This window comes from Geodermatophilus sp. SYSU D01176 (genome assembly GCF_054050015.1).
In genome coordinates this window covers 1-56472 of the sequence record NZ_JBJGYN010000013.1, presented here as the reverse complement: position 1 = coordinate 56472, position 56472 = coordinate 1, and the positions used below count along the sequence as shown (strand labels likewise).

General features: G+C 75.4%; 56 protein-coding genes (1 of these 56 only partly in view). 27 read left to right on the top strand and 29 right to left on the bottom strand.

Going from position 1 to position 56472, the window contains the following annotated elements:
• Together icmF and ACI78Z_RS09650 are read right to left on the bottom strand one after the other, a co-directional pair.
• On the bottom strand, positions 1-2185 hold the 5' portion of the coding sequence (icmF, locus tag ACI78Z_RS09655; RefSeq protein ID WP_457036314.1) for a fused isobutyryl-CoA mutase/GTPase IcmF. Its footprint begins 1049 nt before the window's first position; the window shows 2185 of its 3234 coding nt (coding positions 1-2185); it begins with the start codon at positions 2183-2185; the stop codon falls past the left edge of the window.
• Between the two features lie 89 nt (positions 2186-2274).
• Positions 2275-2820: an N-acetyltransferase family protein gene (locus ACI78Z_RS09650; protein WP_457036313.1), complete on the bottom strand. Its 546-nt coding sequence runs from the start codon at positions 2818-2820 to the stop codon at positions 2275-2277.
• 32 nt (positions 2821-2852) lie between these two features.
• Between ACI78Z_RS09650 and ACI78Z_RS09645 the strand changes: the two genes are divergently transcribed.
• The 3 genes from ACI78Z_RS09645 (at position 2853) to ACI78Z_RS09635 (ending at position 4048) form a co-directional block, all read left to right on the top strand.
• The gene (locus ACI78Z_RS09645) at positions 2853-3464 is read left to right on the top strand and encodes a TVP38/TMEM64 family protein (protein ID WP_457036312.1); all 612 of its coding nucleotides are present in this window, start codon (positions 2853-2855) and stop codon (positions 3462-3464) included.
• A gap of 99 nt (positions 3465-3563) precedes the next feature.
• Positions 3564-3707, top strand: coding sequence for a hypothetical protein (locus ACI78Z_RS09640; RefSeq protein ID WP_457036311.1), 144 nt, complete (start codon positions 3564-3566; stop codon positions 3705-3707).
• A gap of 146 nt (positions 3708-3853) precedes the next feature.
• A complete protein-coding gene (locus tag ACI78Z_RS09635) occupies positions 3854-4048 on the top strand; it encodes a hypothetical protein (RefSeq protein ID WP_457036310.1) in 195 nt (64 codons plus the stop codon).
• A 103-nt stretch (positions 4049-4151) separates the two neighbouring features.
• Here ACI78Z_RS09635 and ACI78Z_RS09630 read toward each other — a convergent pair whose 3' ends face one another.
• Positions 4152-5327 carry a cysteine--tRNA ligase gene (locus ACI78Z_RS09630; RefSeq protein ID WP_457036309.1) on the bottom strand — a complete coding sequence of 392 codons (1176 nt, stop codon included), beginning with the start codon at positions 5325-5327 and terminating at the stop codon, positions 4152-4154.
• Positions 5328-5386: 59 nt separating this feature from the next.
• Between ACI78Z_RS09630 and pdxY the strand changes: the two genes are divergently transcribed.
• Positions 5387-6238: a pyridoxal kinase PdxY gene (gene pdxY / locus ACI78Z_RS09625; protein ID WP_457036308.1), complete on the top strand. Its 852-nt coding sequence runs from the start codon at positions 5387-5389 to the stop codon at positions 6236-6238.
• Between the two features lie 66 nt (positions 6239-6304).
• On the opposite strand, the gene ACI78Z_RS09620 is transcribed toward pdxY, so the two are convergent.
• The 4 genes from ACI78Z_RS09620 to ACI78Z_RS09605 are packed head-to-tail and all read right to left on the bottom strand — an operon-like array spanning position 6305 to position 11068.
• A complete protein-coding gene (locus tag ACI78Z_RS09620) occupies positions 6305-7237 on the bottom strand; it encodes a quinone oxidoreductase family protein (protein WP_457036307.1) in 933 nt (310 codons plus the stop codon).
• The gene (locus ACI78Z_RS09615) at positions 7234-8658 is read right to left on the bottom strand and encodes an NADP-dependent succinic semialdehyde dehydrogenase (protein WP_457036306.1); all 1425 of its coding nucleotides are present in this window, start codon (positions 8656-8658) and stop codon (positions 7234-7236) included. The genes ACI78Z_RS09620 and ACI78Z_RS09615 overlap by 4 nt, the downstream gene beginning before the upstream one ends.
• Before the next feature lie 44 nt (positions 8659-8702).
• Positions 8703-9956 carry a glycosyltransferase gene (locus ACI78Z_RS09610; RefSeq protein WP_457036305.1) on the bottom strand — a complete coding sequence of 418 codons (1254 nt, stop codon included), beginning with the start codon at positions 9954-9956 and terminating at the stop codon, positions 8703-8705.
• Positions 9953-11068 carry a glycosyltransferase family 9 protein gene (locus ACI78Z_RS09605; protein WP_457036304.1) on the bottom strand — a complete coding sequence of 372 codons (1116 nt, stop codon included), beginning with the start codon at positions 11066-11068 and terminating at the stop codon, positions 9953-9955. The genes ACI78Z_RS09610 and ACI78Z_RS09605 overlap by 4 nt, the downstream gene beginning before the upstream one ends.
• Positions 11069-11151: 83 nt before the next feature.
• Between ACI78Z_RS09605 and ACI78Z_RS09600 the strand changes: the two genes are divergently transcribed.
• The 3 genes from ACI78Z_RS09600 to ACI78Z_RS09590 all read left to right on the top strand — a co-directional run bounded on the left by ACI78Z_RS09600 (position 11152) and on the right by ACI78Z_RS09590 (position 15035).
• On the top strand, positions 11152-12339 hold the full coding sequence (locus ACI78Z_RS09600) for a glycosyltransferase family 4 protein (RefSeq protein ID WP_457036303.1): 1188 nt from the start codon (positions 11152-11154) through the stop codon (positions 12337-12339).
• A 70-nt stretch (positions 12340-12409) separates the two neighbouring features.
• Positions 12410-14200: a glycosyltransferase family 2 protein gene (locus ACI78Z_RS09595; RefSeq protein ID WP_457036302.1), complete on the top strand. Its 1791-nt coding sequence runs from the start codon at positions 12410-12412 to the stop codon at positions 14198-14200.
• Between the two features lie 46 nt (positions 14201-14246).
• The gene (locus ACI78Z_RS09590) at positions 14247-15035 is read left to right on the top strand and encodes a hypothetical protein (protein WP_457036301.1); all 789 of its coding nucleotides are present in this window, start codon (positions 14247-14249) and stop codon (positions 15033-15035) included.
• 11 nt (positions 15036-15046) lie between these two features.
• Here ACI78Z_RS09590 and ACI78Z_RS09585 read toward each other — a convergent pair whose 3' ends face one another.
• The 7 genes from ACI78Z_RS09585 to ACI78Z_RS09555 form a co-directional block, all read right to left on the bottom strand.
• The gene (locus ACI78Z_RS09585; protein WP_457036300.1) at positions 15047-15568 is read right to left on the bottom strand and encodes a DinB family protein; all 522 of its coding nucleotides are present in this window, start codon (positions 15566-15568) and stop codon (positions 15047-15049) included.
• 87 nt (positions 15569-15655) lie between these two features.
• Positions 15656-16111: a hypothetical protein gene (locus ACI78Z_RS09580; RefSeq protein ID WP_457036299.1), complete on the bottom strand. Its 456-nt coding sequence runs from the start codon at positions 16109-16111 to the stop codon at positions 15656-15658.
• Between the two features lie 33 nt (positions 16112-16144).
• A complete protein-coding gene (locus tag ACI78Z_RS09575; RefSeq protein WP_457036298.1) occupies positions 16145-17353 on the bottom strand; it encodes a glycosyltransferase in 1209 nt (402 codons plus the stop codon).
• 3 nt (positions 17354-17356) lie between these two features.
• The gene (locus ACI78Z_RS09570; RefSeq protein WP_457036297.1) at positions 17357-18451 is read right to left on the bottom strand and encodes a zinc-binding dehydrogenase; all 1095 of its coding nucleotides are present in this window, start codon (positions 18449-18451) and stop codon (positions 17357-17359) included.
• Complete coding sequence (locus ACI78Z_RS09565; RefSeq protein WP_457036296.1) at positions 18448-19398, bottom strand: Gfo/Idh/MocA family protein; 951 nt, start codon at positions 19396-19398, stop codon at positions 18448-18450. Before ACI78Z_RS09565 ends, ACI78Z_RS09570 begins: the two co-directional genes overlap by 4 nt.
• A 116-nt stretch (positions 19399-19514) precedes the next feature.
• A complete protein-coding gene (locus tag ACI78Z_RS09560; protein ID WP_457036295.1) occupies positions 19515-20633 on the bottom strand; it encodes a glycosyltransferase in 1119 nt (372 codons plus the stop codon).
• A gap of 136 nt (positions 20634-20769) precedes the next feature.
• A complete protein-coding gene (locus ACI78Z_RS09555; protein ID WP_457036294.1) occupies positions 20770-21540 on the bottom strand; it encodes a putative hydro-lyase in 771 nt (256 codons plus the stop codon).
• A gap of 83 nt (positions 21541-21623) precedes the next feature.
• On the opposite strand from ACI78Z_RS09555, the gene ACI78Z_RS09550 reads away from it, so the two are divergent.
• From ACI78Z_RS09550 to ACI78Z_RS09510, 9 genes are all read left to right on the top strand, one after another.
• A complete protein-coding gene (locus ACI78Z_RS09550; protein WP_457036293.1) occupies positions 21624-22562 on the top strand; it encodes a helix-turn-helix domain-containing protein in 939 nt (312 codons plus the stop codon).
• Positions 22563-22575: 13 nt separating this feature from the next.
• Positions 22576-23106, top strand: a complete 531-nt coding sequence (locus tag ACI78Z_RS09545) for a dihydrofolate reductase family protein (protein WP_457036292.1) — start codon at positions 22576-22578, stop codon at positions 23104-23106.
• Between the two features lie 143 nt (positions 23107-23249).
• Positions 23250-24698, top strand: coding sequence for an argininosuccinate synthase (argG, locus tag ACI78Z_RS09540; RefSeq protein ID WP_457036291.1), 1449 nt, complete (start codon positions 23250-23252; stop codon positions 24696-24698).
• A gap of 150 nt (positions 24699-24848) precedes the next feature.
• On the top strand, positions 24849-26087 hold the full coding sequence (locus ACI78Z_RS09535; RefSeq protein WP_457036290.1) for an NRAMP family divalent metal transporter: 1239 nt from the start codon (positions 24849-24851) through the stop codon (positions 26085-26087).
• A 13-nt stretch (positions 26088-26100) separates the two neighbouring features.
• Entirely contained in the window at positions 26101-26853 is a 753-nt protein-coding gene (locus tag ACI78Z_RS09530) for a LamB/YcsF family protein (RefSeq protein WP_457036289.1), read from the top strand.
• The gene (locus tag ACI78Z_RS09525; RefSeq protein WP_457036288.1) at positions 26853-27464 is read left to right on the top strand and encodes a 5-oxoprolinase subunit B family protein; all 612 of its coding nucleotides are present in this window, start codon (positions 26853-26855) and stop codon (positions 27462-27464) included. Before ACI78Z_RS09530 ends, ACI78Z_RS09525 begins: the two co-directional genes overlap by 1 nt.
• The gene (locus tag ACI78Z_RS09520) at positions 27461-28312 is read left to right on the top strand and encodes a 5-oxoprolinase subunit C family protein (RefSeq protein WP_457036287.1); all 852 of its coding nucleotides are present in this window, start codon (positions 27461-27463) and stop codon (positions 28310-28312) included. Before ACI78Z_RS09525 ends, ACI78Z_RS09520 begins: the two co-directional genes overlap by 4 nt.
• A gap of 123 nt (positions 28313-28435) precedes the next feature.
• Positions 28436-29620: an NAD(P)/FAD-dependent oxidoreductase gene (locus tag ACI78Z_RS09515; RefSeq protein WP_457036286.1), complete on the top strand. Its 1185-nt coding sequence runs from the start codon at positions 28436-28438 to the stop codon at positions 29618-29620.
• 223 nt (positions 29621-29843) lie between these two features.
• Positions 29844-31091, top strand: coding sequence for an MFS transporter (locus ACI78Z_RS09510; RefSeq protein ID WP_457036285.1), 1248 nt, complete (start codon positions 29844-29846; stop codon positions 31089-31091).
• A gap of 586 nt (positions 31092-31677) precedes the next feature.
• Here the strand turns inward: ACI78Z_RS09510 and ACI78Z_RS09505 are convergent.
• Positions 31678-32040: a cupin domain-containing protein gene (locus ACI78Z_RS09505; protein WP_457036284.1), complete on the bottom strand. Its 363-nt coding sequence runs from the start codon at positions 32038-32040 to the stop codon at positions 31678-31680.
• A gap of 403 nt (positions 32041-32443) precedes the next feature.
• On the opposite strand from ACI78Z_RS09505, the gene ACI78Z_RS09500 reads away from it, so the two are divergent.
• Positions 32444-32695, top strand: a complete 252-nt coding sequence (locus ACI78Z_RS09500) for a DUF4242 domain-containing protein (RefSeq protein ID WP_457036283.1) — start codon at positions 32444-32446, stop codon at positions 32693-32695.
• 427 nt (positions 32696-33122) lie between these two features.
• Positions 33123-33554 carry a nuclear transport factor 2 family protein gene (locus tag ACI78Z_RS09495; protein WP_457036282.1) on the top strand — a complete coding sequence of 144 codons (432 nt, stop codon included), beginning with the start codon at positions 33123-33125 and terminating at the stop codon, positions 33552-33554.
• Positions 33555-33839: 285 nt separating this feature from the next.
• Here ACI78Z_RS09495 and ACI78Z_RS09490 read toward each other — a convergent pair whose 3' ends face one another.
• Entirely contained in the window at positions 33840-35300 is a 1461-nt protein-coding gene (locus ACI78Z_RS09490; RefSeq protein ID WP_457036281.1) for a benzaldehyde dehydrogenase, read from the bottom strand.
• Positions 35301-35409: 109 nt separating this feature from the next.
• On the opposite strand from ACI78Z_RS09490, the gene pgi reads away from it, so the two are divergent.
• Positions 35410-37041, top strand: coding sequence for a glucose-6-phosphate isomerase (gene pgi / locus ACI78Z_RS09485; protein ID WP_457036280.1), 1632 nt, complete (start codon positions 35410-35412; stop codon positions 37039-37041).
• A gap of 6 nt (positions 37042-37047) precedes the next feature.
• Here pgi and pcaC read toward each other — a convergent pair whose 3' ends face one another.
• From pcaC to pcaH, 5 genes are all read right to left on the bottom strand, one after another.
• Complete coding sequence (gene pcaC, locus ACI78Z_RS09480) at positions 37048-37482, bottom strand: 4-carboxymuconolactone decarboxylase (protein WP_457036279.1); 435 nt, start codon at positions 37480-37482, stop codon at positions 37048-37050.
• Complete coding sequence (gene pcaD / locus ACI78Z_RS09475; protein WP_457036278.1) at positions 37479-38258, bottom strand: 3-oxoadipate enol-lactonase; 780 nt, start codon at positions 38256-38258, stop codon at positions 37479-37481. The genes pcaC and pcaD overlap by 4 nt, the downstream gene beginning before the upstream one ends.
• Positions 38255-39580, bottom strand: a complete 1326-nt coding sequence (pcaB, locus tag ACI78Z_RS09470) for a 3-carboxy-cis,cis-muconate cycloisomerase (RefSeq protein WP_457036277.1) — start codon at positions 39578-39580, stop codon at positions 38255-38257. Before pcaB ends, pcaD begins: the two co-directional genes overlap by 4 nt.
• Complete coding sequence (gene pcaG, locus ACI78Z_RS09465; RefSeq protein ID WP_457036276.1) at positions 39577-40233, bottom strand: protocatechuate 3,4-dioxygenase subunit alpha; 657 nt, start codon at positions 40231-40233, stop codon at positions 39577-39579. The genes pcaB and pcaG overlap by 4 nt, the downstream gene beginning before the upstream one ends.
• A gap of 154 nt (positions 40234-40387) precedes the next feature.
• Positions 40388-41134, bottom strand: coding sequence for a protocatechuate 3,4-dioxygenase subunit beta (gene pcaH / locus ACI78Z_RS09460; protein WP_457036275.1), 747 nt, complete (start codon positions 41132-41134; stop codon positions 40388-40390).
• Between the two features lie 69 nt (positions 41135-41203).
• Here pcaH and ACI78Z_RS09455 point away from each other — a divergent pair, with 69 nt between their 5' ends.
• Together ACI78Z_RS09455 and ACI78Z_RS09450 are read left to right on the top strand one after the other, a co-directional pair.
• Entirely contained in the window at positions 41204-41980 is a 777-nt protein-coding gene (locus tag ACI78Z_RS09455) for an IclR family transcriptional regulator (RefSeq protein ID WP_457036274.1), read from the top strand.
• Between the two features lie 51 nt (positions 41981-42031).
• On the top strand, positions 42032-43201 hold the full coding sequence (locus tag ACI78Z_RS09450) for a 4-hydroxybenzoate 3-monooxygenase (RefSeq protein WP_457036273.1): 1170 nt from the start codon (positions 42032-42034) through the stop codon (positions 43199-43201).
• A 63-nt stretch (positions 43202-43264) separates the two neighbouring features.
• On the opposite strand, the gene ACI78Z_RS09445 is transcribed toward ACI78Z_RS09450, so the two are convergent.
• Complete coding sequence (locus tag ACI78Z_RS09445; RefSeq protein ID WP_457036272.1) at positions 43265-44089, bottom strand: hypothetical protein; 825 nt, start codon at positions 44087-44089, stop codon at positions 43265-43267.
• 26 nt (positions 44090-44115) lie between these two features.
• The gene (locus ACI78Z_RS09440) at positions 44116-44481 is read right to left on the bottom strand and encodes a TFIIB-type zinc ribbon-containing protein (RefSeq protein ID WP_457036271.1); all 366 of its coding nucleotides are present in this window, start codon (positions 44479-44481) and stop codon (positions 44116-44118) included.
• 253 nt (positions 44482-44734) lie between these two features.
• Between ACI78Z_RS09440 and ACI78Z_RS09435 the strand changes: the two genes are divergently transcribed.
• On the top strand, positions 44735-45910 hold the full coding sequence (locus ACI78Z_RS09435) for an acyl-CoA dehydrogenase family protein (RefSeq protein ID WP_457036270.1): 1176 nt from the start codon (positions 44735-44737) through the stop codon (positions 45908-45910).
• A gap of 7 nt (positions 45911-45917) precedes the next feature.
• A complete protein-coding gene (locus tag ACI78Z_RS09430) occupies positions 45918-47069 on the top strand; it encodes an acyl-CoA dehydrogenase family protein (RefSeq protein WP_457036269.1) in 1152 nt (383 codons plus the stop codon).
• A gap of 55 nt (positions 47070-47124) precedes the next feature.
• Here ACI78Z_RS09430 and ACI78Z_RS09425 read toward each other — a convergent pair whose 3' ends face one another.
• Together ACI78Z_RS09425 and ACI78Z_RS09420 are read right to left on the bottom strand one after the other, a co-directional pair.
• The gene (locus ACI78Z_RS09425; RefSeq protein WP_457036268.1) at positions 47125-47943 is read right to left on the bottom strand and encodes an HDOD domain-containing protein; all 819 of its coding nucleotides are present in this window, start codon (positions 47941-47943) and stop codon (positions 47125-47127) included.
• Positions 47944-47969: 26 nt separating this feature from the next.
• Positions 47970-50033, bottom strand: a complete 2064-nt coding sequence (locus ACI78Z_RS09420) for a putative bifunctional diguanylate cyclase/phosphodiesterase (protein WP_457036267.1) — start codon at positions 50031-50033, stop codon at positions 47970-47972.
• Between the two features lie 310 nt (positions 50034-50343).
• Between ACI78Z_RS09420 and ACI78Z_RS09415 the strand changes: the two genes are divergently transcribed.
• From ACI78Z_RS09415 to ACI78Z_RS09405, 3 genes are all read left to right on the top strand, one after another.
• Positions 50344-51921: a Re/Si-specific NAD(P)(+) transhydrogenase subunit alpha gene (locus ACI78Z_RS09415; protein ID WP_457036266.1), complete on the top strand. Its 1578-nt coding sequence runs from the start codon at positions 50344-50346 to the stop codon at positions 51919-51921.
• Between the two features lie 4 nt (positions 51922-51925).
• Positions 51926-53332 carry a Re/Si-specific NAD(P)(+) transhydrogenase subunit beta gene (gene pntB / locus ACI78Z_RS09410; RefSeq protein ID WP_457036265.1) on the top strand — a complete coding sequence of 469 codons (1407 nt, stop codon included), beginning with the start codon at positions 51926-51928 and terminating at the stop codon, positions 53330-53332.
• Between the two features lie 80 nt (positions 53333-53412).
• Positions 53413-53850: a hypothetical protein gene (locus ACI78Z_RS09405; RefSeq protein WP_457036264.1), complete on the top strand. Its 438-nt coding sequence runs from the start codon at positions 53413-53415 to the stop codon at positions 53848-53850.
• 80 nt (positions 53851-53930) lie between these two features.
• Here the strand turns inward: ACI78Z_RS09405 and ACI78Z_RS09400 are convergent, their stop codons facing one another.
• The 3 genes from ACI78Z_RS09400 to ACI78Z_RS09390 are packed head-to-tail and all read right to left on the bottom strand — an operon-like array spanning position 53931 to position 55538.
• A complete protein-coding gene (locus tag ACI78Z_RS09400) occupies positions 53931-54476 on the bottom strand; it encodes a GXWXG domain-containing protein (protein WP_457036263.1) in 546 nt (181 codons plus the stop codon).
• A complete protein-coding gene (locus tag ACI78Z_RS09395; protein ID WP_457036262.1) occupies positions 54473-55315 on the bottom strand; it encodes a pentapeptide repeat-containing protein in 843 nt (280 codons plus the stop codon). The genes ACI78Z_RS09400 and ACI78Z_RS09395 overlap by 4 nt, the downstream gene beginning before the upstream one ends.
• A 13-nt stretch (positions 55316-55328) precedes the next feature.
• Positions 55329-55538, bottom strand: a complete 210-nt coding sequence (locus tag ACI78Z_RS09390; RefSeq protein ID WP_091150821.1) for a DUF4177 domain-containing protein — start codon at positions 55536-55538, stop codon at positions 55329-55331.
• Positions 55539-55586: 48 nt separating this feature from the next.
• On the opposite strand from ACI78Z_RS09390, the gene ACI78Z_RS09385 reads away from it, so the two are divergent.
• Positions 55587-55970, top strand: a complete 384-nt coding sequence (locus ACI78Z_RS09385) for a VOC family protein (RefSeq protein ID WP_457036261.1) — start codon at positions 55587-55589, stop codon at positions 55968-55970.
• 1 nt (position 55971) lies between these two features.
• Here the strand turns inward: ACI78Z_RS09385 and ACI78Z_RS09380 are convergent, their stop codons facing one another.
• The gene (locus ACI78Z_RS09380) at positions 55972-56367 is read right to left on the bottom strand and encodes a hypothetical protein (RefSeq protein WP_457036260.1); all 396 of its coding nucleotides are present in this window, start codon (positions 56365-56367) and stop codon (positions 55972-55974) included.
• Between the last annotated feature and the right edge of the window lie 105 nt (positions 56368-56472).

The following is a 56472-nucleotide window of genomic DNA, read 5'->3' as shown; positions in this document are numbered from 1 at the left end:
TGCAGGTGTTCTGGCCCTGGTCCTCCTTGAGGATGTCGGCCTGCACCGTGCCGCGGACGGTGGCCAGCACGAACGCCCGGATCTCCTCGGCCTCTCCCGCGTCGGGCTCGCGGCCCTCCTCCTCGCGGAACCGGTCCAGCCGCTGGTCGATCGCGGTGTTGAGGAACATCGCCAGGATCGCCGGCGCCGGGCCGTTGATGGTCATCGACACCGACGTGGTGGGGTCGCAGAGGTCGAAGCCGCTGTAGAGCACCTCCATGTCGTCGAGCGTGGCGATCGAGACGCCGGAGGTGCCGACCTTGCCGTAGACGTCGGGGCGCGGGTCGGGGTCGCGGCCGTAGAGGGTGACCGAGTCGAACGCCGTCGACAGCCGGGTGGCCTCGCTGCCGGCGGACAGGAGCTTGAAGCGGCGGTTGGTGCGGAAGGCGTCGCCCTCGCCGGCGAACATCCGCGCGGGGGCCTCGCCGGAGCGCTTGAACGGGAAGACGCCGGCGGTGAACGGGTAGCCGCCGGGCAGGTTCTCCCGGCGCAGGAAGCGCAGCAGTTCGGCGTCGTCCTGCGTCCGCGGCAGCGCCACCCGGCGCACCTTCGACCCTGACAGCGTCTCCCGGGTCAGCGGGGTGCGGATCTCCTTCCCGCGGACGGTGTAGACGTACTCGTCGCCCGAGTACGCCTCGACCCGGGCCGGCCACTCGTCGAGCAGCTCCCGCACCTCGGGCAGCAGCTCGCGGTCGGCGGCCTCGACCGCGGCCCGCGCGGCCCCGGCGGCCTCGCCGTCCAGCACCTCGGCGGCCGTGCGCAGGTGCTGCCGGCGTCGTGCGACCGCGGCCTGCGCCTCGGTCGCCGCGTGGTAGCCGCGCACCGCCTCGGTGATCTCGGCCAGGTACCGCGCGCGCTGCGCCGGGACGACGCTGGTCAGCCCGGACGACGCCGTGACGTCCACCCGCGGCAGGACGCCGGCGCCCGCGGGCAGCCCCTCGTCGACGAGCAGGCCGAGCAGGTGCTGGTAGAGCGCGGTCACGCCGTCGTCGTTGAACCGGGCGGCGCTGGTGCCGAAGACCGGCATGTCCTCCCACGGCTGCCCGAAGGCCTCGCGGTTGCGGACCATCTGCCGGGCCACGTCCCGGCGGGCGTCCTCCGCCCCGCGCCGCTCGTACTTGTTGATCGCGACGACGTCGGCGAAGTCGAGCATGTCGATCTTCTCCAGCTGCGACGCGGCGCCGAACTCCGGCGTCATCACGTACAGCGCGACGTCGGAGAACGGCACGATGCCGGCGTCGCCCTGCCCGATGCCCGGCGTCTCCACGATCACCAGGTCGAACCCGGCGGCCTTGACCGCGCACAGCACGTCGTCCAGGTGCGCAGGCGTCTCCGCGCCGGCGGCGCGGGTGGCCATCGAGCGGAAGAAGGTGTGGCTGCCCTCGCCGGTCTCCAGGGCGTTCATCCGGATGCGGTCGCCGAGCAGCGCCCCGCCGCCGCGGCGCCGGGTGGGGTCGATCGCGAGGACGGCGACCCGCAGCTTGTCCTCCTGGTCGGTGCGCAGCCGGCGCAGCAGCTCGTCGGTGAGGGAGGACTTCCCCGAGCCGCCGGTCCCGGTGATGCCGAGGACCGGCACCGTCCGGCCGTCGGCCGCCTGCCGCACCCTGGTCGCGAGCTCGGGGTCGCGGCCGGACTCCAGCACCGTGATGGCGCGGGCCAGGGCGGCGGGGTCGCCGGTGAGCAGCGCCTCGACGTCCGGGCCGTGCTCGGTCAGGTCGACGTCGCACTCGCGGATCAGCTCGTTGATCATCCCGGGCAGGCCGAGGCGCTGACCGTCCTCGGGGCTGAAGATCCGGACGCCGCGCTCGCGGAGCAGCGCGATCTCCTCCGGGACGATCACGCCCCCGCCGCCGCCGAAGACCTTCACGTGCCCGGCGCCGGCCTCGGCCAGCCGCTCGACCAGGTAGGTGAAGTACTCGACGTGCCCGCCCTGGTACGAGGAGATCGCCACCCCCTGCACGTCCTCCTCCAGCGCCGCCCGGACGACCGAGTCGACGCTGCGGTCGTGGCCGAGGTGCACCACCTCGGCGCCCTGGCTCTGCAGCAGCCGGCGCATCACGTTGATCGCCGCGTCGTGGCCGTCGAAGAGGCTCGCCGCGGTGACGAAGCGGACCGGGTGGGTGGGGACGTGCAGGTCGGACGGCATGCCGCTCCCGGGGTCGGACGCCGGTTCGCGACCCGCGCCGATTTAGTTGGACGTCCTAGTATCTCCCGGCAGGGCGGTCGTGTCCACGGTCACCGCGGAGGGGTGGGCGGGGTGTCGTCGGGTTCTGCGCCGCTCCCGCCCAGCGGGCGCTGGAACCAGGTGACGTCGTGCCAGCGGCCGAGCTTCCAGCCCACCCGCCGGAAGGTGCCCACCGGCTCGAAGCCCATCGCCGTGTGCAGCCCGACGCTCGCCTCGTTGGGCAGCGCGACGCCGGCCAGCGCGGTCCGGTAGCCGCGGGCGGCGAGGCCGCCGAGCAGGGCGGTGTAGAGGGCGCGGCCGGCGCCGGTGCGCCGGCCGCCGGGCTCGGTGTGGACGCTGACCGACGTCGACCAGTCGCAGGCCGCGCGCGCGTTGAAGGCCGAGCCGTAGGCGTAGCCGGCGACCCGCCCGCCGTCCTCGAGCACCAGCCAGGCGTGCCGGGCGAGCGCGGCCTCGATGCGGCCGGCCATCTGGGCCGACGTCGGCGGCTCGAGCTCGAAGGAGACCGCCGTGTCGCGGACGTAGGGCGCGTAGACCTCCGCGCACGCCACGGCGTCCTCGACGGTCGCGTCCCTGACCAGCCGGCTCTCCACCACGCGGCCATGGTGCCCGCCCGTAGCGTGGGTCCGTGCTCCCCGGCTCCGGTTCCGACCAGCCGGGGTCCGGGGACCCGTCGTCGCCCGGCCCTGCCCCGGCGCGCCGGCCGTGGCTGCGGCTCGCCGTCCTCGGGCTGCTGCTCGTGGCCGCGACGGTCGTCGCACTGACGGTCGACCGGCCGGGGGTCCCGGCGCTGCGGGCCTGGCTGGACTCGGCCGGGCCACTGGGCTGGAGCGCCGTCGTCCTCGGCGTGGCGGGTGCCCTGATGGCACCCGTCCCGCGGACCGCCCTGTCGGTGCTCCTCGGCGCCGCCGCCGGCTTCCCCGCGGGGGTGGCCGTGGCCGTCGGCGCCGGGTGGCTCGGCGGGATGGGCGGGTTCGCGCTCGGGCGACACCTCGGCCGCGCGGCCGTCACCCGCCTCGCCGGACGGCGGCTGGCCCGCGCCGACCGGTTGTTCCGCGACCGGGGCTTCCTCGCCGTCGTGCTGGCCCGGGTCAGCCCGGTGCCCTTCTGGATCGTCAGCTACGCCGCCGGCCTGTCGAGCATCCGGTGGCTGCCCGCGGCGCTGGGGACGGCCGTCGGCGTCGTGCCGGGCGCGGTCCTGTACGTCGCCGTCGGCGCCTCGGTGGTCGGCTGGTTGTAGTCCGCTTCACTCGTCCGAGGCTGTTCCGGATGTCGAACGGCCACATCCGTGTGCCTGGTGCCACAATGGTGAACAACAGGTGAACGAGAGGTGGCCGTCATGCGTATCAGTCCGTGCCCGCAGTGCCGTTGGGTGTCCGTCGTCGACAGCGCCGGGCACCGGCACATGGAGATGCGCTGGATCGTCCCGTCGAAGCCGACCACGCAGTCGACGGCGGCCCCGTCGACGCTCCGCGCCGCCTGACCCGCTTCCTCGTCCTCGGTGATCGACTCGGCACCGTGACTGCTTGAGCCACGCTGACCGACAGGTCCCCCGTTCGGGCGCATCTCGCCGACCATCGGCCGCCCCAGCAGGACCGTCCTGAGTTCTTACTGGTCAGCGGCCGGAAAGTGTCGTACCCCTCCTCCCCGTCGCTGGGTGAGCTGCTGCCGGTGTGGGCCCGGTCGCCGGAGGAGAAGGCGGTCGAGCTGCAGCGGGCCGAGGCCGAGCTGGCCGCCTACGAGCTGGAGCTGGTCGCTGGCTTCGATCGGCCCGACCGGCCACCACCGGCACCCGACCCCACCGACGACCCGCCGCCCTTCTGACTCAACCGGCCCGAACCCCGCGGCGATGACCCACGCCCGCCGCGGGGCCGACCGGCTCGGCCGAGTTCGACACCCGTCTCCTCGCGCGAGGGGCAGCTGACCGTCAGCCGAGCGCGAGCACCCGCACGAGCTGCCGGGCGGCGTCCCCGCCGTCGGTGAGGGCGACGTCGAGGGCCCCGGACACGTCGAGGTCGTCGAGCAGCCGGTCGGTCACCGCGCGGCTCGCCGTCGGCGACGTACCCGGCCGGCCCGCGGCCGAGAACAGGTCGTCCAGCCGCGCTGAGGCCGTCTCGAGCAGCTCCGGCCGGTACTCCCACGGCTGCGACCACGGCCGGTCCAGGACGAGCAGCCGCAGCACCGGCCCGCTGGTCACCCGCAGCAGGTCGGCCACGAGCGTGAGGTTGCCGGTCGACTTCGCCATCTTGGCGCCGTCCTGGGACACCGCCCCGACGTGCACCCGGCTGCGCGCGAACGGCGCCACCCCCGACGCCGCCTCGGCCATCGCCGCCTGGTGCGCGTGGTGCGGGAACGCGAGGTCGGCACCACCGACGAGGACGTCGACGCCGCGGCCCAGGGTCGCGGTCGCCATCGCCGCGCACTCCGCGTGCCAGCCCGGCCGCCCCCAGCCCCACGGCGAGGGCCACGCGGGATCCCGCTCGCCGGAGGGCCGCCACACCGGTACGTCGAACGGGTCCTCGCGCAGCGGGTCGTCCGGGTCGTCGCCGAACTCGGCGGCCAGCCGCCGCGCCCGCTCGACCGGCAGCCCGGAGCCGGACACCACCCCGGCGCCGCGGAAGAACACGTGCCCCTCCCGCTCGTACGCCTGCCCGGCGCGCAGCAGCGCCGCCGCCAGCTGCTGGACGTGCGTCACGTGGTGCCGGGCGCGCGGCGCGTGCGTCGGCGGTCGGACGCCGAGGGCGCGCATGTCCTGCTCGAACGCGAACTCCTGGCTCAACGCGAACTCGTCGTAGTGCCGGCCGCGCGCGTCGGCGGCCCGGGTCAGCACGTCGTCCACGTCGGTGACGTTGCGGCTGGTGACCACCTCGGCGCCGGCCGCGCGCAGCACCGAGCCCAGGACGTCGGCCCACACGAACGTCGCCGCGTGCCCGAGGTGGGTCACGTCGTACGGGGTGATCCCGCAGACGTAGACGCGGGCGGGGCTGGTGACCGGGAGCGGCCGGCCGGCGAGCCGCAGGTCGGCGGTGCGGACCTCGACCGGCTCGGCGACCCGGCCGGCCGCGCCCACGACGCCGGAGGAGGTCAGGGGAGGCAGTGCCATGCCGCCATCCTGCCGTCCTCACCGCAACGCCCGCGGACCCGCTGTGCCACGGTGACCCCATGGTCGCCGTCCTCTCGATCCAGTCGCACGTCGCCTACGGCCACGTCGGCAACTCCTCGGCCGTGTTCCCGCTGCAGCGCCTGGGCATCGAGGTGTGGCCGGTGCACACCGTGCAGTTCTCCAACCACACCGGCTACGGCGAGTGGAGGGGCCGGGTCTTCGACGGCCCGGCGATCGAGGAGGTCGTCGACGGCATCGCCGACCGCGGCGTGCTGGGCCGGTGCGACGCCGTCCTCTCCGGCTACCTCGGCTCGGCCGACATCGGCCACGCCGTCGTGCAGACCGTGCAGCGGGTGCGCCAGGCCAACCCGGCGGCGGTCTACTGCTGCGACCCGGTCATCGGGGACATCGGCCGCGGCGTCTTCGTCCGCCCCGGCATCCCCGAGTTCATGCGCGACGTGGCCGTCCCCGCCGCCGACCTGGTCACGCCCAACCACTTCGAGCTGGACTTCCTCTCCGGGACGACGACGCGGAGCCTCGCCGAGGTGGAGGACGCCGTGGCCGCCGTCCACGCGCTCGGTCCCCGGGTCGTGCTGACCACCTCGCTCGAGACCGACGACACCCCCGGGGACGCCGTCGACCTGCTCGCCTCCGAGGGCGGCCGCCACTTCCGGGTGCGCACGCCGCGGCTGGACGTGTCGGTCAACGGCGCCGGCGACGCGATCGCCGCGCTCTTCCTCGCCCACTGGCTGTCGAGCCGGGACGCCGGCACCGCCCTCGGCGCGGCCGCGGCCTCCGTGCACGGCCTGCTCACGGCCACCGAGCAGGCGCGCTCGCGGGAGATCCTGCTGGTCGCCGCGCAGGACGAGTTCGTGACCCCGAGCCGCACCTTCCCCGTCGAGGAGGTGTGAGGACCGCCCTGCCCCCACCACTCGCACCCTCGCGGCGGGACCCTGCAGGGGGGCCGTTCCGGTCCCTCACGGCAACAGCACCAGCTTGCCGTGGGTGTGGCCGGCCATCCCCCGCCGGTGCGCGGCGGCGACGTCCTCCAGCGGGAAGGTCGCCGCGACGACGACCTCCAGCCGGCCGGCGCCCGCGAGCCGCGCCAGCTCGGGCCGGGCGGCGTCCCGCAGCTCCGTGCCGGGATCCGCGCCCGGGCCGCCGCCCAGGGCCCTGATGCCGTCGGCGGAGGCCCGGCCGAAGGCGGCGATGGTGGCGATGCGCCGCCGGTCGGCGACCAGCGCCAGGGAGACGTCGACGGCCTCGTCGGTGCCGACGAGGTCCAGCGCGGCGTGCACGCCGTCCGGGGCCAGCTCGCGCACCCGGTCGGCCAGCCCGTCGCCGTGGCGCACCGGTGCGGCCCCGAACCGGCGCAGCAGGTCGGCGCCGCCGTCGCCGACCGTGCCGATCACCCGCGCACCGCGCAGCGCCGCGAGCTGGACCGCCATCAGCCCCACCCCGCCGGCGGCCCCGTGCACCAGCACGGTGTCGCCCTCCCCGACGCCGGTCGCGGTGAGCGCGTGCACGGCGGTCGCGCCGGTCAGCATCAGGCCCGCGGCCGGCGCCCAGCCCAGGGACGGCGGCTTGGGCACCAAGGCCGACGCGCGGACGACGAGCTCGTCGGCGTACCCGCCGGTGACGCGGAACCCGATGACCTCGTCGCCCACGGCCAGCGCGCCGTCCGGCCCGACCGCGGTGACCACCCCCGACACCTCGAAGCCGAGGCGCCGCGGCAGCGCCGCCGGGTCGGTGCCGAACGCGCCGGTGTAGCTCTTCCAGTCCGCCGGGTTGACCCCGGCGGCGCGGACCTCGACCCGCGCCTGCCCGGGGCCGGGGTCGCCCACCGGCCGGTCGACGACGGCGAGCACCTCGGGCCCGCCGTAGGCGGTCGCCAGGACGACGCGGGTCACTCCGAGGCCGCGGCCGCGGTGTCCCCCTCCCCCTGCTGGCTGCTGGGCGGGCCGATCCACACGGTCTTGGCGTTGCAGAACTCGTACATGCCCAGCTCGGTCAGCTCCCGGCCGTAGCCGCTCTGCTTGACCCCGCCGAAGGGCAGCTCCGGGTAGCTGGTCGTCATCCCGTTGACGAACGCCATGCCCGACTGGATGTCGCGGATGAACCGCAGCCGCTCGCCCTGGTCCTCGCTCCACAGGTTCGAGCCCAGGCCGTAGACGTGCTCGTTGGCCAGCCGGATCGCCTCGTCCAGGTCGGCCACGGTGTGCAGCGCGGCGACCGGGCCGAACACCTCCTCCGACCAGATGCCCATCTCGGGAGTCACGTCGGTCACCAGGGTCGGCTCGTAGAACCAGCCGGGGCGGTCCACCCGCTTCCCGCCGGTCACGACGGTGGCGCCCTTCTCCACGGCGTCGGCCACGTAGCGCTCGACGTCCTCCCGACCGGACTCGGTGGCCAGCGGGCCGACCTTGGTCTCCTCGTCCATCGGGTCGCCGACGGTCAGGGCCGCCAGCTTCTCGGCGAACAGCCGGGTGAACTCCTCGGCGACGTCGGCGTGGACGAAGAACCGCTTCGCGGCGATGCAGCTCTGCCCGTTGTTCTGGCAGCGCGCGGTCACCGCGACCTCCGCGGCCCGGTCGAGGTCCGCCGAGGGCATGACGATGAACGGGTCCGAACCGCCCAGCTCCAGCACGGTCTTCTTCAGCGCATCCCCGGCGACCGTCGCCACCGCCTGGCCGGCGGCGTTGCTGCCGGTCAGCGTCGCGGCCACGACCCGGTCGTCGCGCAGCACCCGCTCGACCGCGCCGGACCCGATGAGCAGGGTCTGGAAGACGTCGTCGGGGAAGCCGGCCTTGCGGAACAGCTCCTCCAGGTACAGCGCCGTCTGCGGCACGTTGCTGGCGTGCTTGAGCAGCCCGACGTTGCCGGCCATGAGCGCCGGGGCGGCGAAGCGGATGGCCTGCCACAGCGGGAAGTTCCACGGCATGACCGCCAGGACCACGCCCAGCGGCTGGTGGACGACGTAGGCCTCGACCGCGCCCACGGCCTGCGCGTCCGCCGGCTGCGGTTGCAGCATGTCCTCGCCGTGCTCGGCGTAGTAGCGCAGCCCCTTGGCGCACTTGGCGACCTCCGCCTGGGCCGCGGCCAGCGTCTTGCCCATCTCGGTCGTCATGAGCTCGGCGACGCTCTTCGCGTCGGCGTCCAGGACGTCGGCGGCGGCCCTCAGCCAGCCGGCCCGCTGCCGCGGGGTGGTCAGCCGGTAGCCCTCGAAGGCGGCGGCGGCCCGCGCGATGCGCTCGTCGACGGCGTCGTCGGACAACGGCTCGAAGGTCTGGATCGTCTCACCGGTGGCGGGGTTGATCGTTGCGATGGCCATGGGTGTCCTCTCTCGGGGCGCTCGGTCTCGGCTGAACCTGAGGATCAGGTCTTGCTCTTGCCCTGCGCGCTCGAGTTCTCGTGCCGGTCGTCGCCCTTGCTGACGTGCCGCATCTGCTTGGATGCGCCGGTGGTCACCCCGGCCTCGCTGGGCGACATCCCCTCCTTCTTCGCCTGGCGCGCGGCGGCCTGCTGCTCCTGCTGGTTGGTCTTCTTGCTCATGGGGGTGCGGTTCCCCGCGGCGGGAGCGCGCACACCCGCCGCGCGGGCGAGGACGTCGAGGGTGCGGCGGGCCATGAGCCCCGCGTCGAAGTCGGCGGCAGCCCGGGCCCGCGCCCGCCGGCCGAGGTCGACCCGCGCCGCCGGGTCCGCCAGCAGCCCGGCGAGCGCCGCGGCCAGCGCACCGGCGTCCTCCGGCGGGACGACGACGGCGTCGGGGCCGACCGCGACCGCGACGTCCCCCACGTCGGTGGCCACGCACGGCAGACCCTCGGCCATGGCCTCCAGCAGCACCAGGGGCAGCGCCTCGCGGCGGGAGGACAGGCAGAAGACGTCCAGCCCGGCGAGGAAGCCGCGGACGTCGTCGACGAAGCCGCAGAAGGTGACCGGCAGGTCCGCGGCCGCGGCGCGCAGCCGGTCGCCGTCCCGCCCCTCGCCGCCGACCACCACCTCCAGCGGCACGCCCTCGCGGACCAGCGACCGGACGGCGTCCAGCAGCAGGTCGAACCCCTTCTGCGCGGTCAGCCGGCCCAGCGCGCCGACCCGCGGCACCGCGTTGCCCGCCGGACCGGACGGGTCGTCGGGCAGGTCGACCCCGTTCGGGACGACGTGCACCCGGTCGGCCCGCACCCGGAGGTCGGCGACCAACTGGTCGCGGGCGCCGGCGGCCGGGGTGAGGACGGCGGCCATCGCGCCGTAGAGCCCGGCCAGGTGCGCCCGCCCCTCCCCCGCGCGCGTGTCACCCGGCAGGTGCAGGACGCCGACCGTGGGCGCCACTGCGAGCGCCGCCGCCACCGCCGCCGCGTTCGACCCGGGGTCGACGAGGTTGACCAGCACGGCGTCCGGGCGCTGCGCGGCCAGCGCGGTCCGCACCACCGGGGCGGCACCGCGGTGCCGGGCCAGGGGGACGACGGCGAGCCGGCCGGGCGGCACGAACGGGCCGAACCGGTCGGCGAGCGGCTCGGCGCAGACCAGGGACGCCGTCCAGCCCAGCCCGGCGGCCCGGCGCAGGAGGTGGGTCAGGTAGACCTCCGCGCCACCCCAGTTCTCGGAGTCGCAGACCAGCGAGACCCGGTTCACGCGGCCCCCTCCCGGCGGTCCCCGCGGGGATCGCCGGGAACGAGTTCGCGGGCGGCGGCGAGCACGTCCCCGGGCCGCACCGAGTCGGCGCAGCGGAAGTCGATCGGGCAGATGAGGTGCGGGCAGGGCGCGCACGGGACGTCGGCGACCAGCGCGCGGTGCCGCGGCCCGCGGTGGGCCCACCGCACCGGGTCGCCGGGCAGGAAGACGGTGACACTGCGGGCGCCGACGGCCGCGGCCAGGTGCGCCGAGCCGGTGTCGTTGCCGACCAGCACCGCGGCGTCGCGCAGCAGCGCGGCCAGCCCACCGAGGCTCGTGGCGCCGGTCAGGTTGACCACCGGGGCGCGCATGGCCGCCGCCACGGCCGCGCCGACCGCTCGCTCCCCCGGCCCGCCGGTGACGACGACGGCCAGCCCGTCGGCGACCAGCGCGTCACCCACCGCGGCGTACCGCCCGGCGGGCCACCTGCGGGTGGGTGACGAGGCGCCGGGGTGCAGGACCGCGTAGCCGCCGGGCACCAGGCCGGCGCGGGACAGCGTCGCCGCGTGCTCGGCCTCGTCGGCGGCCGTCAGCGGGAACGCCATGCCGGGCGGGCCGCCCGGGGGCAGTCCGAGGTGCTCGAACAGCCGGGTGTGCCGCTCGGCCTCGTGCAGGTGCACCGGATAGCGCAGGTGCAGGGGCTCCGTGCCTGGAGGCGGGTCCCAGCCGGTGGGCGCGAAACCGCCCACGCGCCGGGCGCCGAGAGCCGCGGTGACCCGGTTGGCGGCCGCCCGGTCGCCGTACACCTGCAGCGCCAGGTCGAACCGGCGCTCCGCCGCCGCGGCGGTGAACGCCGCCCAGGACGCCGGGTCCGGCGCGCGGCCGGGCGGCCGGTCGGGGACGTCGTCCGCCCCGGGGAAGGGCAGCAGCTCGTCGACGGCGTCCGCCATCCGCTCGACCACCGGCGCGGTCTCCGGCCAGGTGACCAGGGTGACCGCCAGATCGGGCCGGGCGGCGCGCAGCCGGCGCAGCGCGGGCAACGAGCAGAGCAGGTCGCCCAGGCCCAGGCGCAGGCGCACGAGGGCCACCCGGCGCACCGCCGGGTCGGTGAGGAGGGCGGTCACCCGGGGCATCCTCCCCGGCGGCGACGGCGCCGCAACTCTGCTTCACTGCGGGTCCTGCCGATGTCGCTGGAGTCGGTCCACCCGGAGGTCCCGTGCCCCCCGTCCACGTGCTGCGGCTGTGCAGCGTGTTCGAACCGGTGCGCGTGGACGGGCGGGCCGCGCGGTACGACCCGATCGGCGGCATGCAGAACCACACCGCCACGCTGACCCGCTGCCTCGACGCCGCGGCGCACGCGCAGACGGTGGTCACCTCGCGGCTGGCCGGACGGCGCGGCGCGGAGCCGATGGGCCGCTCGGCCGTCGTCCACCGCACCGGGCTGCCGGTGCCGCGGCTGCGCCAGCTGTGGGCGCTGGACGCGCTGCGCGTCGTCCTGCGGCGCCCCACCCGGCCGGTCGACGTCGTGCACGCCCACCAGGGCGAGGACCTCGCCACCCTGCCGCTGGCCCGCCTCGCCGCGCGACGGCACCGCTGCCCGCTGGTGGTCACGGTGCACTGCAGCGTCGGTCACACGCTGACCGGCCGGGGCCCGCGCACCTGGCTGCTGCGGGCGCTCGGCGGGGCGATCGAGCGCTCGGCGCTGCGGCGGGCCGACGCGGTCGTCGTCCTCACCGACCGGACGGCGGCCGCGCTGGCGGCCGACGGGGTGCCGGCCGAGCGGATCAGCACCGTCCCGTCGGGCTTCGACCCGTGCCTGTTCGCCGGGCACCTGCCGGACGCGTTCCCCGGGGTCGCCCGCCCGCGGATCGGCTACGTCGGCCGGCTGGCGCCGCAGAAGCGGGCCGACCTCCTGGTCGAGGCGTTCGGCCGGCTGCGCGGGCCGGCGTCGCTGGTCGTGGTGGGCGACGGGCCGGACCGGGAGCGGGTGCACGCGCTGGCGGCCGGCCTCCCGCGGGTCCACCTCACCGGCTTCGTCGAGCACACCGCCGTCCCGGCCGTGCTGGCCTCCCTCGACGTCCTGGTGCTGCCCTCGGCCTACGAGGAGATGGGCTCGGTGCTGACCGAGGCCCTGGCCTCGGGCCTGCCGGTGGTGGCCAGCGACGTCGGCGGCATCCCCGAGGTGGTGCGGCACGGGGTCACCGGCCTGCTCTTGCCGCCCGGGGACGTCGACGCGCTGGCCGCGGCGCTGGACCGGCTGGTCGCCGACCCCGGCCTGCGGGCGCGGCTGTCGGCGGGGGCGCGGGCCCGGGCCGGCGACTACGCCTGGCCGCGGCTGGCCGCGCGGGTGGCGGCGGTCTACGCGCGGGTGCGGGAGGGGGTCGCGCTGGAGGTCGCGGCGTGACGGAGCTCGCGAGGTCACGCAGGGGTACAGCACCGCCGGGCACGTGGCCGACGAGCCCCAGCGAGGACCCGTGACCGCGGTCGGCGTGCTCGTGCCCGTGTACGACCAGGCGGCGTTCCTGCCGCGGGCGCTGGAGGGCCTGCTCGCGCAGTCCCGCGCCGAGTGGACCGCGCTCGTGCTCGACGACGGCTCGCCGGACCCCGCGCCGGTCGTCGCCGTGGTCTCCGCGCTGGGTGATCCCCGGGTACGGCTCGTGCGCTCGCCGGACAACCGCGGGCTCGGCGCGACGCTCAACACCGGGCTCGACGCGCTGGCCACCCCGCTGGTCGCCTACCTGCCGGCCGACGACGTCTGGTCCCCCGACCACCTCGCCGCGCTGCTGGGGTGCCTCGCCGACCCGGACGTCGTCCTGGCCCGGTCCGGGCTGGCCGAGCCGTCGGACACCCCGTACGCGCAGCTGGTGCAGGTGGCGCACCGGGTCACGGGCGACCGCTGGACCGAGCGGGCGGAGCTGGAGAGCGACGACCTCGGCCGGCTGCTGTGGGACCGGCTGCGCGGGCGGACGGCGGACACCGGCCGGGTCACCTGCTCCTGGACCCGGCACCCGGCCCAGCGGTCGGCGGCGCTGCGCGAGTCGCGGGACGGCGGGCTGAACGTCTTCCGCAGCCGCTACCGGGTGCGCGAGCCGCTGCGCTTCGCCTCCACCGACGGCGGGTCCGTCGACGAGGTGGCCCGCTACGCCCGGTTCCGGTCCCGCCAGTACCCGGCCGACGGGCTCTCCGTGCTGGTGGTCGGCGAGCTGGCGCTCAACCCGGAGCGGGTGCTGGCGCTGGCCGAGCGCGGCACCCGGCTGACCGGGCTCTGGACGGCCGACGGCCTCGGCGACGCCACCGTGGGGCCGCTGCCGTTCGGGCACGTCCCCGACCTCTCCCCCGACCGCTGGCGGGACGAGGTGCGGTCGCTGGACCCCGACGTCGTCTGGGCGCAGCTGAACTGGCGGGCGGTGCCTTTCGCGCGCGAAGTGCAGTCGGCCTTCCCCGAGCTGCCGTTCGTCTGGACGTTCAAGGAGGCACCGCAGCGCAGCACCGTCCGCGGCGAGTGGCCGCTGCTGGCCGAGCTGGTGTCCCGCGCCGACGCCTCGCTGTTCGCCACCGACGAGGAGCGCGACTGGTTCGCCCTGGCGCTGTCCGGCCGGGTCGACCCCGCCCGGCTCGGCGTGCTGGACGGCGACCTGCCCAAGCGCGACTGGCTCGACGCACCGATGTCGCCGAAGCTGTCGGACGCCGATGGTCAGCCGCACACCGTCGTCGCCGGCCGGCCGTCCGGGCTGGACCTCGACTGGGTCCTCGGGCTGGCGGCCCGCGGCGTGCACACCCACCTGTACGGGCAGGTGCGGGCGCCCGGGCCGAAGGGGTCGTGGACCGGCTGGCTGGACGCCGCGCTCGCCGCCGCGCCGGGGTTCGTGCACCTGCACCCGCCGGTCGGGCCGGAGGGGTGGGTGCGCGAGCTGTCCCGGTACGACGCCGGGTGGCTGCACCGCTTCGACAGCGCCAACGGCGGGGACCTGCGCCGGGCGACCTGGGACGACCTCAACTCCCCCGCCCGGCTGCCGGTCTACCTCGCCGCCGGGCTGCCGCTGCTGCAGCAGGCCAACCCCGGGTCGCTGGTGTCGGTGGAGCGGGTGCTGCGCCGCGACGGCACCGGGCTGCTGTACCGATCCGTCGAGGACGTGACCGGCCTCCTCGCCGAGGAGCGGACCACCCGGCAGGGTGCGGCCGCGGCCCTCGCCGTGCGCGAGCAGCACACCTTCGACGCGCACGCCGACCGGGTGCTGGAGCTGTTCCGCTCGGTCGCCCGCTGATCCTGTGGGGCTCGGTCCTGTCGGACCCCCGGCCTACCGTCCCGGCGTGTCGATCGAGCTGCGGTGGGCGGTGACGGACGGGCCGGCGGGCACGGCCGCCGTCGCGCTGCCCGAGGACGGGACGGCGGCCCGCGTGCTCGGCCTCCACCGCGGCCGCGGCTTCTGGTGTTCGCGGGAGGCCGGTGGCTGCGGCAGCCGGCTGTCCCTGGAGGTCCGCGCCGGCGCCCGGCCGCACTTCCGCCACCCCGCCGAGGTGCGCTGCGCCTTCGCCGGGTCCGACGCCGGGCCGGCGTACGAGCACCTCCGTCACCGACGCGCGCTGGGGGCATGGCTCGCCGCGCAGGGGCTCCGGCCGCGGCTCGAGGAGGTCCCCGGCGACGGCGGCCTGCACGTCGTCGTCCCCGAGGTCAGCGCCGCCGTGGTGGTGCAGCTCGCGCCGCTGCCGGACACCGCCTGGCGGGAGCGCGACGACCGGTACCGCCGGCGGGTCCGGCACGTGACCTGGTTCTACGGTCCCGGGGCCGAGTCGGCCGGGGACACCGAGCTCGCCGTCCGGGGCGTCGCGTACGCGGTGCGGCGGCACAACACGGGGCTCCTCGTCGGGGTCCGGGACGTCGAGGGCGGGAGCCGCTGGGTCCGGCTCGGTGCCTGCCGCCTCACCGCCGACGGCTTCGAGGCACCCGGCGCCGAGGAGGCCCGGGCGCTGCACACCCGGCGCGCGGCCGACCGGCAGGAGGCGGCGCGGCGGGCCGCCCGGTGCGCGGAGCGGGCGGCGCAGGGACCGCGGGGCCACCCCCGCGCCGAGGCGCCGCCGCTCCTCCCCTTCCCCGCGTAGCGAGCTCGCGGCTACTCGCCGGTGGCGCCGTCGGTGGCCTCGCGGAGCAGGTCGGCGTGGCCGTTGTGCCGCGCGTACTCCTCGACCAGGTGCAGCAGGATCCAGCGCAGCGAGAACTCGTCGTCCCGGCCCCACGGCCGGTCCGCGGTGTCCAGCGGGAGCCGGTCGACCACCGTGCCGACCGCGTCACCCACGGCGTGCCACGTCGCCCAGGCCGCGTCGACGTCCTCCTGGGTGACGGTCGCGGGGTCGACGCGGAACTGCTCGTCGCGGTCCCGGACGACGTCGGGCCAGAGGTCGTCCGGCAGCCCGCCGAAGCGGACCAGCCAGCCGGTCTCCACCGCCGCTAGGTGGCGCACCATGCCGAGGAGGGTGAGGTCCGAGGTGGGGACGGCGCGGGTCGCCAGCTGCCGAGGCGTCAGCCCGGTGCACTTCCAGGCGAGCGTCTGCCGCTGGTGCTCGAGGAACCCGGTCAGCAGCGGGACCTCGCCCCCGATCAGCGGGGCCTCGGTGCGGTCGTCCTCGGGCGTCACCGCCCACCTCCTCGTCCGGCGTCCGCCGGGGAGTCTGCAGCACCGGCGCCCCGACCTGCGGCGGGTCCGCGGTCCCGCCGGCGCGGGCTACTCCGAGGACGGCTTCCCGGCCCTGGTGGCGTCGTCCGGCGAGGGCTCGGGCGCGGGCACCGGCTCGTCCGGGCGCCGCCGGGTGAAGCGCGGCAGGTGCAGGTGCGGGCGGTGCAGGGTGCCGCGGGCGTGCGAGAGCCGGTCGACGGCCCACGGCGGCAGGTGGACGTGCGGCAGGTGCGCCAGGTGTGCGTGCGGCACGTGCTGGGCCACGAGCGCCGCCGCCCGGATCCGCAGCCCCGCCTCCTCGCGCGCCCTGATGGCCGCCCGGGCGGCCCGGTGGTCTCGCTCCCACCGCGCGGTGTTGCTCCGCGCCATCGCGATGACCAGTGCGATCTCCAACCCGAAGCCGAGCACAGCGATGATCGCCCACTTCATGACGACCCACTCTCCGAGCCGCCGCAGCAGCCCGGCCCACCCGGCGTCAGCGGCGATGACGGCAGGATCCGTCAAGCCCTGTTGCGGCACAAGGGAGTCCGGAACGACTCACCACGCGACACGCCGGTACAGCTGCTGCAGGGCCGCGACGTGGCCGGCGGGGTCGTGCCGGGACCGCACGCGGGCCCATCCGGCCCGGCCGAGACGGTCGGCCTCCGCGGGGTCGGCCAGCAGCCGGGTCAGCGCGCCGGCCAGCGCGGCGGCGTCCCCCGGCGGCACCAGCAGGCCGGTCGCGCCGTCGTCCACCAGCTCGGGGACGCCGCCCACGGCGGAGGCGACCACCGGCACGCCGTGCGCGGCGGCCTCGAGCACCGCCATCGGGCAGTTCTCCCACCACAGCGCCGGCAGGACGGCGACCGCCGCGGCCCGCAGCTCCGCCGCGACCTCCGCAGGCGGCAGCGGGCCCAGGACGTCGACCGGCAGCCCCTCGGCGGCGGCCCGCGCCCGCACCGCCCGCTCCAGCCGCCCGGACCCGGCCAGCCGCACCCGCACCCCGTCCGGCAGCCGCGCGGCGGCGTCCAGCAGCGTGTCCACGCCCTTCTCCGCCACCAGCCGGGAGGCGTACAGCACGACGGGCGGCTCGGCCCGCGCCTGCCGAGGGGCTCCCGCGACCACCGGGTTGGGCAGCACCTCCACCCGCTCGGCCGGCAGACCGCCGTCGACCACCCGGTCGCGGAGGAACGCGCTGGGCGCCACGAACCGGTCCACCCGGTCGTAGACGCCGCGGCCCCGGGCGGCGTAGGAGTCCACCGCCGCGGCCACCGACCGCCACCGCGAGCCCTCCAGGCAGCGGTGCCGCACCACCTGCCAGTAGCCGCCGGACAGGCAGCGGGTGCACGGGGCGCCTGCGGTGAACAACCGGTAGTTCGGGCAGACCGGCTTGTAGTCGTGCAGCGTCATCACCGTGGGGACCCGGCGGCGCTGCAGCGCGTCGAGCACCGAGAGCGTCAGCCGCTCGAAGACGTGGTGCACGTGCGCGACGTCCGGCCGCACCTCGTCGACCACCTCCACCAGCGCCCGGTGGGCGGACGGTGACCACACCCCCGCCCACGCCTCGCCGAACCGGGTCCGCGCGCCGGCCCCCGCCGCCGCCGGCAGGGAGGAGCGCACCGGCGTCGGCAGGGTCCGCTCCTCCGCGACGGCGAACGGCACCACCTCGTGCCCGGCGGCGCGCAGCAGGTCCGCGGTGAGCACCAGCACCGTCTCCGCACCGCCGGGCCCGTCGGTCCAGTGGTTGCCGACGAGCAGCACCCGCACGGGTCAGAACCGCAGCACGGCCTGCAGCGGCGGCGCGGCCAGCCGGCGGCCGGCGAGGTCGGCCAGCAGCCGCGGCCCCTCCTCGAACGGCAGGACGTCGGTGACCAGGTGGGTGCGGATCTCGGGACCCCGCGCGCGCAGCAGGTCGAGGGTGACCTCCGCCAGCGCCGTCCGCGGCCAGGTGCCCGCCATGCCGCGCGGCACCCGGCCGATCTGCGCGCAGACCACCGCCAGGCCGTTGTGGTGGAACTCCTCGCCGAGCCGCACCGCCTCCGCGCCGGCCTGGTAGAAGCCCAGGTCGACGACGGTGCCCTGCGGGCGCAGCGCCTTGAGGGCGGTGGCCAGCGCCGCGTCGTGCCCGCGGCACTGCAGGACCACGTCGGCGCCGGCGTCCCCCGGTCCGTGCCGCCAGCGCTCCTTGACCGCGCGCCACGCGGACCCGTCATCGGCGAGGGTGGTCAGGTCCAGGGCCTCGGCGACCGCGCGCCGCGCGGCGGAGGGCTCGGCGACGACGACGTCCGCGGCGCCGTGCCGGACGGCGAGCATCGCGCTCAGCAGCCCGATGACGCCGGCGCCGGTGACCAGCACGTGCCGGTCGCGCACCCCGGCGTCGACGCCCGCGGCCGGCCCGGCCACGTCGGCCGCGGCGTGCAGCAGCCCGTTGACGCAGATCGGGCCCATCTGGGCGAGGTAGACGCCGAGCACCGCGTCCAGGTCGTCGGGCACCGGGATCACCGGCTTGACCGCCGGATCGGCGCAGAACCCGGTGCGGTGCCCGTAGGCCATGGCCACGAGCTGCCCCTCGGCCAGCGACGGGGTGCGGCTCTCGGTGACCCGGCCGACCTCCATGTAACCCAGCCCGGTGACCGGGTAGGGGGCGGGCGGGCCGGCGTCGTCGAAGGAGCGCAGGTCGGGGTCCCAGTGCAGCAGGTGGTGCGGGTCCGTGCCGCGGACCAGCGCCACCTCGGTGCCGGCACTCACCCCGCTCCACTCGGTGCGCACCCACGCCTGGCCGGGGCCGGGCTCGGGCTCCTCGAGGTCCAGGATCGCCGGCTCCCCCGGCGCCACGACGCCGATGCTGCGGACCGGCCGGCTCACAGCTGCACCGTGCCGCCGCCGGCCGCCGCGGTGGCGACCGCGACCGCCAGCCGGTGGGTGCGCAGCGCCTCCGCGTAGGACGTGCGGACGTCGTCCCCCTCGCCGCGGACGGCCGCGACGAACGCGCGGTCCTCGGCGGCGAACGGGTCGACGCCGCGGTGGATCGTACGGTCACCGTCGGCGTCGGTGACGACCATCAGGTGCTCGGTGAGCCACAGGCCCAGGCCCGGGGCGACCAGCTCGACGCCGATCCGGGCGGCCCGCGGCAGCAGGCAGCTGTTGGAGAACGACCCGACCGCGCCGCCCTCGAAGCGCAGCGCGGCGGTGCAGACGTCGAGGATGTCGCCGGGGCCGTCGGGCGAGCGCGAGCCGGTGGCCCAGCCGCCCTCCACCTCCCCGACGAGCACCCGCGCGACGTCGAAGAGATGGGTGGCCTGCTCGACGGTCTGCCCGCCCGAGCCGTCCTGCCGCGCCCACCACTCCGCCCGCGGCGCCCGGTCCAGCCACGCGCCGAGCACCAGGCGGGCCGGCGCCTCGGCCAGCAGCTGCCGCGCGGTCTCCAGGGTGTCGAGGTAGCGCCAGTGGTAGCCGACCGCGGTGAGCAGGCCGGCGGCGTCGATCCGGGCGGCCAGCGCCTCGGCGGTGGCGAGGTCCGCCGCCAGCGGCTTCTCCACGAACACCGGCAGCCCGCGCTCGACCGCCGCCTCCTCGACCTCCCCGTGCGCGTGCGGCGGCACGCAGACGTAGAGGGCGTCCAGCCGCTCCACGTCGAGCAGGTCCGACCAGTGCGCGTAGGCGGCGGCCCCGGCGCGGGCGGCGAGCACCTCGGCCCGGTCGGCCCGCGGGTCGGCGACCCCGGCGACCTGCACGCCCTCGATGGCGGTGAGCGCGTCCAGGTGCCGGCCGGCGATGAACCCGGCCCCGACCAGGCCGATCCTCGTCGTCATGTCGGCGTCCTGCCCGCACCGCGCGGGCGGCAACCCTCGTCAGCCCGCGAGCCGGACGGTCGAGCCCGCCCGGCCGGCGATGGACCCGGTGCCCACGACGCCCACCCGCAGGCCGCTCACCGCCCGGCTCCGCGCAGCGCCGCCTCGTAGACCGCCGCGGTGTCGCGGGCCATCCGGGCCCGGGTGAAGTGCGCGAGGTAGCGCCGTCGGCCCGCGGCGCCCTGCCGGCGGCGGCGGTCCGGGTCGGCGAGCAGCAGGCCGAGGGCCGTCGCGAGGGCGGCGGGGTCCGCGGGTCGCACGAGTGCGCCGGTGACGCCGTCCTCGACGACCTCCGCGCTGCCGATGACGCGGGTGGCCACCACCGGGAGCCCGGCCTCCATGGCCTCCAGCGCCACCAGCGGCATCCCCTCGTGCCGGGAGGGCAGGACGAAGACGTCGGCCGCGGCCAGCAGCCGGCGGGCGTCGGTCCGGTGGCCGGGGAACCGGACCGCACCGCCCACGCCCAGCCCGGCCGCCCGCTTCTCCAGGGCCTCCCGCAGCGGGCCGTCCCCGAGGAGGACGACGGCGAGGTCGGGGACCCGGGCGAGCAGGCCGGGAACGGCGTCGACGAGGGTGCACTGGCCCTTCATGTGGGTCAGCCGGCCCACCGTGAGGACGACGGGCTGCCGGGGGGCCAGGCCGAGGGCGGCGCGGGCGGCGTCCCGGCCGATCCGGTCACGGAGCGGGGCCACCCCGTTGGGCACGGTGGTGATCCGCTCCGGGGGGACGCCGATCCGGGAGTAGGTGCGGCGCACCCCTTCGGAGACGGCGACCAGCCGGTCGACCTCCTCGATGGCGTGGTGGTAGGCCCGGCGCTTGCGGGGGTGGGAGACCAGGTAGGGCAGGTGCTGGGTCTGCACGACCACCCGGCACCCGGCGCGGCGGGCCAGGCGGACGCCGTCCCAGTCCTCGCTCCCGGTGCCGACGTGGCAGTGGAAGACGTCGGCGGGGTGGGCGGCGAGGAAGTCGGAGACGACACGGGCGAACCGGGCGTCGCGGGGGGACGGCAGCTCCACCGTGCGGGCGCCGAGCCCGGCGGCGCGGTCGAGCAGCCGCCGGCCGCCCACCGTCGGTCTCATCATCAGGGCCACGTCGGCCGTGCCCGCGTACTCCGCCACCAGGTCCACCATGTGCGCGCCCATCCCCGAGGGGTCGGTCGACGGCGTGTAGAAGCAGATCGAGCGGCGAGTGGACATCGGCGTCCCTCCTGGTCGGCCCTCGGGTGGCCTCCGAGGGCGAGGAAGCTACCGCCTCGCCGACCGCCGCACGGGCCCTGCGCGCACCGTCCCCCCGGGTGGGGCGCGCACCCGCCGTCGGGCGCGCAGGACAGGCTCAGGGCAGGCGGTAGGCGGCGTCCGGGACGTCGGTGACGAACATGTGGCCCGGCGCGTGGGTGATCGCGAACGGGGGCCGCGAGGCCATGAGCGCCGCCTGCGGGGTGACGCCGCAGGCCCAGAACACCGGGACGTCGCCGTCGGCGGCCTCGACCGGGTCGCCGAAGTCCGGGCGGGCGAGGTCGGCGATGCCGAGGGACTCCGGCGGCCCGACGTGCACCGGCGCCCCGTGCACCTGCGGCATGCGGGCGGTGACCTGGACGGCGGTGGTCACCAGCTCGCCCGGGACCGGCCGCATCGTCACCACCAGCGGTCCGGACAGCCGGCCGGCGGGGCGGCAGGGCCGGTTCGTGCGGTACATCGACACGTTGCGGCCCTGTTCGATGTTCCGGACCGGGACGCCGGCGTCCAGCAGCGCGGTCTCGAAGCTGAAGCTGCAGCCGATGAGGAAGGCGACCAGGTCGTCGGTCCACAGGTCGGTCACGTCGGCCGGCTCGTCCGTGAGCTCGCCGTCCCGCCACACCCGGTAGCGCGGCAGGTCGGTGCGCAGGTCGGCGTCGGGGGCGAGCGCGGTGCGCGGCGAGCCGGCGTCGGTGACGTCGAGCAGCGGCACCGGCTGCGGGTTGCGCTGGGCGAACAGCAGGAAGTCGTAGGCCCACTCCTGCGGCAGGACGACCAGGTTGGCCTGGGTGCAGCCCGGCGCCAGACCGGAGGTGGGGACCTGGCGGCCCGCGCGGCAGGCGGACCGGACCTCGGCGGGGGACGTCATGGCCCCATGCTCTCCCCGGCGGGCGCGCAGGAGGGCAAGAACGGTCGGGCGCCGCGGCGCCGTCCCCGGCCAGACTCGCCGACGTGGCCGACGACGACCCCCTCCCCGGGCGGGACCGCCTCCGCGAGCTCCTCGACGCCGTCCTCGACGAGGACAACCGCACGCTGCCCGACATGGCCGGCGACGCCTACGCCAGCCCCTGGTACTTCGCCCGGCAGGTCAGCCGGGGCGCCGGGGAGCCGCCGGTGGCGCTGCGCCGCCGGGTGCTGCTGGAGCGGGCGGCGTGGCAGCTGGGCGAGGGGTCGAGCGTCACCGACGCCGCCTTCGCCGCCGGGTACGAGTCGGTCGAGGGCTTCGCCCGCGCCTTCGCCCGCGCCTACGGCCGCTCCCCCGGCACCCCGGACGACGGCCGTCCGCGCACCCGGGACGAGCACTGGCTGCCCGCGCCCAACGGCATCCACTTCCACCCGCCGACCTCGCTGTGGGTCGCCGACGAGGCCGGGCGGGGCTCGCCGGACGAGGTGACCGCGCTGCTGGTCCACCACGACGTCGAGGACACCCGCGCCCTGCTCGAGGTGGCGAAGCAGCTGCCGGACGACGAGTGGCGGCGGCCGCGGCTGCCCGGGCTGTCGGTGCTGCCCTGGTCCGGGCCCGAGGAGTCGGTGGCCGCGCTCCTGGACACGCTGGTGTGGACCAAGGAGGTGTGGCTCGCCTCGATCGAGGGCGCCGGGCACCCCGACCGCGGTGCCGGCGACCCGGCCGCCCTGCTGGTCCGGCACGACGCCGTGGCGCCCCGCTGGCTCGCCGCCGTCCGGGACGTCGCGCGGCGCGGCGCCTGGGGCGACCGGCTGGTCGACGCGCTCTGCGAGCCGCCGGAGACCTTCGTGCTCGGCAGCGTCGTCGCCCACGTCCTCACGTTCTCCGCGCACCGCCGGCTGCTGGTGCGCCACCTGCTCCGGGACGCCGGCCTGGCCGTGGACACCGGGGACCCGATCGACTGGCTGACCCGCCGGAACCGATGAGGAGGAGGGACCGATGACCCGCACCGTCTACTACACCGCCACCAGCCTCGACGGCTTTCTCGCCGACGAGCGGCAGTCGCTGGACTGGCTGCTGTCCCGGCAGTCCGACGCCGACGGCCCGATGGGCTACGCCGGGTTCGAGAAGCGGATCGGCGCACTGGCCATGGGCGCGACGACCTACCAGTGGGTGCAGGAGCACGACCCCGGCGCGTGGGCCTACACCGTCCCGGCCTGGGTCTTCACCCACCGGGAGCTGACCGCGCCCCCGGACGCCGACGTCCGGTTCACCTCGGCCGACGTGGCCGAGGTGCACGCGCAGATGGCGGCGGCCGCCGGCGACCGGGACGTGTGGATCGTCGGCGGCGGCGACCTGGCCGGCCAGTTCGCCGACCGGGGGCTGCTCGACGAGGTCGTCGTGTCGATCGCGCCGGTCACGCTCGGCGGCGGGGCGCCGCTGCTGCCCCGCCGGCTCGAGCTGGCGCGGACGGAGTGGGCGGTCAACGGGGAGTTCGTCTGCGTGCGCTACGACGTCGTCCGGGGCTGACGCCGGCGCTCTCCCGGGGTCGAGTGGGCGGTTGCGGTCGCCGACACGCGCCGACACGCGATGCGCGGCGACCACGACTGCCCGGTCGACGCGCCCCGGACCCACTGACGCATGGTCATTCACGGTCGTGCATACTTCTTCGCGTGTCCAAGGTGCTCACGTCCCTGCCCGTCGGCGAACGCGTCGGGATCGCCTTCTCCGGTGGTCTCGACACCTCGGTGGCCGTCGCGTGGATGCGCGACAAGGGCGCGGTGCCCTGCACCTACACGGCCGACATCGGCCAGTACGACGAGCCCGACATCAGCTCGGTGCCCGGCCGGGCCGCGGCCTACGGCGCGGAGATCGCCCGGCTGGTCGACGCCCGGGCGGCGCTGGTCGAGGAGGGCCTGGCGGCCCTGACCTGCGGGGCGTTCCACATCCGCTCGGGCGGCCGCAGCTACTTCAACACCACCCCGCTCGGCCGCGCGGTCACCGGCACGCTGCTGGTCCGCGCCATGCTCGAGGACGACGTCCAGATCTGGGGCGACGGCTCGACGTTCAAGGGCAACGACATCGAGCGGTTCTACCGGTACGGCCTGCTGGCCAACCCGTCGCTGCGGATCTACAAGCCGTGGCTGGACGCCGACTTCGTCACCGAGCTCGGCGGCCGCAAGGAGATGTCCGAGTGGCTGGAGGCCCACGGCCTGCCCTACCGGGACAGCACCGAGAAGGCCTACTCGACCGACGCCAACATCTGGGGCGCCACGCACGAGGCCAAGGCGCTCGAGCACCTCGACACCGGCGTGGAGATCGTCCAGCCGATCATGGGGGTGCGGTTCTGGGACCCGGCGGTCGAGATCGAGCCCGAGGACGTGACGATCGGCTTCGAGCAGGGCCGGCCGGTCACGATCAACGACAAGACCTTCGACTCCGCCGTCGACCTGGTGCTGACGGCCAACGCCATCGGCGGCCGGCACGGGCTGGGCATGTCCGACCAGATCGAGAACCGGGTCATCGAGGCCAAGAGCCGGGGAATCTACGAGGCACCCGGGATGGCGCTGCTGCACGCCGGCTACGAGCGGCTGGTCAACGCCATCCACAACGAGGACACCCTGGCCACCTACCACAGCGAGGGCCGCCGGCTGGGCCGGCTCATGTACGAGGGCCGCTGGCTGGACCCCCAGGCGCTGATGCTGCGGGAGGCGCTGCAGCGCTGGGTCGGGACGGCGGTCACCGGCGAGGTCACGCTGCGGCTGCGGCGCGGCGAGGACTACTCGATCCTCGACACCAGCGGGCCGGCGTTCAGCTACCACCCGGACAAGCTGTCGATGGAGCGCACCGAGGACTCCGCGTTCGGCCCCTCGGACCGGATCGGCCAGCTGACCATGCGCAACCTCGACATCGCCGACTCCCGCGCCAAGCTGGAGCAGTACGCGGCGCTGGGGATGGTCGGCAGCGGGCACCCGCAGCTGATCGGCGCCGCGCAGGCGGCCTCCACCGGGCTGATCGGCGCGATGGACCGGGGCGGTGCGCAGGCGATCGCCTCCCGCGGCGCGGTCCCCGAGGACGAGGAGCTGCTCGACCGCGCCGCGATGGAGTCCGGCACCGACTGAGGACCCCGTCCTCCCCACCCCTCGCGAGCTCAGGGGGGACCCGGGACGGGGCCTGGAGCGGGGGGCCGGCGTCACCCGCCGTTGCGGGGGTGACGGGGCGGCCCTAGCGTCGCGGCGTCACCCCTGACCGGTGTCCCGTGGGGAGCGCCCGTGCCCGAGCTTCCGAACACCCCGGCCCCGGCCGCGACCGGCAGCCGGATGGCCTCCGGCACCCGCTCGACGCTGCTGGGCGCCATGTTCCTCATGGCGACCTCGGCCATCGGCCCGGGCTTCATCACCCAGACGACGACGTTCACCGTCCAGCTGGGTGCGGCGTTCGCCTTCGCCATCGCGGTCTCGATCGTCATCGACATCGCGCTGCAGCTGAACGTGTGGCGGGTGATCGGCGTCAGCGGCCGGCGGGCCCAGGAGCTGGGCAACCTGGTCGCGCCCGGACTCGGCTGGGTGATGGCCGCCTTCCTGCTCATCGGCGGGCTGGTGTTCAACATCGGCAACGTCGCCGGCGCGGGCCTGGGCTTCGACGCGATGCTCGGGCTGGACCCCAGGATCGGCGGCGCGGTCTCCGCCCTCATCGCCATCGGCATCTTCCTGAGCCGCCGGGCCGGGGTCGCGGTCGACCGGATCGTCGTCGTCCTCGGCCTGCTGATGATCTGCCTTACCGCCTACATCGCGATCACCTCGGGCCCGCCGGTGGGCCGGGCGCTGCGCAACGTCGTCCTCCCCGAGGAGGTCTCCTTCCTGGCGATCACCACGCTGGTCGGCGGCACGATCGGCGGGTACATCGTCTACGCCGGCGCCCACCGGCTGCTCGACTCCGGGGTCACCGGCCGGGAGCACGTCCGCGACATCACCCGCGGGTCGGTCACCGGGATCGTGATCACCGGGATCATGCGGGTCGTCCTGTTCCTCGCCATCCTCGGCGTGGTGGCCGGCGGCGCCGACCTGGGCACGGAGAACCAGGCGGCCAACGCCTTCCAGAGCGCCGCGGGCGAGGTGGGCCTGCGGGTCTTCGGCATCGTGCTGTGGGCCGCGGCCATCACCAGCGTCATCGGCGCCTCGTACACGACGATCTCCTTCGTCACGTCGCGCACCCGGACCAGCGACCGCACCCGCACGCTGCTGGTGGTCGGCTTCATCGCCGTCACCACGCTGGCCTTCCTGCTGATCGGCGCCGCCCCGACCACGCTGCTGGTGTTCGCCGGCGCGTTCAACGGGCTGCTGCTGCCGATCGGGATCGCGGTGATCCTCTGGGTGGCCACCCGCCGGTCCGACCTGATGCACGGGTACCGCTACCCGCGCTGGCTGCTCGTCGTCGGCTGGGCGGCGTGGCTGCTGACGATCTACCTGGCGGTCAACTCCATCCGCCCGGTCATCGCGCTGTTCTCGTGAGGAGGCTGTCGGGATGGACCTGAACTCCGACCTCGGCGAGGGCTTCGGCCAGTGGCGGCTCGGGGACGACGAGGCGCTGCTCGACGTCGTCACCAGCGCCAACGTGGCCTGCGGCTTCCACGCCGGTGACCCCTCGATCATGCGGCGGGTGTGCGCGCGGGCCGCGGAGGCCGGGGTGGCCGTCGGGGCGCAGGTGGCCTACCGCGACCTGGCCGGGTTCGGCCGCCGCTTCGTCGACGTCGAGCCCGACGAGCTGACCGCCGACGTGCTGTACCAGATCGGTGCGCTCGAGGCCTTCGCCCGGGTGGCCGGCACGACGGTGCGCTACGTGAAGCCGCACGGCGCGCTCTACAACACGATCGTCGCGCACGAGGAGCAGGCGGCGGCGGTCGTGCGGGCGGTGGTCGAGTACGACCGCGAGCTGCCGGTGCTGGGGCTGCCCGGCTCGGCCTGGCTGCGGCTGGCCGACGAGGCGGGGCTGACCACGGTCGCCGAGGCGTTCGCCGACCGCGAGTACACGCCGCAGGGCACCCTGGTCTCCCGCCGGCTGCCCGGCGCGGTGCTGCACGACGCCGAGGAGATCGCCCGCCGCTGCGTCGCGATGGCCACCGGCGAGCCGGTCACCGACGTCGAGGGCGGGCTGCTGCGGCTGGCGCCGGAGTCGATCTGCGTGCACGGCGACACCCCGGGTGCGGTGGCGATCGCCCGGCAGGTGCGGGAGGCGCTCACCGCGGCCGGGGTCGCGCTGGCCCCGTTCGCGGCCTGATGCGCGTCCTGCCCAGCGGGTCGACGGCGCTGCTGCTCGAGCTCGACGGCCTCGACGAGGTCCTCGGCCTGTACGCCGCGCTGGTGGCCGAGCCGGTCGACGGGGTGGTGGACGTCGTCCCGGCGGCGCGCACGGTGCTGCTGGTGACCGATCCCGCGGTGACCACCCTGGCGGCCGTGGAGCGGGCGGTGCGGCGCACGACGCCCCGCCCCGGACGGCGCGCCGGCGGCGAGCGGGTCGAGCTGCCGGTGGCCTACGACGGCGCGGACCTGGCCGACGTCGCCGCCCACCTCGGCGCGGACCCCGGCGAGGTGGTGCGCCGGCACACCGGCACCGAGTGGACGGTGGCCTTCTGCGGCTTCGCCCCCGGCTTCGGCTACCTCACCCCCGACGGCGAGCCGTGGGACATCCCGCGCCGGGACAGCCCGCGGACGAAGGTGCCGCCCGGCTCGGTCGCGCTGGCGGGCGGGTTCAGCGGCGTCTACCCGCGGGAGTCCCCGGGCGGCTGGCAGCTCATCGGGCGCACCGACGTCGCCGTCTTCGACGTGACCCGCGACCCGGCGGCGCTGCTGCGACCCGGCGTCCGCGTGCGCTTCGTGGACGTCTCGTGAACCGCACGCTGACCGTGCTGGCCAGCGGGCCGCTGACCACGGTGCAGGACGGCGGCCGGCCCGGGCAGGGCGCGCTCGGCGTGGGCCGCTCGGGCGCCTGCGACCGGGCGGCCATGCGGCTGGCCAACCGGCTGGTGGGCAACGACCCGGACGCCGCCGTGCTCGAGGCCACCCTCGGCGGGCTGGTGCTGCGCGCCGACGCGGACCTGGTGGTGGTCACGACCGGTGCCCGGTGCTCGGACGCGCACAACGCCCCGGTGCTGCTGCGGGCCGGCCGTGAGCTGCGGCTGGGCCTGCCGGCGACGGGGCTGCGCAGCTACGTCGCCGTCCGCGGCGGGATCGCCGTCGAGCCGGTGCTCGGCAGCCGCTCGACCGACCTGCTCTCCGGCCTGGGCCCGCCGGTGCTCTCCACCGGTGACGTGCTGCCCGTCGGGGAGCCCACCGGGCCGATGCCGGGGGTCGACCTCGCGCCGGTGCCCGACCCGCCCGGCGGCGAGGTGACCGTGCACGTGCTGCCCGGCCCGCGCGCCGACTGGTTCTCCTCCGGGGCCGCGACCGCCCTCACCGCGACCGCGTGGGAGGTGACCGGGGAGAGCAACCGGATCGGCGTGCGGCTCGCCGGCGTCGCGCTGGAGCGGTCGCGGAGCGGCGAGCTGGCCAGCGAGGGCATGGTGCGCGGCGCGCTGCAGGTGCCGCCGTCCGGGCAGCCGGTGCTCTTCCTCGCCGACGCACCGGTGACCGGCGGCTACCCGGTGATCGGCTACGTCGCGGACGCCGACGTCGACCGCTGCGGCCAGCTGCGCCCCGGCCAGACGCTCCGCTTCCGCGGCGCCGTCGTCCCCCGCTGAGCGGGGCTCCCCGCGAGCGGCGTCGCGGTCCCCACCCTCGTTCCGCCGTCCGGTGGCCACGCGGGGCAGCCGCTAGCGTCCGGGACGAGGGTGTTCGACGTCGACGCACTGCGGGGAGGGGACATGGACCGTCACGAGGTGCTGGTCGTCGGCGGCGGCAACGCCGGCATCTCCCTGGGTGCGCGGCTGGTCCGCGACGGCGCTCCGGACGTCGCCATCGTGGCCCCGCAGCCGGTGCACCGGTACAAGCCGCTGCTGAACTACGTCGGCGCCGGGCAGGCGGCGGTGGCGGACCTGGAACGCCCCATGCGCGACGTCGTCCCGGACGGGTGCGCGTGGATCCGTGACAGCGTCGAGGCGGTCGATCCGACCGCCATGACCGTGCGCACGCGCGGCGGGCGCACGCTGCACTGCTCGACCCTCGTGCTCTGCCCCGGCCTGGTGGAGGACTGGGCGGCCACGCCGGGACTGCAGTCGGCGTACGCCGACGGGTGGGCCGCCTCCACGTACGTCCCGGGCGCCGCACCGCAGGTGTGGCCGAGGCTGACGTCGCTGCGAGGCGGGTCCGTGGTCTTCACGGTGCCACCGGAGCCCGCGTCCTGCGGTCCGACCGCGCTCAAGCCGCTGTTCATGGCGTGCGACCACTGGCGGCGCGCCGGCGTCCTCCACGACCTCCAGGTCCGGCTCGTCCTGCCGGAGCGGTCCGCGACGGGCGTGCCGAGGGCCGACGAGGTGCTGGAACGCGCCCTCGCCTCCTACGGCGTCGAGGTGCTCCGCGAGGCCCGCATCGAGCGCGTGGACTGGGACGTCCACGCCGTCACGGTCGCGTCGCGCACCGGACGGCGGCTGCTCGAGGACGTCGCCTTCGCGCACGCGGTCCCCCACTACCGGGCCCCGGGGTGGATCGCGGACGGCGGTCTCGCCGTCGACGCGGCGCCGGGCCTCGTCGACATCGACCCGTGCACCCTGCGGCACCGCCGGCACGAGGCGGTCTGGGCCCTCGGCGACGCCGCGGACGTGGCGACCCGCCCCTCGGGCGGGGCGCTGCGGCCCCAGGTCGACGTCCTGGCCCGCAACATCGCCGCCGCGCGGAGCGGGGGGACGATGCAGCGGTACGACGGATACACGGTCATGCCGATCACCGTGAGCCGCCGGAAGCTGGTGCTGACCGAGGTCGACCGCGACGGCCGGCCGACGCCGTCGGTGCCGCTCCTCGACCCGTTCACGCCCCGCCGCGCGACCTGGTTCCTCGACCGCTACGTCCTCCCCCGGATCTACTTCCGCCGCCTCCTCCGGGGCCGGGTGTGACCCCGGAGCCGGCGGAGGAGCCGGAGTGCCACCCGGTCGTCCTCATCGGCTCCTGACGTCGGCCACGACGACGTGACCGCCGCCTGCGGGCGGCCTCGCGCGCGCCGTCGTCGCCCTGGTGTGCCGCCCCGCACCCCCGAGTCCCCCGCGGTCGACCACCGCCAGGGGCGGCCGGCCGGCGCTGCGCGACGATGAGCCGTCCCCGACCCGTGGAGGAACGCGCGTGCAGACCGCCGACCCGGCGACCCCGACCGGCTCCCCGCGCCGCTGGTGGGTGGTCCTCGCACCCGCCGCCGCCCTGGTGCTGGCCGCGCTCTGCCTGCGCGCGCCGTTCTCCGCCGTCGGACCGGTGCTCGGCGAGCTGGGCGACGAGCTGTCCGTCCCGCAGGCCGCGCTGTCGGTGCTGCCCGCGCTCCCCCTCGTCTGCTTCGGCCTGGTCTCGCCCGTCGCGCCGGCGCTGGCCGCGCGCCTCGGCGTCCAGCGCGCCGTCCTGGCCGGTCTGCTCGTGCTCGCCGTCGGGATCGCCCTCCGCGCCGCCGGCACGTGGGGGCTGTACGCGGGCACCGTGCTGCTGTCGGCCGGGATCGCGGTGGGCAACGTCCTGGTCCCGGCCGCCGCCCGCGCGGTGTACGGGTCCCGGGCAGCCCCGGTGCTGGGCGCGACGACCGCGACGATGGGGTTCTCGGCGAGCCTCGGCGCGGGCCTGGCCCAGCCGCTGACCACGGCGACCGGGAGCGCGGTCGCCGGGCTCACCCTGTGGGTCGCGCCGGTGCTGCTGGCGATCCCCGCGATGACCCTGCTGGCCCGGCGCCGCGGCCCCGCGGCCGGTCCCCCCGCGGCCCGGCTCCCGGTCGTCGCCGTCCTCCGGGACCGCGTGGCGCTGGCCGTGACGCTGTTCTTCGGCCTCCAGTCGCTGGCCTTCTACGTGATGCTCACGTGGCTGGCCGATGTCCTCGAGGACGACGCCGGCACGTCCGCGGTCACCGCCGGGGGGCTGGTGGCCGCCGCGGCCGCGTTCGGCGCGCCCTGCGCGCTCGTCGTCCCGCCCCTGGCCGCGCGGCAGCGGTCCCAGGTGGCGTGGGTGGTCGGTGCCACCCTGCTGTCGACCGCCGGGATCCTCGGGTTGCTCGTCGCGCCGACGGCCGCTCCGGCGGTGTGGGCGGTGCTGTGGGGCCTGGGCACGGGGACGGCGTTCCCGCTGGCGCTGACCCTGGTGCTGGTCCGCACCCGCGACGTCGCCCAGACCGGCCGGCTGTCGGCGGCCGCGCAGAGCGTCGGCTACCTGCTGGCCGCGGCCGGGCCGCTGGCCGTCGGCCTGCTCCACGACGCGACCGGCGGCTGGCGGGCGGGTCTGGTCGTGCTGGCGGTGCTGCAGGTGCTCCAGCTCGTGGCCGGGGTGTACGCCGGGCAGCCGCGGATGGTGACCGAGACCCCGGCGGGCGCGGTCCGCGCTCAGGAGGTCAGCCGCTGAGCGCATCCGACCCCCATGCGGCGGATGCCCTGCTCACAGGCCCGGAACTGTCAGACCCCGGACGTGTGTTCGCCCACGTCCGCCTGCTAGTGGCCCGCATCGGAGCCCTGGGCCTGCGCGCCCCCGGGAACGGTCACTCGCTTTCGTGCTCACCGACGCCACCGGCCCGCTGCTGGCCACCGCCACCCCCGGGCAGTTGGCTGCCCTCGCCCCCGTCGGCTACCCCGATCACCGCGATCAGGACTGCGGCTGCCCGGTCCTCGGCGTCGGCCGCCGGCGACCGGCGCCGACGACCCCACCGCCCAGGACGGCCCCCTTCCAGCCCCGGAGGGGCCCGAATCGGCTCGTCGTCGTGTCGGCTGGTCGCCATGTCGACGAACCAACACGGCGACCAGCCGATGACCGGTCACTCGGGTGGACCTGGGAGCCTGGGATGCCACATCTCATGCCGCGGCCGGCGGTGTCCAGCCTCAGCGGCCCTCTCAGGGGCGAATACCGCTCGGTCAACTTCCACCGGGCTGGCCGAGGCGGCGACACCACCTCGGCCAGGTCGCAATCCAGACCGAACGTGCCGTGGGGCGCTGGGTCAACGCTTGGCGTACGTCTCGGCCGTCTTGCTCTCGAACTCCAACGCCACGGCCGGTTCATCGCCTACGACCCAGGCGTCGTGGCCTGGCTCGAGACGGTAGACGTCACCCGCCGCGAGGTCGGCCTCAGTGCCGTCGGTGGCGGCGATGTGGACCTTGCCTGACATGAGAAATCCCAGGTGTGCAGCCTGGCAACTGTCTCCGCCGACCACCGGCTTGATGCAGTCCGACCACTTCCAACCCGGTTGAAGGGTGTAGCGGCCCACAGTGGCGTCGCCCAGGTGGACGACGCTCATGCTGGTCTTCTCCGGGGTCCGGGTCTCATCGGGGTGGTCCATGTTCTTGGTTTCGATGCTGGGCATCGCCTGGTCCTCCTCTCACGGACATCAACGACCTGAGATGACCGGACTGTGTCCCGCACAGCGTCAGCGGTCGGATGCCCTGCGGCGCGGGGCGGGATCGTCCGGTCCACTGGACTGTCGTCGCCCGATACTCGAAGGTCAATGGTTTCAGCCGTGGCAGTAGATGACCGCGCTCGTTCGGGGCCGATGAAATGCGAGGCCATGGAATGGACGCACATGGAATGGATGTCCATGGGATGGAGATCGATGAGTTGGAGGCCGATGGGATCGATCCTGTTCGATGTCGCCCTAGGACCCGCACGCGCGGCAAGGCTTTCAGGACTCGCGACGCTGGTGGCAGAATAGTGGGTCGTCCGGTCGACACAGTACGAGTCGCTTGAGCGGCGCGTTCGAGGAGGCCCTGATGCCTCTGTTCATGGACATTCACAACCGGGTCGAGGGGCTGACCCCCGAGGCCGTGGCGGGTGCGCACCAGCGCGATCTGGAGGTTCAGGAGAAGTACGGCGTCACTTATCAGCGCTACTGGTTCGATGAGGACTCGGGCAAGGTGTTCTGCTTGGTGGAGGCCCCCGACGCAGAGACCGCTGCCACGGTCCACCGCGAGGCGCACGGTTTGGAGGCGGACGAGATCGTTCCCGTCCGCGAGGGCAGTTGAGCCAGCGGCTGGGATGGAGTTTCTGATCCGTCAGGTGGCGGAACCCGGTGCCGAGTCGGTGGGGGCGCCGTCCGCTTTGCGTTGTCATGGACGCGGGCGGGAGGCCCATCGCGTACCCATGGTGAACCGATCAGGGACACGCGGACACTTGCGCCGGCTGGAGGCATTGCAGCCACGTCGCCTCGGTGGAGTCTGTGGAGAAGCCCGGCGACCGTGGCAGGACGCACCGCGCGCCGAGCCACCGCCCGATGCCCCCGGCGACGGGGATGAACTGGCCCCCGATCGTCACCGAGGGCGGGTCCGGGCCGGGTCGTTCGCCGACGGGAGGACGTGCCGGCGGGCGGCTTCCGCCTGACGGCGGCCAGGGCGCGGATGAAGAACAGCAATATGGAAGTACAGGGACGCCTCGGGGATTCGGAGGTGCATGATGACGGTGGTCGACGAGATGCGCGCGCTCGTGTACCAGCTCTACGGCACCTTTGCCAGCGGAGATCCGACTGTTTGGACCTCCCGCTCGGCTGACGACGTCATCGGCATCGGCTCCGACCCCGACGAATGGTGGGAGGGTCGAAGCGCAATCACCAGCACGGTGACCGCGCAGGTGCGAGAGACGAGCACAGTCGGAATTCGACTGGTGGCCGACGATCCGCGCATCCACGGGCACGGTGATGTCGTCTGGTCGGTCGACCGCCCTGTCCTGCACCTCGGGGACGGTGCCGAGATCCCGATGCGGGTGACGCTGATCGCAGTTGTCGACGCGGGAACGCTGAGCCTGAAGCACTTCCACTATTCGGTAGGAGCCATGAACGAGGAGGTGTTCCGGCATACGCTTACGACCGAGGAGCCGCAGCCTGGATGACGCGTCCGGCACGAGCTTCAGCCTGGGGTCGCCGACCAACGTCCAACTGCTCGGCGACAGCGGCGAAGAGCGAGCACATGCGGTCGGTTCCGGCCGGATCGGCCACGGGCACTCAGGAACCCCGTGTCATGCGCCCTGGCCGTGCGACCGTGGGTACGAGGCGGTGAAGCCGAATCAGTTGGTCGGCAGGCTCGGGCAGCTCTCCCCACGAGCTGCGCGGGTCGCCCCTCCGTCGAACCGCTGTTCCTGGGACCGCCTCCCAGGACGGCGATGCGTGACGCGGCGCTAGAAGGGGTAGCCGGGCAGGTCGCCGCGGAGGGTCACCCACTGGGTCTCGGTGAACGCCTCGATGTTGGCCTGCGGACCGCCGTGCCGGGACCCGGTGCCCGACGCCCCGACCCCGCCGAACGGGGCCACGGCCTCGTCGTTGACGGTCTGGTCGTTGATGTGCACCAAGCCCGACGGGATCCGCTCGGCCAGCTGCAGACCGGCGTAGACGTCGCGGGTGAGGATGCCCAGCGAGAGCCCGTACTCCGTGCCGCGGGCCAGCTCCGCCACCTCGTCGAGGCTCCGGAACGGGGTCACCGGGGCGACCGGGCCGAAGATCTCCTCCCGGTACGCGGGCGCCTCGACCGGCACGTCGCCGAGCACGGTGGGCCGGTAGAACAGGCCGGTGTACTCGCCGCCGGTGCGCACGGTCGCACCCGCCTCGACGCTGTCGAGCACCAGGCCGTGCACCCGGTCGCGCTGGCCGGCGTCGATGAGCGGACCGAGCGCGACCTCCTCCCGGAACGGGTCCCCGACCGGCAGCTTCGCGACCTTCTCGGTGAGGACCTGCGTGTACTCCTCGGCGATCGACTCGTGCACCAGGTGCCGGCTGGTGGCCATGCAGATCTGGCCCTGGTGGGCGAAGGTCCCCCAGGCCCCCACGGACGCCGCCGCCACCACGTCCACGTCGGGCAGCACGATGAGCGCGGAGTTGCCGCCCAGCTCCAGGTGCGCCCGCTTGAGGTGCTGGCCGGCCAGGGCGCCGACCGCGCGGCCGGCCCTCGTCGAGCCGGTGAAGGCGATGACCCGCACCGGCGGGGCGGTCACCAGCGCCTCGCCGACGTCCGCACCGCCGGGCAGCACCTGCAGGACGCCGGCCGGCAGCCCGGCCTCCTCGAAGACCCGGGCGAACAGCACCCCGCCGGACACGGCGGTGCGCGGGTCGGGCTTGAGGACGACGGCGTTGCCGAGCGCCAGCGCCGGGGCGATCGCCCGGATGGCGAGGATGGTCGGCACGTTGAACGGCGCGATCACGCCGACGACGCCGGCCGGCACCCGGCGGGCGAAGGACAGCCGGGGCGCCCCGGTGCGCAGCAGCTCGCCGTACGGGTGGCTGGGCAGGCCTGCGGCCTCGTAGCACTCGGCCGCGGTGGTGTGCACCTGGAAGTCGCCGAAGGGCTGGATCGCGCCGGTCTCCCGCGCCAGCCACCCCTTGATCTCGTCGGCGTGCGCCTCGAGGACCTCCCCGGCGCGGCGCAGCACCCGGGCGCGGTCCTCGAACGGCAGCGCCGCCCAGGACCGCTGGGCCTCGGCGGCCCGGTCCGCGGCGGCGGCGACGTCCTCCGGGGTGGCCCGCCCGACCGTGCCGACGACGTCGCCGGTCGCGGGCTCCACGACGTCGTAGGTGCCACCCGACCCGTCGGTCCAGGCGCCGGTCCAGACCCTGCCCTGCCACGCGCCGTCGTCCAGCAGCGTCATGTCCGTCCTCTCGTCGCGGGAGCCACGACCCCGGGTCGCCCGGGGAGCCGCCTCCCGGCAGGGTAGGTGCGTCGGCAGCCGATCCGTCGGCCGGGAGCGGGAGGGGTCCATGGGCGTCCGGGACAGCGCGGAGTGGCAGGCACTGACCGAGCACCACCGGGAGGTGCGGGACCGGCACCTGCGGGACCTGTTCGCCGAGGACCCGGGCCGCGGCACGGACCTCACCGTGCAGGCGGGCGACCTGTACCTCGACTACTCGAAGAACCGCCTCACCCGCGAGACGGTGCGGCTGCTCGCGGCGCTGGCCGAGGGCGTGGGCCTGCGCGAGCGCACCGAGGCGATGTTCCGCGGCGAGCACATCAACACCACCGAGGACCGGGCGGTGCTGCACGTGGCGCTGCGCGACCCGCGGACCAGTGGCCTGGACGTCGACGGCCAGGACGTGCGGCACGACGTGCACGAGGTGCTGGGCCGGATGGCGCAGTTCGCCGACCGGGTGCGCGGCGGGGAGTGGACCGGGCACACCGGGCAGCGGATCCGCGCGGTGGTCAACATCGGCATCGGCGGCTCGGACCTCGGGCCGGCCATGGCCTACCTGGCGCTGCGCGACTACTCGGACCGGTCCCTGACCTTCCGGTTCGTCTCCAACATCGACCCGACCGACCTGGCCGAGGCCACCCGCGACCTCGACCCGGCGACCACGCTGTTCATCGTCGCGTCGAAGACGTTCACCACCCAGGAGACGCTGACCAACGCGAAGGAGGCCCGCCGCTGGTTGGTGGAGGGGCTGGGCGGCGACGAGAAGGCGGTCGCGAAGCACTTCGTCGCCGTCTCGACCAACGCCGAGAAGGTGGCGGAGTTCGGCATCGACACCGCCAACATGTTCGGCTTCTGGGACTGGGTCGGCGGCCGGTACTCCTTCACCTCGGCGATCGGCCTGTCCCTCATGGTCGCGATCGGGCCGGAGCAGTACCGGGAGCTGCTCGACGGCTTCCACACGGTCGACGAGCACTTCCGCACCGCGCCGTACGACGAGAACCTGCCGGCCCTGCTGGGGCTGATCTCGGTCTGGTACGTCGGCTTCTTCGGGGCCCAGAGCCAGGCGGTGCTCCCCTACTCCCAGTACCTGGCGCGGTTCCCGGCCTACCTGCAGCAGCTGTGCATGGAATCCAACGGCAAGTCGGTGCGGCTGGACGGCGCACCGGTCGACGTCCCCACCGGCGAGATCGTGTGGGGCGAGCCCGGCACCAACGGGCAGCACGCCTTCTACCAGCTGCTGCACCAGGGCACGGTGCTGGTGCCGGCGGACTTCATCGGCTTCGCCCGGCCCAACCACGACCTGGACGGGATGCACGACCTGTTCCTGGCCAACTTCCTCGCTCAGCCGCGCGCGCTGGCCTTCGGCCGCACGGCCGAGGAGGTCGCCGCCGACGGGACGGCGCCGGACGTCGTCCCGCACAAGGTGATGCCGGGCAACCACCCGTCCAACGCGATCGTCGCGCCGGAGCTGACGCCCTCGGTGCTCGGCCAGCTGGTCGCCACCTACGAGCACCGGGTCTTCACCCAGGGCGTCGTGTGGGGCATCAACCCCTTCGACCAGTGGGGCGTGGAGCTGGGCAAGGTCATGGCCAACCAGCTGGCGCCGAAGCTGCAGAGCGGGGCGGCGCCCGAGTACGACGCGGACTCCTCGACGAACGCGCTGGTCCGCTACCTGCGCGAGGGCCGCGGCCGCCCGGCGTGAGGCCGGTCAGCCCTCGCCGCGGAGGTCCTCGAGGATCGGCGCGGCGACCTTGAACGCGTGGTTGGCCGCGGGCACGCCGGCGTAGACCACGGCGTGCTGGATGACCTCCGCGATCTCCTCGTCGGTGAGGCCGTTGTTCTTCGCGGCCCGCACGTGCAGCGCGAACTCGTCCCAGTGCCGCAGCGCGATGGTGATCGACAGGGTCATCAGGCTGCGGTCGCGCCGGGACAGGCCCGGCCGCTGCCACACGTCACCCCACGCCACGCGGGTGATGAAGTCCTGGAAGTCGGCGGTGAACGGCGTCGTGCCGGCCACCGCGCGGTCGACCCAGGCGTCGCCGAGCACCTCGCGCCGGGTGCGCATGCCGGCAGCACGGCGCTCGTCGTCCGTGCCGGGGTGCAGAGCCCGGCGCTCGTCGTCGGTGCCGGGCAGCTCGGTCACGCGTGCCCGCCCGCGGCGTCCAGGTGGCCCAGCAGCGCGCCGGTGACCTGCAGCGGCTGCTCGAGGTTGGGCAGGTGCGCGCCCGGGCTCACCGACACCAGCGCGGCGCCCGCGATGCCCTCGGCGATGGCCTGCTGGTGCGGCGGCGGCAGCGCGGGGTCCTCGGCGCCCGACACGACCAGCGTCGGGGCGGTGATCCGGCCCAGGTCCTCCCGCAGGTCGACCGCCGCCACGACCTCGCAGCACAGCGCGTAGCCCTCGTCGTCCGCCGCGACGATCATCGCCTCGAGCCGCGCCACCAGGTCCGGGTGCTCGGCGGCGTAGCCCGGCGTCAGCCAGCGGCTCACCACCGTCGGCGCCAGCGGGGCGGTCCCGCCCGAGCGGGCCGCCGCGGCCCGGTCGAGGAAGCCCTGCGGGTCGGGCTTGGCCGACGTGGCCAGGGCGACGAGCCGGTCCACGCGCGCGGGCTCGCGGGCGGCCAGCCGCAACGCCGTCATCCCGCCCAGTGACAGCCCGGCCACGTGCGCCTTCCGCACCCCCAGCCGGTCGAGCAGCGCCACCACGTCGTCCACCAGGTCGTCGAGGGAGTACGGCCCCGCGGGGGCCGGCGACTCGCCGTGGCCGCGCGTGTCGTAGGTGACCACCCGGTACCGCTCGGCCAGCGCAGGCACCTGCGGGTCCCACATGCCGCGGGTGGCGCCGAGCGAGTTGGAGAGGACGACGACCGGCGCGTCGGCCGGCCCCTCCTCGGTGTACGAGACCTCGACGGCTGTCACTGGCGTCCCTCCGTGAGTGCGGCGTGCTCGACGAGCGCGGCGTCCACCTGGGCGCCGGCCTCCCCGACGTCGGGTCTACCGGCGGCGAGCACCGCGCGCACGTCGACGTCGGTGCGGGCGGCGACCACCTCGGCGAGCGGCCGGCCGCTGTCGTGGGCCTCGCGGACGGCGGCGGCCGCGGCGTCGTGCGCCGGGCCCTTCCCGAGCACGGGGGCCAGCGCCTCGGCGAGCGCGCCGGCCAGCGGGCCCTCGGCGGCGGCCGCCGCGGTGGCGGCCATGCGTGCGGGGTCCGGCCGCAGCCCGCGCAGGCTCTCGGCCAGCCAGGAGGCTGCCGACCCCACGGTGGTGAGCAGCTCGGTCAGCGTCGGCCACTCGCTGTGCCAGGCGCCGGCCGCCCGCTCGTGCTCCTGCTCCATCGCCGACAGCAGCGTGGCGACCAGCCCCGGCGCACGGCGCGCGCAGGCCCGGGCGGAGATGGCGGCGACCGGGTTGCGCTTGTGCGGCATCGCCGACGACCCGCCCCGCCCCTCGCCGACCTCGGCCACCTCGGCGACCTCCGTCTGGGCGAGCAGCACGACGTCGACGGCCACGGTGGCCACCACGCCTGCAGCGGCGCCCAGCGCCCCGGCGAGGTCGGCGACCGGCAGCCGGACGGTGAACCACGGGACCGCGGTGCCCGTCAGCTGCAGCTCCTCGGCCAGCGCGGCCCGCACCGCGACGCCGGCCCCGCCGCTGGCGGCCAGCGTGCCGACCGCGCCGCCGTACTGCACCGGCAGCGCGGCCACGACCTCGGCCAGCCGCAGCCGGGCGCCGTCCAGCCCCGCCAGCCAGCCGGCGGCCTTGAGCCCGAAGGTGGTGGGCAGCGCCTGCTGCATCAGCGTGCGGCCGGCCAGGACGTCGTCCCGGTGGGTGCGCGCGAGCCCCGCGGCGGTCTCCGCGGCGGCGGCCAGGTCGGCGTCGACCGCGGCGATCGCGTCCCGGGCCAGGAGCAGCAGCGCGGTGTCCAGCACGTCCTGGCTGGTGGCGCCGACGTGCACGGCGACGGCGTCGCGCTCGCCGACCGCGTCCTGCAGCGCCCGCACCAGCGGCGGCACGGGGTTGCCGGCGTCCGCGGCCCGCGCGACCACGGTCGCGAGGTCCAGCCGCTCGGGGTGCGCGCAGGCGGCGGTGACGGCGTCGGCCGCGGTGGTGGGCACCAGCCCGGTGCGGGCCGCGGCGCGGGCCAGCGCGGCCTCGACGGCGAGCAACGCCCGGAACCAGGCGTCGTCGGAGACGGCGGCCGCGGCCCCGCCGCGGGCGAAGGTCCCGGAGAGCAGCGTCATACCGCGAAGAACACCGTCTCCCGGTCGCCCTGCAGGTGGACGTCGAAGCGGTAGCCGTCGCCGGTCGGGGTGGCGAGCAGCGTCTCCCGGCGGTCCTCCGGCAGGCCCCTCAGGACGACGTCCTCGGCGTTGGCCTCCGCCTCGTCGGCGAAGTAGATGCGGGTGACCACCCGGTCGAGGATGCCGCGGGCGAAGACGGAGACGTCGATGTGCGGTGCCTGCAGGCCGCCCTCACCGTCGGGCACCCGGCCCGGCTTGAGGGTGAAGACGCCGAACTCACCCGGCGGGTCGATCGTCTGCACGCGGGCGTAGCCGCGGAACCCGGGGTGGGACGACGCGCCGCGCGGGTCCTCGGGCGACGGGAAGCGGCCGTCCGGGTCGGCCTGCCAGGTCTCGATCATGGCGTCGGGGACGAGGTCGCCCGCGCCGTCGAACACCCGGCCGCGGATCCAGATGCCGCCCTCGGTGCCCTCCGCAGCGGCCCAGGCGCCGTCCGGCCAGGTCAGGCCGATGGCCAGGTACGGGCCGACCGTCGCGCTCGGGGTGGTGCCCAGCCGGAACGGCTCGGTCAGGAAGCCGGTGCCGCGCTGCCCGGAGCGCGGCTGGAAGGGCGTGGCCGGGTCCGGCGGGACGTCCAGCGGGTTCCTCGTCACGCGACACCTCCAGCGTGGTTCCGCACCCCGGTCCGCTCCTCGCGCCATGCCACCGGTCGCCTCCGCGGTCGCTCCGCTCCTCGCTCGCTGGCGCTCGCTGCGATGCTCACTCCCTGTCGGCTCCCGCCTCGCTGCGATGCTCCCTCGGCCGTCATCACGCGACATCTCCGTCGTCGTCGGTCTCGAACGGGGTCTGCTCCGTGCCGCGCAGGACGATGTCCCACTCGAAGGCCAGCGCCCAGTTGTCCTGGGTGCGCTCGAGGGAGTACCGGCTGATCGCCCGGTGGCGCGCCGCGGCGGGGATGGCGTTGAAGATCGGGTCCTGGCCGAACAGCGGGTCGTCGGGGAAGTACATCTGGGTGACCAGCCGCTGGGTGAAGGCCCGGCCGAACAGGCTGAAGTGGATGTGCGCGGGGCGCCAGGCGTTGTGGTGGTTGCCCCACGGGTACGCGCCGGGCCTGATCGTCATGAACTCGTAGCGGCCGAGGCCGTCGGTGACCACCCGCCCGAGGCCGTCGAAGTGCGGGTCCAGCGGCGCGGGCCAGGTGTCGACGACGTGCCGGTAGCGGCCGGCGGCGTTGGCCTGCCACACCTCGACCAGCGCGTCGGGGACCGGGCGACCGTCGCTGTCGAGCACCCGGCCGTAGACGAGGATCCGCTGGCCGATCGCCTCGCCGCCGTTGCGCAGCGTCAGGTCGGCGTCGTGGGGCTGCACCCGGTCCTCGCCGAGCACCGGGCCGGTGATCTCGGTGAGCCGGTGCGGCAGGTCGACCGGCGTCCGCAGCGGCGCGCGCAACGCGGTGCTCCGGTAGTCGGGGAAGCCGACGGGGGTGCGCAGGGCGGCGTCCTCGCGCAGGTAGCGCGGCAGGACCAGCCTGCCCTCCGATGTGGTTCCGGTCATGTCCAGGACCGTAGGGCCGCAGGGCTACGCTGCCCAAGCCGGGACTTCCGACCAGTGGAAGGGGCGGCCGTGGCCGGAGGCGGCAGGTCTGCCGGGCGGTCGGTCACCTCGCGCGCCCTCGACGTGCTCGGGGCCTTCGACGGCTCCGCCCCGCGGCTGACGCTGTCCGAGATCGCCGAGCGCTCCGGGACGCCGCTGTCGACGACCCACCGGCTGCTCGGCGAGCTGACCGAGTGGGGCGCGCTGCACCGCCGCCCCGACGGCCGCTACGAGATCGGCCGCCGGCTGTGGGACCTCGGGCTGCTCGCCCCCGTGCAGCTCGAGCTGCGCCAGGTGGCCGCCCCGTTCCTGCTCGACGTGCACACCGCGACCCGCGACACCGTGCACCTCGCCGTCCGGGAGGGCCCCAGCGCGCTCTACGTCGAGCGCATCTCCGGCCGGGTCTCGGTGCCGGTGGTCAGCCAGGTGGGCAGTCGGCTGCCGCTGCACGCCACCGGGGTCGGCAAGGTGCTGCTGGCCGCCGCGCCCGACGACGTCGCCGAGGCGGTGCTGCGGGCGCCGACCCGCGAGACCCGGCACACCATCGTCGACCCCGGGCGGCTGCGCCGGGAGATCGCCGAGGTCCGCCGGCGCGGGTACGCCCGGACCGCCGAGGAGATGTCGCTGGGCACCCTGTCGGTCGCCGTCCCGGTGTGCCTGGAGCGGCCGGCCGGACCGCTCGTCGTGGCCGCGCTGGGCATCGTCGTCCCCAGCCACCGCCGGGACCTGCTGCGGCTGGTGCCCGTGCTGGAGGTGGCGGCGCGCGGCATCGGGCGGGCGCTGTCGCGGGTGCAGACCTTCCACTGAGCGGGAGCCGGCGGTTCCCACGCCCGCATTGCGGCGGTCACACTCGGCCGCGTGCGCACACAGGTGGGGATCATCGGCGCCGGTCCGGCCGGCCTGCTGCTGTCGCGGCTGCTGCACCTGCAGGGCATCGACTCCGTCGTGCTGGAGAACCGGTCGCGTGAATACGTGGAGGCGCGGATCCGCGCCGGCATCCTCGAGCAGCACACGGTCGACACGCTGACCGCGGCCGGCGTGGGCGACCGGCTGCACCGGGAGGGGCTGGAGCACTCCGGCATCCACCTGCAGCACCCGGGTGCGCGCCACACGCTGGACTTCCCGGCGCTGTGCGGCCGCAGCGTGTGGGTCTACGGGCAGACCGAGGTCACCAAGGACCTCATCCGGGCCCAGCTGGACGGCGGCCCGCCGCTGCTGTTCGAGGTCTCCGACGTCTCCCCCGAGGACGTCGACGGCCACAGCCCGCGGATCCGGTTCACCGACGCGGACGGCGTCCCGCAGGTGCTCGAGTGCGACGTGGTCGCCGGCACCGACGGCTTCCACGGCCCCTCCCGAGCCGTCGTGCAGGAGGCCGGCGGGCGGGTGTGGGAGCGCACGTACCCCTACGCCTGGCTGGGCATCCTGGCCGACGCGGCACCCGCCACCGACGAGCTCATCTACGCCTGGCACCCCGAGGGCTTCGCGCTCTACTCGATGCGCTCGCCGAGTGTGTCGCGGCTGTACCTGCAGGTCGACCCGTCCGAGCGGATCGAGGACTGGTCCGACGACCGGATCTGGGACGGCCTCGCCCGCCGGTTCGCCCTCGAGGGCTGGTCGGTCAACACCGGCCCGGTCACCGAGAAGTCGATCCTGCCGATGCGCTCGTTCGTCAGCGCCCCGATGCGCCGCGGCCGGCTGTTCCTCGCCGGGGACGCCGCGCACATCGTCCCGCCGACCGGCGCCAAGGGCCTCAACCTCGCCGTCGCCGACGTCACCCTGCTCGCCCAGGCGCTGGTGCGGCTGCTGCAGGAGGAGCAGACCGACCTGGTGGACTCCTACTCCGACCGGGCGCTGGCCCGGGTCTGGCGGTGCACCCACTTCTCCTGGTGGATGACGTCGATGCTGCACCGCTCGGGCGACGACTTCGACGCCGAGCTGCAGCTGAGCCAGCTGCGCCGGGTGTGCTCGTCCGACACCGCCGCCCGCGAGCTCGCGGAGAACTACACCGGCCTCCCGCTCGAGCTCTGACCTCCCCGGCGATTTCCGCGGAAAGCGCCGCTCCAGCCCCGGCGCTTCCCGCGGAGAGCGCCGTCAGCGGCCGGCGTCGAGCAGGGTCAGGACGGCGTCCGCGGTGCCCGGCGCCAGCGGCAGGTGCGGCAGGACGGCGGGCAGCTCGTCGGGCTCGATGCCCTCGGCCAGCAGCGCGGTGAGCACCCGGTCGGCCTGCGCCGGCGGCACCGGCTCGTCGAGGTCGGCGAGCGCGGCCCGGGCGAGGAAGACCGCCCCCGACGCGGCCGGGTCCTCCCCCGCCGGCGCGGACGGCGGTGGGCCGGCGGCCTCCCGGGTCAGCGCCTCGGCCGCCCGCACCAGCGACAGCGGCAGCCCCTCGGCCTCCGCCTCCAGCAGCGGGACGTCGGCCAGCGCGGCCAGCACCAGGTGCTCGGCCTCGGTCCGCAGCGACGCCTCCCACTCCCCCGCCCGGACGACGCCGACCAGGTCGCGGCCGTCCTCGCCGAGGTCGTCGAGCAGTTCTGCCCACTCCGCCCGCCGGGTGGCCCGCGCCCGCTCGGCGGCCAGCACGCAGGTGGCCAGCACGAACGGCTCGAGCACCTCGCGGTCGAACCGGTCGGCGTACACCACCCCGTCGGCGTCCACCGCGTTGAGCACGTCGCGGAAGCTGCCCGGCCGGGCGTCGCCGAGGTCGAGCCGGCCGTCCTCCTCACCGGACAACGCCTGGCCGCGGGCGATGCGGTCGCCGATCGTCCCGCCGGTCCCGCCCAGCCGGCCGCGCCGCCGCTCGTGGTGCGGCCGGTCGGACATCCCCACCGTCCACGCGCAGGCCTCGGCGATCAGCGCGGGCAGCCGCTCCCGCAGCACCTCCCGGCCGAGCTGGCCCATCCAGTCGACGTCGAACACACCTCCCAGCGTGCCCCGCGGCGACCTCAGCCGAACAGCTCGCCCAGGAACGACTGCTTGCGCTTGTGCCCGTGGGAGGAGGAGTACTGCTTCTTCTGCACCTGGCTGAGCACCTCGCCGACGACCGCGCCGAGCCCGCCGGCAGAGCCATAGCCACCGGCGGAGCCGTACCCGCCGGACCCGTGGCCGCCGGCGTCGTGCCCCGACCCGCCGGGAGACGCGGCCTGCGGGGACCGGCCGCCCTCGTGCCACGCGGTCTCGGCGTCGATCAGCCGCTCGAGCTCACCGCGGTCGAGGAAGATGCCGCGGCACTCCGTGCACTGGTCGACGTGCACCCCGTTGCGCTCGTAGGTGCGCATCGGACCGTGGCACTTGGGACAGGTCAGCTCCATGGCCGGGCAACGGGCGGCGGACGACGCGCGTTCCCCCGCGCGCCCCGGCGTCCGCACCGGCGACGGTGTGCGCGGATGCGCAGGAAGCAGCGCGAGAACTGCGCATCCGCGCCCAGCGATGGGCTGCGCCGGCTCCCGGGACCGACACGCCATCCGGTCCCGACGCCCCGGGGGCTACCGGCGGGTAGCAAGTGTGGGATCGTCGGTCTCCCACCCTGCGAGACGGCACGGTCGCCGTCAGGAGAGAGGCCCGATGCGGTTGCAACTGTCCCCGGAGCTCGAGGCCTTCCGGGAGGAGATGCGGACGTTCTTCACCACCCAGGTGCCGCAGGAGATCCGGAACACCGTCGCGGCCCGCCGGGACCTGTCCAAGGAGCAGTACGTCGAGGCCATGCGGACGCTCAACGCCGCCGGCCTGGCCGTGCCGCACTGGCCGGTGGAGTGGGGCGGGCGGGGCTGGACGCCGCTGCAGATGCACATCTGGCGCGAGGAGATGCAGCTGGCCTGCGTCCCCGAGCCGCTGCCCTTCAACGCCAGCATGATCGGCCCGGTCATCGCGGCCTTCGGCAGCCAGGAGCAGAAGGAGCGCTTCCTGCCGCGGACGGCGAACATCGACATCTGGTGGTGCCAGGGCTTCTCGGAGCCCGACGCCGGCTCGGACCTGGCCAGCCTGCGCACCACCGCCGTCCGCGACGGCGACGACTGGGTCGTCAACGGCCAGAAGACCTGGACGACGCTCGGCCAGCACGCCGACTGGATCTTCTGCCTGGTCCGCACCGACCCGACCGCGGAGAAGAAGCAGCGCGGCATCTCGCTGCTGGTCTTCCCGATGGACAGCCCCGGCGTCACGCTGCGGCCGATCCAGCTGATCGACGGTGGCCACGAGGTGAACGAGGTCTTCTTCGAGGACGTCCGCGTCCCGGCCGAGAACCTCATCGGCGAGGAGAACCGCGGCTGGGACTACGCGAAGTTCCTGCTCGGCAACGAGCGCGTCGGCATCGCCCGCATCGGCTCCTCCAAGCGGCTGCTGGCCCAGGCCAAGGCGTTCGCGCAGGAGATCACCGTGGCGGGGCGCCCACTGGCCGAGGAGCCACGCATGGCCGACCGCATCGCGGAGCTGGAGAACGAGCTGCTCGCCCTCGAGCTCACCGCGCTGCGCGTGGTCGCGCACTCCGCCGACGGCAAGCCGCACCCGGCGTCGTCGGTGCTCAAGCTGCGCGGCTCGGAGCTGCAGCAGGACATCACCGAGCTGGTCGTCGACATCGCCGGCCCGCTGTCGCTGTCCTCCTTCGCCGACGGCGGGTCCGAGGTCCCGGACTGGGCCCGCGTGGCCACCCCCGAGTACCTCAACTACCGCAAGGTCTCCATCTACGGAGGCTCCAACGAGGTGCAGCGCACCATCATCGCCGGCACGATCCTGGGGCTCTGAGGCAACCGTGGACTTCACCTTCGACAGTGAGCAGAACGACCTCCGGGAGGCCGTGCGCGGCCTGCTGGAGCGCGCCTACGGCGACGGCGAGCAGCGCCGCCGGGTGACCGCCACCGAACCGGGCTTCGACGAGAAGACCTGGTCGCGGCTGGCCGAGATGGGGCTGCTGGGGCTGCCCTTCGCCGAGGAGCACGGCGGCATGGGCGCCGGGCCGATCGAGGTGGCGATCGTCGCCGAGGAGATCGGCCGGGTGCTCGCGCCCGAGCCGTTCGTCGAGGCGGTCGTGCTGGCCGGCGGCCTGGTCGCCGCGGTCGGTACCGACGCCCAGAAGGGCGAGGTGCTCGGCGGCATCGCCGAGGGGACGACGCTGGCCGCCGCCGCGCACGCCGAGCCCGGCGCCCGCTGGAGCCCGTCGGCCGCGGCCGTCACCGCCACGCAGGACGGCGGCTCCTGGTCGCTCACCGGCGTCAAGGAGCCGGTGCTGAACGGCGCGCGGGCCGACGTCCTGGTCGTCTCCGCGGTGGTCGACGGCGGGACGGCGCTGTTCCTCGTCCGCAGCGACGCGGCGGGCCTGACCCGCACCGGCTACCGCACCCACGACGGCGGCCGCGCGGCCGCCGTCCGGTTCGACGGCACCCCCGCCGAGCTGCTGGGTGAGGACACGGCCGACCGCACCGCGGAGATCGAGCGGGTGCTCGCCGAGGCGCGCATCGCCTACGCCCACGAGGCCATCGGCTCGATGGACACGGCGCTGCGCACCACGGCCGAGTACCTCAGGACCCGCAAGCAGTTCGGCGTGACGCTCAACCGGTTCCAGGCGCTCACCTTCCGCGCCGCGGACATGTACGTCTCGCTCGAGCTGGCCCGCAGCACCACGCTGTGGGCGGCGATGGTGGCCGACGCCGGCGGGGACGTCGTCGCCGCGGCCGACCGGGCCCGGCTGCAGACCAGTCGCGCCGGCCGGCACATCGGCAAGGAGGCGATCCAGCTGCACGGCGGGATCGGGGTGACCGCCGAGTACACCATCGGCCACCACACCAGCCGGCTCACCGCGATCGACCACGTCCTCGGCGACGGGGACTGGGCGCTGTCCCGGCTGGCCGCGACCGTCGGCGAGCACGAGACCGTCGACCCGCTGGGCGCGCCCTACACCCGCTGACCGGCACCGACAGACTGCGGCCGGCGTCCCCGACGGGGGCGCCGGCCGCGGTCGTTCAGCCCAGCATCGCCAGCCGGAGCTCCTCGGCCTCGGCGCGCACCCGGTCCAGCACCGGCACGACGGCGTCCTCCGGCAGCTGCCCGCAGGTGAGGTCCTCGACCGGCACCGCCACGTGGTCCTCGACCGTCAGCCGGGACGCGACCTCCAGCGCCGCGCGCAGCAGCGCGCCGTCCGTGCTGCCGAGGTCGTCGACCGCGCTCAGCGGGGTCACCATGCTGGGCGGGAAGCCCCACTGCTCGAGCGCCACCGCGGCGAGCCGGTGGGCGTGGATGCCGTAGCGGCGCACCTCGGCGGCCCGGCGCCCGGCGGCGGTCGGCTCCGCGGCCGACAGCTCGGTGTACGCCTCGTGGTCGTTGTGGTGCAGCAGCGCGACGCCGAGCGGGGCCAGCAGGCCCAGGCACAGGGCGTCCTGCGGGCGCTCGCCGAAGCGGGGGGCCAGCGTGGAGGCGCCCAGCGCGACGCAGGTGCTCATCCGCCAGAAGCCCTCGGGCAGCCGCGACTCGTCGTCCAGGTCGGTGAGCGCGACGGTGGCCATGGTGCGCACGGTGGTGAAGCCGACGACGGTGACGGCGAACTGCAGCGAGGTGACCCGCCCGCGCATGCCGAAGTAGGCGGAGTTGGCCAGCTTCATCACCCGACCGGCCAGCGCGACGTCGGAGGCCAGCGTCCGGGCGAGGGTGCGCGCGTCGGTGTCCTCGGAGTTGGCGATCGAGACGATCTGCGCGGCGACCGGCTTCTGCGCGGCCATCGTCTCGATGCTCGCCAGCACCGCCTCGACGTCGAAGGAGGGCGCGGCGGCCAGGGTCGTGGGCACGGGTGCTCCCGGGAGGAGGGTGAGGGTCATCGGGCGTGCGCGGCGTACCACGCGGTGGTGCGGTGGCCGGTCATCGGCTGGGCCAGGTCGAAGCCCTGCAGGTAGCCGGCGCCGAGAGCGGCGAGCTGGGCGGCCTGCTCCTGGGTCTCGACGCCCTCGGCGACGGTCGAGAGGTCCAGGCTGCGGGCCAGCGCGATGACCGCCGAGGCGATCTCGGCGTGCCCGTCGGCCAGCTCGGCGACGAACGAGCGGTCCACCTTCAGGCAGTCCACCGGGAGGTGGCGCAGGTAGGCCAGAGACGAGTAGCCGGTGCCGAAGTCGTCGATGGCCAGGGAGACGCCGAGCTCGCGCAGCTGGATGAGCACCTCGCGCGCCGAGGACGGGTCCTTCATCAGCGCGGACTCGGTGATCTCGATCTGCAGCCGCGCCGGGTGCAGCCCGTGCCGCTCGAGGGTGGCGACCACGTGGCCGTGCAGGTGCTCGTCCAGCTGCAGCGCCGACACGTTGACGTTGGCCCGCTGCGGGGCGGCCGCGCCGAGCACGCGGTCCCACTCGGCCAGCTGCCGGCAGGTCTCGTCGAGCACCAGCAGGCCCAGCCCGCCGATCAGCCCGCTCTCCTCGGCCAGCGCGACGAACACCACCGGGCTGATCAGGCCGCGCTGCGCGTGGTGCCAGCGGGCCAGCGACTCGACGGCCACCGGAGCGCCGTCGGCGGTGCTGAAGATGGGCTGGTAGAGCACCGTGATCTCCCGCCGCTCGATCGCCTCGCGCAGCTCGGCGACCAGCCGGAGCTTGTCCCGCGCCTCGGCCCGGGCCCGCTGGTCGAGCACGGTGATCCGGCCCTTGCCGCCGGCCTTGGCCTGGTACATCGCGATGTCGCAGTCGCGGATGAGCTCCTCGGCCGCGCCGTGCTCGGCGGTCTGCACGGTGACCCCGACGCTGGCGTGCGAGCGGACGTCGACCCCGCTCAGGCGCACCGGCAGCGCCAGCGCGGCGCCGATCCGCTCGGCCAGGGTCACCGCGTCGGCCTCGGTCACGCCCTCGCAGACGACGACGAACTCGTCGCCACCGAAGCGGGCCACGAGGTCGCCGGGGCGCACCGTGGCGCGCAGCCGGTTGGCGACCTCGACCAGCAGCTCGTCACCGGCGGCGTGGCCGAGGGAGTCGTTGACGACCTTGAAGTCGTCCAGGTCGAGGAACAGGCAGGCCAGCCCGCTGGTGCCGGGACGGAACCGCGTGCCGACGTGCTCAGCGAGCAGGGTGCGGTTGGGCAGCCCGGTGAGCGGGTCGTGGTTGGCCTGGTGCTCCAGCCACGCCTCGAAGGCCAGCCGGTCGGTGATGTCCTCGATCGTGCCGACGAAGCCGGCTCCGACGCCGGGGGTGAACAGCTGCGAGAAGCGGAGGACCGCCGTCCGCTCGGTGCCGTCCGTGCGCACCAGCCGGGCCCTGGTCTCCCCGTCGCCCCCGCCGAGGACGGCGACGACCTGCTCGATGACGTCGTCGAGGTCGTCGGGGTGCACCGTGGCCATCCACCCGGTGCCCAGCAGCTGCTCGGCCTGCAGCCCCACCAGGCTGCAGAAGGCGTCGTTGACGTGCGCCAGGCGCATGCCCTGCTCGGACAGCAGCGTGGGCACCGGCGAGCGCTCGGTCAGCGTGGTGAAGCGCTGCTCGTGGGCGTCGGCGGTGGCCCGCATGACCCGGTCGGACTCCATGTCGACCGGGACGAGCCGCAGGGTCCACGTCCGCCCGCTCGGCGTCGGCGTGCACACCACGGCCGCCTGGACGAGGGCGCCGCTGGCGGTGCGCACCGGCAGGGTCATGCGCGCGCTGCGCTCTCGGCGCAGCAGGAGCCTGACCTCCGCGCCGCGCAGCGTCGGCACCAGGGAGGCGACCGGCAGGGACCGCAGGTCGTCCAGCCCGTACCCGAGCAGCTGCGTGGCGCCCTCGTTGCCCCAGGTGATCCGCGGCGTCCCGCCCACGACCTCGGCGACGAGGAGCACGAGCGTGTCGCTCACCGCGGCCCCGTAGAAGATCGACGAGACGATCTCCGGTGGTACCAGCGGCTCAGCGGTCATGGTCGAGACCGACACGCGCCCTCCTCCCGTACCGACGGCGATCGGCATCCGTGCCTCGCGTCCGTCCTGCAGAGGAGTACGTCACCGGAGGGCGAGCGCTCCAGTGGGGGACTTCGGTCCTCACCCTCCCGGGGGGTGCCGCCGCCCCCGGAGGTCCGCACGGATCCGACGCCCGCTGCGGAGGGTGACGCAGCCCACTCACGGGGGGCGCCCGGCGTTCGGCATGATCTCCCTGGCTGCGCCACCAGTGCACGCCGTCCCGGACCGTCCCCGGCTCCGTCGCCGAGGATGGGCGGCGACCGACCCGTGCAGGAGGAAACCGGACGTGCTCATCGGAGTGCCCAGGGAGACCCGACCCGGCGAGACGCGCGTGGCGGCGACGCCGACCACCGTGCGCCAGCTGACCGCGCTGGGCTACGCCGTCGTCGTGGAGGCGGGAGCGGGGACGGCGGCCAGCTTCCCTGACGACGGCTACCGCGAGGTCGGCGCCCGGGTGGGGACCGCCGACGAGGCGTGGGGCGCCGACGTCGTCCTGCACGTGGCGAAGCCGACGGCCGCGGAGGTCGGGCGGCTGCGCGACGGCGCGGTGCTCGTCAGCACCCTCGCCCCCGCGCTGGACCCCGACCTGCTCGCGACGCTGGCCGCCCGGCCCGTCACCGCGCTGGCGATGGACGCCGTCCCGCGGATCAGCCGCGCGCAGTCGTTGGACGTGCTCAGCTCGATGGCCAACATCGCCGGCTACCGGGCCGTGATCGAGGCCGCGCACGCCTTCGGCCGCTCCTTCACCGGCCAGGTGACCGCCGCCGGCAAGGTGCCCCCGGCGACGGTGCTCGTCGTCGGCGCGGGTGTGGCCGGCCTGGCCGCGATCGGTGCGGCCAGCAGCCTGGGCGCGGTCGTTCGGGCCACCGACGTCCGCCCCGAGGTGGCCGAGCAGATCGCGTCGATGGGCGGGGAGTACGTCGGGGTGCCGGCCGACGAGCCACAGGCCGGTGGCGGCACCGGGTACGCCAGCGTGACGTCGGCCGACTACGACCGGCGGGCCGCGGAGATGTACGCCGAGCAGGTCCGCGAGGTCGACATCGTCATCACCACCGCGCTGATCCCCGGCCGGCCGGCGCCGCGGCTGATCACCGAGGAGATGGTGGCCAGCATGGCGCCGGGCTCGGTGGTGGTGGACATGGCCGCCGCCCAGGGCGGCAACGTCGCCGGCTCGGTGCCCGACGAGGTGGTCACGACGGCGAACGGCGTGACGATCATCGGCTACACCGACCTGCCCGGCCGGCTGCCCGGCCAGGCCTCGCAGCTGTTCGGCACCAACCTGGTCAACCTGGTCAAGCTGCTGACCCCCGGCAAGGACGGGCAGCTGGTCCTCGACCTCGACGACGTCGTCCAGCGCTCGATGACGGTGGTGCGCGACGGCGAGCTGCTGTGGCCACCACCCCCGGTGCAGGTGTCGGCGGGTGGGGCGGGGAGTGGCACGGCCGCACCGGCCCCGCGCCCGGCTCCGCCAGCGCCCGCGCCGAAGGCGCCGCGCTCCCCCGCCCGGACCGCCGCCGTCGTGGGCGTCGCCGCCGCGCTGCTGTTCCTGGCCGCGGCGTTCTCGCCGAACCAGCTGATCGGCAACCTGACGGTGTTCGCGCTGGCGGTCGTCGTGGGCTTCTACGTGATCGGCAACGTCCACCACGCGCTGCACACGCCGCTGATGAGCGTCACCAACGCGATCTCCGGGATCATCGTGGTCGGCGCCCTGCTGCAGATCGGCCACACCAGCGCCCTGGTCACCGTGCTGGCCACGGTGGCCGTGCTGGTGGCCAGCATCAACGTCTTCGGCGGCTTCGCCGTGACCCGCCGCATGCTCGGCATGTTCACCCGCGGGCCGGCCCGCGCCACCACGGAGCGCTGACCCCATGACCGCCGTCTCCGCCGCCGCTGCCGCCTACATCGTCTCCGGCCTGCTCTTCGTCCTCAGCCTCGCCGGCCTGTCCCGGCACGAGACCGCCAAGTCGGGCAACGCCTTCGGCATCGCCGGCATGGCGATCGCGCTGGCCGCCACCGTCGGGCTCGCCGCCCGCAGCATCGAGGCCGCCGCCGTCGGGCTGCTCGTCGCCGCCATGGCCGGCGGCGCGGCCATCGGGCTGTGGCGGGCCCGCCGGGTCGAGATGACCGGCATGCCCGAACTCATCGCGCTGCTGCACAGCTTCGTCGGCCTGGCCGCCGTCCTGGTCGGCTGGAACGGCTACCTGTCGGTCGAGGCGAACGCTGCCGAGCAGACCGAGGTGCCGGCCGACCTGCTGGGCATCCACTCCGCCGAGGTGGTGATCGGCGTCTTCATCGGCGCGGTCACCCTCACCGGCTCGATCGTCGCCTTCCTCAAGCTGTCGGCGCGGATCAAGAGCAACCCGCTCATGCTGCCCGGCCGCAACTGGCTCAACCTGGGGGCGCTGGTCGCCTTCGCCGCGCTGACCGTCGCCTTCGTCGTCACGCCGAGCCTCGGGGTGCTGGTCGCGGTCACGGTGCTCGCGCTGGCGCTGGGCTGGCACCTGGTCGCCTCGATCGGCGGCGGCGACATGCCGGTCGTCGTCTCGATGCTCAACAGCTACTCCGGCTGGGCGGCCGCGGCGTCGGGCTTCCTGCTCGACAACGACCTGCTGATCATCACCGGCGCGCTGGTCGGCTCCTCGGGTGCCTACCTCTCCTACATCATGTGCCGGGCGATGAACCGGTCGTTCCTGTCGGTCATCGCCGGCGGCTTCGGCAACGAGGGCAGCACGGCGTCGGGCACCGAGGACGGCGAGCACACCGAGATCACCGCCGAGGAGGTCGCCGAGCTGCTGCGCGATGCCGACTCGGTCGTGATCACGCCCGGCTACGGGATGGCGGTGGCGCACGCGCAGGGCCCGGTCGCGGAGCTCACCCGCAAGCTCACCGAGGCCGGCGTCGAGGTGCGCTTCGGCATCCACCCGGTCGCCGGCCGGCTGCCCGGGCACATGAACGTGCTGCTGGCCGAGGCGAAGGTGCCCTACGACATCGTCCTTGAGATGGACGAGATCAACGACGACCTCGCCAAGACCGACGTCGTGCTGGTCATCGGCGCCAACGACACGGTGAACCCGGCGGCGCTGGAGGACCCGGGCAGCCCGATCGCGGGCATGCCGGTGCTGCAGGTGTGGGAGGCCGAGCACGTGGTCGTCTTCAAGCGGTCGATGAGCACCGGCTACGCCGGCGTCCAGAACCCGCTGTTCTTCCGCGAGAACACCCGCATGCTCTTCGGCGACGCCCGCGAACGGGTGGAGGACATCCTCAAGGCGCTCTGACCCCCCTCCGGCGATCCCCGCGGGGATCGCCGGAGGTCCGGCGGTTGCGGGGGCGACCGGGTGCGGCGACGGTGAGCGGCGTGGATCCCTTCCGAGGCCTGGGCCTCCCCCGCATCCCGGGGCTGTCCGAGCTGGTCGACGTCCTGCAGAAGCAGACCGAGGCGCTCGCGCAGCTGCCGCGCACGCTCACCGATCTCAACGCCGCCGTCCGGGAGCTGATCACCGCGACCCGGGTGGCGACCGAGACCATCGCGTCGGCGCAGCGCACCGCCGAGCGGCTCGAGGACCTGGTCGAGGAGCTCGAGGAGCCGGTGCGGGCGCTGCGGCCCGGGCTCGAGCGGGTGGGCCGGGTGCTCGACGACCCGGCCATCGAGACCGTGCCGGACACCCTGCGCACCGTCGCCGACGACCTGCTGCCGCTGGTGCACGGGTTGCGGCAGGCCACCGACCGGGTCGGCTCGGTCACCGGCTTCCTGCGCCGGCGCGGCCGCCCGGAGGACGACGGGCCCCCGGCCTGATCGCCCTCCGGGAACCGGCTGCGGCCGACGGCGCGGGTGTCCGCGCGAGCACGCACCGGTGCGCCCGGGGGCCGGCGTCGTCAGCCGCGGTCGCGCTCGAGCAGGAAGGCGAACGGGTCGGGCAGACCGCGCATGTCCATGAGGCCGAGCAGCAGGTCCGGGCCGACCCGGCGGAAGACGTCGACCACCGGCAGCCGGTCGTAGACCAGCGCCGCGGTGGGCACGCCGCGGTGCACCACCGGATGCAGCCGGGCGGTGGGACGACGGGTGGTCAACAGCGGGCGGACGGCCGTGAACGCCAGCCGGGCCGGGACGCTGCGGGCCAGGGCCGGGGCGTGGCGCAGCAGGGTCAGCGGCGCGGGCGCCGGGTCGACCGGTCGGGGCTGGCCGGCCCGGTCGGGGAACAGCAGCGGGTGCACCGTGTCCGGGTCGATGACCTCCTTGCCCCACCAGCGGTGCGCGGTCAGCAGGCCGTCGAGCGGGGAGCCGGTGGGCAGCTCGGCGCCCCGCCAGCGGCCGGTCACCTCCTCGACCGCGATGCCGGGCAGCCGGTCGGCGAACGCCAGGACGTCGGCCGGCGCCGCGCCGCCGCGGTGCCGCTCGACCCACCGTTCGGCGTCGGTCACCGCGCGCCCCAGTGCGGGGGGTGCTCGAGCCCGGCCGGCAGCACGGTCGTGGCGCCGCCGCGGGCTCCGGCGACCTGGCGCCGGGTGAGGAAGAGCGCGCCGGAGAGGTCGGTGCCGCGCACGTCGGCGCCCCTCAGATCGGCGCCGAGGAGGTCGGCCAGGTGCAGGTCGGCACCGCGCAGGTCCGCCCCGAGCATGAGGGCCTCGCGCAGGCTCACGCCCCGCAGGTCCGCGCGGCGCAGGTCGGCGCCGACGAGGTCGGCGTTGCGCCGGTCGGCCCGGCGCTGGCCCCCCGCCCGCGGCTGGACCCCCGCCCGCGCCAGCTCGCTGACCGACAGCAACAGCGCGCCGGCCTCCGCCTGGAGGGCACCGGCGTCGACGGCCGCGAGCTCGTCGGGCGCGGCGGCGGTGAGGCGGGCGGCGCGCTCGTGCACGGCGGCCAGGTCCCGGTGCAGCGGCGCGGCGGCGTCCAGGACGAGCGCCTCGGTGAGGTACCACAGCAGCTCGTGCAGCAGCCGTTGGATGCCGAACGCGGCGAACACCGCGGCCGCGGGCTCGGGGCCGTCCCGCCAGTCGGGTCCACCGGCGAAGGTGACCTGCACGGTCTGCTGCCCGGCGCCGAAGCAGTCGAAGACCGTGCACCCCGGGAACCCGCGCTCCCGCAGCTCGTCGTGGATGCCGCAGAGCGCGTCGTCCCGCAGGTGCGGGCAGGCGGACCCGGCCGGCTTGTCGATCGCGAAGTCGGCCGAGGCGGTGAACGCCGGGGCCACGCAGCACAGCCCGGCGCAGCGCGAGCAGTCGGCGCGCAGCCGGGCGCGGGCGTCGGCGGCGTCGGGCACGGCGCTCCTCGGGTCAGGTGGTCGGGCGCTCCAGCGTCACCAGCACGCCCTCGACCCCGCCCGGGCCGATGCGGCCCTTGACCTCGACCGACGTGATCGCCTTGAGCTGCCACCCCTCGCGGGCGTGCTGGTTGAGCACCTTCTCCAGCTTGTCACCGGACATCTTCCCGCCGATGAGCCCCTCGCGGAGCTCGACCACCCGGTACTCGAAGCGCTGCGCCACGGCGTCCTCCTCGGCTCGGTGTCCCGGCTCTGCCGCGATGATGCCGGAGTGGACGTGCTGAGCAGCCGCATCCTCCTCCGCCCGGTCGACCCCGCGCGGTCGCAGGCCTTCTACCGCGACGTGCTGGGGCTGGCGGTGTACCGGGAGTTCGGGCCGCCCGAGCACCCCGGGATGGTGTTCTTCCTCGGCGGCGGCCTGTTGGAGGTGTCCGGGTCCGGCGACGAGCCGCCCCGCGGTGTCGCGCTGTGGGTGCAGGTGCGCGACGTCGCCGCCGAGGTGCAGCGGCTGCGCGGTGCGGGGACGACGGTGCTGCGCGGGCCGCGGACCGAGCCGTGGGGCCTGGTCGAGGCGTGGGTCGCCGACCCCGAGGGCGTCCGGATCGTGCTGGTGGAGGTGCCGGCCGACCACCCGCTGCGCCGCGACCAGCGGTAGCTCAGGACCGCGGCGCCGTCCCGTCGTCGGGGTCGGCCACGTCGCCGGGACGGCGGACCAGGTCGGCCACCGACTCCTCCAGCCGCGCCCAGGTCGCGCTCCACTCCACCAGCGGGTCGAGGATCCGCTCGAAGACGGCCAGCTGCTCGTCGAACGCCTGCAGCTGGGCGGTCATCGCCGCGATCTGCTGCCGCTGGCTGCGCACCGCCCGGTCGATGGCCCGCAGCTGGGCCGCCGACAGCGCCCCCGGCGGCGAGGGCAGCCGCGGCATGGAGAAGGGCACCGCGCCCCGCGCCCGGTCGGTGAAGGCCCGCAACTGGCCGACGAACTCCTCGACCGACCGGCTCACCCGGCTCCCGGACCCGCTCTCGCGGCCGCCCGCATCCTGCTCGCTCATGACCCCATTCTCCCGGCCCCCGGGGGGGGGGGGGGGGGGGGGGGGGGGGGGGGGGGGGGGGGGGGGGGGGGGGGGCGGGGGGGCGGGGGGCGGCGGGGGAGCGCG

Coding starts and splice junctions, on each gene's coding strand:
- ACI78Z_RS09640 (WP_457036311.1), top strand. CDS start 3,564: ATGCGTATCAGTCCGTGCCCGCAGTGCCGTTGGGTGTCCGTCGTCGAC.
- ACI78Z_RS09630 (WP_457036309.1), bottom strand. CDS start 5,327: ATGGCACTGCCTCCCCTGACCTCCTCCGGCGTCGTGGGCGCGGCCGGC.
- pdxY (WP_457036308.1), top strand. CDS start 5,387: ATGGTCGCCGTCCTCTCGATCCAGTCGCACGTCGCCTACGGCCACGTC.
- ACI78Z_RS09615 (WP_457036306.1), bottom strand. CDS start 8,658: ATGGCCATCGCAACGATCAACCCCGCCACCGGTGAGACGATCCAGACC.
- ACI78Z_RS09605 (WP_457036304.1), bottom strand. CDS start 11,068: ATGCCCCGGGTGACCGCCCTCCTCACCGACCCGGCGGTGCGCCGGGTG.
- ACI78Z_RS09565 (WP_457036296.1), bottom strand. CDS start 19,398: ATGACGACGAGGATCGGCCTGGTCGGGGCCGGGTTCATCGCCGGCCGG.
- ACI78Z_RS09560 (WP_457036295.1), bottom strand. CDS start 20,633: ATGTCCACTCGCCGCTCGATCTGCTTCTACACGCCGTCGACCGACCCC.
- ACI78Z_RS09555 (WP_457036294.1), bottom strand. CDS start 21,540: ATGACGTCCCCCGCCGAGGTCCGGTCCGCCTGCCGCGCGGGCCGCCAG.
- ACI78Z_RS09545 (WP_457036292.1), top strand. CDS start 22,576: ATGACCCGCACCGTCTACTACACCGCCACCAGCCTCGACGGCTTTCTC.
- ACI78Z_RS09530 (WP_457036289.1), top strand. CDS start 26,101: ATGGACCTGAACTCCGACCTCGGCGAGGGCTTCGGCCAGTGGCGGCTC.
- ACI78Z_RS09525 (WP_457036288.1), top strand. CDS start 26,853: ATGCGCGTCCTGCCCAGCGGGTCGACGGCGCTGCTGCTCGAGCTCGAC.
- ACI78Z_RS09515 (WP_457036286.1), top strand. CDS start 28,436: ATGGACCGTCACGAGGTGCTGGTCGTCGGCGGCGGCAACGCCGGCATC.
- ACI78Z_RS09505 (WP_457036284.1), bottom strand. CDS start 32,040: ATGCCCAGCATCGAAACCAAGAACATGGACCACCCCGATGAGACCCGG.
- ACI78Z_RS09500 (WP_457036283.1), top strand. CDS start 32,444: ATGCCTCTGTTCATGGACATTCACAACCGGGTCGAGGGGCTGACCCCC.
- ACI78Z_RS09495 (WP_457036282.1), top strand. CDS start 33,123: ATGACGGTGGTCGACGAGATGCGCGCGCTCGTGTACCAGCTCTACGGC.
- ACI78Z_RS09490 (WP_457036281.1), bottom strand. CDS start 35,300: ATGACGCTGCTGGACGACGGCGCGTGGCAGGGCAGGGTCTGGACCGGC.
- pgi (WP_457036280.1), top strand. CDS start 35,410: ATGGGCGTCCGGGACAGCGCGGAGTGGCAGGCACTGACCGAGCACCAC.
- pcaB (WP_457036277.1), bottom strand. CDS start 39,580: ATGACGCTGCTCTCCGGGACCTTCGCCCGCGGCGGGGCCGCGGCCGCC.
- pcaH (WP_457036275.1), bottom strand. CDS start 41,134: ATGACCGGAACCACATCGGAGGGCAGGCTGGTCCTGCCGCGCTACCTG.
- ACI78Z_RS09440 (WP_457036271.1), bottom strand. CDS start 44,481: ATGGAGCTGACCTGTCCCAAGTGCCACGGTCCGATGCGCACCTACGAG.
- ACI78Z_RS09435 (WP_457036270.1), top strand. CDS start 44,735: ATGCGGTTGCAACTGTCCCCGGAGCTCGAGGCCTTCCGGGAGGAGATG.
- pntB (WP_457036265.1), top strand. CDS start 51,926: ATGACCGCCGTCTCCGCCGCCGCTGCCGCCTACATCGTCTCCGGCCTG.
- ACI78Z_RS09380 (WP_457036260.1), bottom strand. CDS start 56,367: ATGAGCGAGCAGGATGCGGGCGGCCGCGAGAGCGGGTCCGGGAGCCGG.